This is a genomic window from Micromonospora sp. WMMD956, from assembly GCF_029626125.1.
Taxonomy (GTDB): Bacteria; Actinomycetota; Actinomycetes; order Mycobacteriales; family Micromonosporaceae; genus Micromonospora; species Micromonospora carbonacea.
The window spans coordinates 3,444,439-3,502,109 of the sequence record NZ_JARUBI010000005.1 but is presented as its reverse complement, the minus strand read 5'-3'; the positions used below and the strand labels follow the sequence as shown (position 1 = coordinate 3,502,109).

Below are 57,671 nucleotides of genomic sequence, written 5' to 3'. Positions count from 1 at the left end.
ATCAACGACAGCCTGGCCCTCGGCATCCTCAACGAATCCCTCGGCACGGGCCTACCGATCATCGCCTCTCCCTACGTCAAACCCACCCTGGCCCGCCACCCCGCGTTTGACGCCCACCTGCGACTACTCGCCGACCACGGCGTACGACTCACCCCCACCCAAGTCCTACGCCCACCCCAGGACGATGAGCCCTTCCGCTGGCAAGTCATCCTCGACGTACTTCACGGACTACCTGCCTCCGGCAGAGCCGTCGGGACTGCAGCGAACGCCTGCGATTTCTGACCAAGCGGCACCCGGGCGATCGTCACGTCCCGCTGGTCACGGCCTTGATCGTGAAATTGCGCCCGAAGGGGGACTGTACAAATAGCGGCTGATCGACCGATCAAGGGAGAGACGCCAGATGGCGACCGAGACCACCGTGGGAGAGCCGGCCGCAGGGCCGGTGGGTGCGGTCACGGATGAGCAGTTGATTGCGATGCTGGTCGATCGGGCTCGTGGTGACGGGTTGAAGCTGACCGGTGAGGGCGGGCTGTTGCAGCAGTTGACCAAGCGGGTCCTCGAGTCCGCCGTCGATGGAGAGATCACCGACCATGTCGGCTACGACAGGCACGACCCGGCCGGTCGGGGCAGTGGGAACACCCGTAACGGCAGCCGGTCCAAGACGGTGCTCACCGACGTCGGCCCGGTCGAGGTCCGGGTTCCACGCGATGCGGCCGGGACGTTCGAGCCGCAGATCGTGCGCAAGCGCCAGCGGCGCCTGACCGGGGTCGACGACATGGTGCTGTCGCTGTCGGCCAAGGGCCTCACTCATGGGGAGATCGCCGCGCATCTGGCCGAGGTGTACGGCGCCGAGGTGTCGAAGCAGACCATCTCCACCATCACCGACAAGGTCATGGACGGGATGGCGGAGTGGCAGAACCGGCCCCTCGACAGGGTGTATCCGGTCGTGTTCATCGACGCCATCAACGTGAAGATCCGCGATGGTCAGGTCGCTAACCGGCCGATCTACGTCGTTATGGCGGTCACGGTCGACGGGCATCGCGACATCCTCGGGATCTGGGCTGGTGACGGCGGTGAGGGCGCGAAGCACTGGCTGCATGTGCTCACCGAGCTGAAGAACCGCGGCGTCGCCGACGTGTTGATGCTGGTCTGTGACGGGCTCAAGGGCCTGCCGGACGCTGTCGCGACGGTGTGGCCGCGCACGATCGTGCAGACGTGTGTGGTGCATCTGCTGCGCAACTCGTTCCGTTACGCGGCTCGCCAGGACTGGGACAAGATCGCGAAAGCGCTCAAGCCGGTCTACACCGCGGCGACCGAGGACGCCGCGACCGAACGGTTCCTCGAGTTCGCCGAGACCTGGGGACGCAAGTACCCGGCGATCGTGAAGCTGTGGGAGAACGCCTGGGCCGAGTTCGTGCCCTTCCTCGCCTTCGACGTGGAGATCCGCAAGGTCATCTGCTCCACCAACGCGATCGAGAGCGTGAACGCTCGCATCCGCAAGGCCGTCCGCGCCCGCGGCCACTTTCCGAACGAGCAGGCCGCGCTCAAGTGCGTCTACATGGCGTTGATGAGCCTCGACCCCACCGGCACCGGACGCCGGCGGTGGACCATGCGCTGGAAGGCACCCTTGAACGCCTTCCAGATCGCCTTCGAAGGCCGGCTCACCCCAGCCAACAACTGACCACCTCAACAACCAAGATCAGCCGTTAACTTGACAGACCCGGCGTGACCGTCGTCAGTCGTCGTGTACGGCGGGCGGCAGCATAGACGATCCGCCGTCTTCCAGGTTGGTATTGGTCGTTGCGGGTAGGCGGTCGCGTAGGTCGGCGAGGGATGTTCCGTCTGTGGTGTGCCACAGTGGCCAGGCTTGGGTGGGGTAGCCGGCGATGACTCGGGCGGCTACGTTCGGCGTCTCGCATTCGACGCCGTCGTCGGTCACCAGGTGGCCCTGCTCGTTGACGGTCACGGTGAAGACCTCGCGGCGGCGGGGTCGGTCCCAGGTCAGTTTCTGTCCTGGTTCCAGCAGTCCTGCCTGAATCAGGGGTAGCAGAGGCGGCCACGAGGGAGGTGGCGGGGCTGGCCGTGGGAGCGGGGGTAGCCCGAGTTCGTCGCGGATGACGTCGTTGTACGTGTGGTCGGGGTCGCGTCTTTGCTCTAGCCAGACCAGTAGCTGAACGTCGACTTTGATTTTGGGCATGGGTGGGCTCCAACGGGTGAGGTACGTGGCGTCGTGCCACGCTCGGCGACAGTGAGGGCAGCCTTCGCTCTCTCGTATGGCGTGGGGTTAGACGACCGGCTCCAACCGGTCAGCCAGGCACAACTGGGCAACCGGGTATAGGGCCGCGTGCTGGGCACGGTGGAAGTCGCGGGCTGCCAGTGGGCGACGTTGGTGGCGAGCGGTCACTGCAGGGCGTCGTGGACGCTGCCGGGTGTCGTGCGGCGGTGCGGCATCCTCATCTCCCTTCGGGTCGGGAAGGCTCACGGCCGGGCTGACGATGGCGTGGATGTGCCGCTGCCGGGTTCGCTGGCCGCCGGCCGGGGATGTCAGTGACGCTCGGCGGCACGGATCGGTCAAGTCGCCGCTACGCCCGCGACTTGAGTGGGGCGCACCGTAGGTGCTCTCGCCGGGGCGGTCACGGCGTGCGCCAAAGGGGTTCGCGAGTTCAGTCAGGGCCGCGTGAGGCCGGTGTCCGTGAGCCTTTGGTGGTAGCGGGAGAGGAGGGCGTGGGCGTCCTGGGCTCGGCCGAGTCTGGTGAGGGTATCGGCGGCTTGGTGGTGGAGGTGTTCGTTGTACGGGTCGAGGCGGAGGGCGTCTTGAAGCTGGTGTAGACGAGTGTTCGGGTCGGGTGTGTGGTCGGCGAGGACGGTGTGGGCGTCGATGACGTGTCGTCGGGTCTTCTCGCGGATGGGGTCGAGCCATGGCCAGGTGTGGTGGGCGGCGATGTCGCCGGTGTAGTGGTCGATGATCGTTTGGTAGGCGCGGGTGGGGTCGGTGAGGGCGGTGGCGGCTTGGTCGATGGCGGCGTTCAGCTGCCAGAGGTCGACGTCGATGTGCTGCTGGTTGAGGTGGTATCGGTCGTTGGTGTGTTCGACGGGGCTCGGGTGGCCAATGGCGGTGATGTCTTTGCGGAGGTCGCTGAGGGTGGTGTAGAGGCGGCGGGTGACGGTGTGGGGGGCCAGGCCGGGCCAGATGGTGGTGGCGAGTTCGCGGGTGGTGCGGCCGTCGGGGTGGGCGGCGAGGGCGACGAGGATCTGCAGGGCAGCGCTGCGGCGGATGGGCACTGGCGTGCCGTCTGCTCGCAGGGTGGGGTTGCCGAGGACTTGCAGGTTGAGGGGTTTCGGCGGGGACGACGCGGGTGGCGGGGCGGGTGTGGGTGGTCGTGGTCGGGGCACGGCTGTCGCGGGCGGGGTGGTCGAAGCGGGGGCGAGGACGGTGAGCAGGTCGCGGGCGGCGGTGTCCGTGAGTACGCACAGTCGGGTCGGGTCGCTGCTGGTGTCGGGGCGGGTATGTCCGTCGGCGTTGACGTGCCAGGTAGGCCCGTGGGTCCAGGTGCCGATGACAACGCCGACGGTGTGGGTCAGGGCAGTGGCGAGCCGGGCGGCGATGGTGGGGTCGGTGGGTGTGTGGGTGAGCAGCGTCGGCAATGTGCCGGACGGGTTGTTCGGCTGGGTGAGGGTGGTGATGGCCTCTTCGAGGGTGTCGGCAACCGTCAGGCCTGGTAGGGGGTGCAGGGTCGGGGTGTGGGGGCCGAGGAGCCTGTGGAGGTCATCTCTGCTGGTGACGAGGGTGGTGGGGTGGCCGGTGGGGCGTAGGGCTTGGAGCAGGGTGGTGAGGAGGATGCCGCGTGCGGCATCGGCGGCTCCGGGGCCGGTCAGGCCGATGCCTCCAGCAGGAAACACCAGCGTGGTCGTGGGTGGTGTGGTGGGTGGTGTGGCGGCTTGGACGACGGTGACGGTGGACGGTAGTGGGGTCAGGTCGCTGTCGTCGCGGGGTTGTCCGGGGGGTTGGGGTTGGTAGGCGCGGCGGCGGCGTAGCCAGACCAGCGCGCTGGCGGTGGCGATCTGTTGGGCGGTGTCGGCGGGGAGCCATCCGCCGGGGATGTCCACGCCCGGAACGGCTGCCTGCTCGTGGTTGGTGGTGGTCGGGGTGGGGGTGGGTGCGTCGATGGTCGCGGTGGAGGTGGTGGTGGGTGTCCAGAGGGCGGCGGCGCCGGCCATGCCGGTGGCGGTGGCCTGCATGGGGGTGGGCAGCGGTACCCGCCGCAGCCGCTGGACCGTCTTGATCAGTCGTGTCGCGGTGGCGCGGAGGGTGATGCCGGCGAGGAGGGCCCAGAGCATCCAGGCGAGCAAAACCAGGCCGGCGATCAGGGTGTTCTCGGTCAGTGGGTCGCTGATCCACTGGTGGAGCTGCTCCTGTGTGGGGCGGGTGGGTAGGGGCCATCCGACGGTGTGGGCGAGCACGATCGGTGGGCAGGTCAGGACGGTGGTGAGTGCTGCCGCGGTGGCGACCTGTCGGGGCCACCTCACCCTGCCCGCCCTCTCCTGCCGGGCCGCCTAGGCGAGCGGGGTCGGCTTGTGGCGGTGGGGTGATCACCGGTCATGGGTGGGCTGCCGGGGTGCGGACGAGGCGGGTCCACAGCCGGTACACCCACCACATGGCCACGGCGGTGGCGTAGATGCCGGCGAGGACGCCGAGCATGCGGTACGACGTGATGGCGGCGGTGATGACGGCCAGCGGCGCGCCGATGACCAGCCGCAGCAGCCAGGGGCGGATCAGGGCTATGACCGCGCCGACGCCGATCAGTAGGCCGCCGACGCGGCCGGCGACTTCGATGAAGAGCACCATGTCGGGCCACCGGTCGGCGGTCATGGAGTACTGGACGAGGCCCATCCCGATCGCGGCGGCGAGGACGGAGCCGGTGGGGAACGACAGCAGGGCCGACCATCCGCCGGGTGGGGTGCGCCATTGGAGGGCGGCCATGACCGCGGCGACGAGGGCGAGGCCGACGATCGGGGTGACGGGCAGCAGCGCCCACCGTAGGAACGGGCCGGCCGGCATGCCGAGGTACTGGGCGGCGACCACGGCGTAGAGGCTGGCCAGGCCCATTCCCAGCGAGACCGCCGACAGGATGCCGAGGCTGACCGTTCCTGCGGGTGACCGGTTGGTGTGTTCTGGGCTGTGGGCGGCGGCCAGTGCGCCGAGGAGCGTGCCGGCGGACAGGCAGGCGATGACCGCGAACACCGACGCCATGGCCAGCTGTCCCCAGGAGGGGGTCGCCCACTCGTTCGGGTAGACCCCGCGCCAGTCGATGGTGAGCAGCATCTGGCTGATCATCGCCAGTGACGCGAACCCGGCCACCGCGACGGGCAGCACCCGCCGTGCCGGCGGTACCTGCGGCTCCGGCCCTCCCCCGCTGCCTGCGGTAGGCGCGTTGGTGTTCGCGTCGGCCGCCCCACGGGCCGCGGCGAGCATCGGATCCTCGACGGCCTGCGGGGTGAGGCCGGTGCGCTCGGCGATCACGGCGGCGGTCGCGGGTAGGCGTGCGGTGCCGCCGACCAGGTAGATCCCGGCCAGGTCCGCCGGGGTGAGCTCGGCGGCGGTGATCGCGTCGACGGTGAGCTGCCCGACCCGCTGCAGGATCGGCCGCGCCGCCTGCTCCAGCATCACGCTGGTCGCGACCACCGCCGTTCCGGCGGGTTGGGGAACGGTGATGGCGGCGTGCTGGGCGAGGGCTTCCTTCGCGGTCCGCACGCTCGCCGCCCACGCCCACCCGCCGCCGTCGCCCTGCCCGGCCAGGGCTGCGGCGAGGGCGTGGTCGATGGCGTCGCCGCCGGCCGCGGGGTCGGCCAGGGTGGAGAGGACCTCGAACCCGGCGGGGCCGCGACGCAGGACCGTGACCTCCGCCCCGCCGCCGACATCGACGACCACCAGGTACGCGCCGACCGGCATCTGGATGCCGGTGGCGACCAGGTGTTCGGCTACCGCGACCGGCGCCTCGACCAGGCGGGGCTGTCCCAGGCCGGCGCGGTGCGCCGCCTGCCGCATCCACGTCCGCCGCCTCGGCCCCCAACCGGCCGGCACCACGAGCCGCACGTCCTCGATCGGCCCGCCGACCAGCTGCCCGGCGTGCTCGGCGATCCGCCGCAGGGTGGCCGCCACCAGGTCGGTCGCCTCGACCTGCCGGCCGTCGATGTCGATGCTCTGTTCGGCGAGGCGTTGCGGGGCCGGGACGAACCGGTGTGGCTGGTGCGCGGCGGCCTGCCACGCCTGCTGTCCGGTCCACACGCTGGTGTCCTCGGCGACCCACACGGCGCTGGGCATCGCTGGTACGCCGTCGACGGTCACCGGGGTCCACCGGCCGTCAGGCCCCGCCAGCACCGCCACCGTGTTGGCGGAGCCGTAGTCGATCGCGAGCCGCGCCTGCACCGACATGCGAGTCAGTCAAACATGAAGAAGATCCTCACGTCACCCGTGAAAAGCACTTTCACGTGCCTGACGCGGGCGTAACGACGTCGATGGGCGGGGCGGCCCTCGAGTAAGAGGACCCCGCGCGTCGATCCTGTCGGTTGCCGTTGCGGCACCAGCCTTACGTGGCGATGCCAGGGCGAAGCAGCCGACAGCACGACGGCGGAAGAGGCTCTGTCCGCGTTCGGCCCGCCTTCCCGTGCACGGGCAGTCGGCAGAGGCCCACGGGCGCGCCGGGGTCGTGACCTGCGGCTGTGAGGTCGTGTAAGGCGCTGTGAGCTTGTGTGATCCGCCGGAGGCGTCCCTACCGGCCTGTCCGGACCTAGCGTTGCGTTGCCGCACATCCCACCGGTCGGCAGGAAGGGACGTCATGAGCATCCGGACTATCGCTCGCATCGGCAGGACCCTGACCGCCGGTGTCGTCATCGGCGCTCCCGCACTGGTTCTGTATGGCCTCGGCCGTCCCTATCTGCGGTGGCCGGACGGCGACGAGGTCCAGGTGTGGCTCGGGCAGCCGTTGACCCCGGGATTCCTCACCGTCCTGACGCTCGCCGCCGGGTGGGCACTCTGGGCGCTGCTGGCCACCACCGTGCTCACCCACTTGCACCACCGGGCGGGTCACCGCCTGCGCCGGCTCGGCCAGCTGCGCCTCCCCGGACCGATGCAGGGCCTGACCGCGGCGCTGCTCGGCGCCACCGCCGTGACGGCCGGCGCCAGCGGCACCACCCCCGCCCTCGCCGTCACGGCCACGGATCTCGCGGACAACCCCATACCGTCGGCGGCCAACGCCGACAGCAGCCCCCGCACCATCGGGGCTTCGGCCGACCGAGACGACACCGGGACGACAGCGAAGCAGCACACCGTCACGGTGCGCCGGGGCGACACCCTGTCCGGGATCGCCGCCCGCCGCCTCGATGACGCCGACCGGTGGCGGGACATCTACTCCCTCAACCGCGGCACCCGCTTCGCCACCGGCAGCCTGACCGACCCCGACCTGATCCGGCCCGGCTGGAGGCTGCGCCTGCCCGCCGACGCGGACACGCCCGCCTCACCCGCGCCCTCCACAACCCCACCGGCCGCCCCCGACACCACCCCTGCCAGCACGCCATCACGGCCACCGGACAGGGACACCAGCCCGCCGACCTCACCTGATACCACCCGCGTCACGCCTGCCACCCCCGGGCCCGACAGGTCGGACTGCGACCAGCCCGGCGTGTCCCTCGACGACCGGGGCTGGATCGAGGCGACGCTCGCCGCCGCGCTGCTGGCCGCCGCCGCTCTCGCGTGGAGCCGCCGGAGACACCACTACACCCCGCCTCGTAACGCGTCCCCGAACGCCCAGGAGCACGGTCGGCAGCCACCGCGCCTGCCCGCCGTTCTAACCCTCATCCGCCGCGCGCTGCCCGACCTTTTGCCTGCTTATGGCCCTCCCACCAGCAGCGATTCTGGCAACGCCTCACATGCGGGCGAGACTGCGGCCGCCCTGGCGGTGGACCCAGCTACGACCACCGCAGCCCTCTCCCCCGACGATCCCGATCTAACCCTGACCACACCGTCGCAGAGCGGACCGATCGACCTGCCCGAAACAGGCCCGGCCACCGTCGCGCTGACTGGCCAACCGGCCGCGGCCTGGCCGGCGTCGGGCCTCGGACTGACCGGACCGGCCGCGCCGGCAGCGGCGCGCGGGCTCCTGGTATCCGCACTCGCCGCCACACCGGAGCAGCCGCACCGCAGCCAGGTAATCGTTCCGGCCAGGGTCCTGGCCAGCCTGTTGGATGACAAAGCCGGCCTCGTCGCGGACACGCCCGGCCTGGTCGTCACCGACACCCTCGCCAACGCCCTCACCGCGGTGGAGGAGCAGATCCTGCACCGCACCCGGGTCTGCGTCACGCACGAGGCCGACACCGTCACCGCGCTGCGCGACGCCCACCCGTCGGCCGAAGCTCTGCCGCCCCTGCTGCTCATCGCCGACGCCGCCGCGGCACACGAACACGCTCGCACCGCCGCAGTGCTCTCCCAAGGGCAACGACTCGACATCCACGGCGTCCTGCTCGGCACCTGGCCCTACGGAGACACCATCAGCGTCGCTGACAACGGGTTCACCGCCGACGACAACGGGCAGCGGAGCACCCGCCCGGCAGGTACCGGCCGATTGACCGTCCTGACCGCCACCGACACGCTCGACCTGCTCTCCACGCTCACCGCCACACAACCCCACCCACACCAACGCCCGACCGCGAACGGCGAAAGCACAGACAGCGCCCAAGACACGCAGCCTCGCCCGACCGCAAGCGACCCCGCCGCAGCCGACGCTGACCTCGCGCCCGATGTCGACGCCGCACCGATGTTCACCGCCTACCACCGCGCGACGATGACCACCGAGACCTCCCACCGCCCGAGCACCCCATCAACCGCCCTCGACGGTCAGCCCGGTGATCGCGGTGGGCGGGTGCAGGTGCAGGTTCTCGGTGGGGCACACATCCTGGGCAGAGACACCAGCCTGCCGCTGCGGGCGAAGGCCCTCGAACTGCTGGTCTACCTCACCGTCCACGACGGCGAAGCGACCCAGGACGCCATCCTCGACGACCTGCTACCCGACGCCCCCGCGTCGAAGGCACCCCACCGGCTGCACACCTACGTGTCCGCGCTCCGCAAGGCCCTCGCCCACACTGGCGGCCCCGCCACCTACCTCACCCACACCACCCACCGATACGCCCTCAACCGGCAAACCGTCGACACGGACCTGTGGCAGATGCGCGCCGCGCTGCGCGCCGCCGACCGAGCCACCGACACCGACCGGCTCACCGCGCTACGCCGCGCCGTCGACGCCTACCGCGGCAACCTCGCCGACGGCTTCGACTACGAATGGATCGAAGCCCACCGCGAAGGCATCCGCCGCCAAGCCCTCGACGCCCACCTCACCCTGGCCACCACCACACCAGACCCGAACGAAGCCCTCACCGTCATCCAGGCCGCCATCAGCCACGACCCCTACGCCGAACCGCTGTACCAGCAGGCGATGCGCATCCACGCCGCACTCGGACACGCCGACGACATCCACGCCCTCCGCCAGGACCTCACCCGCCGCCTCGCCGACATCGACGCCCAACCGAGCGAGGCCACCCTCGCCCTCGCCGACCAGCTCGTCGCCGCCCCGCGACCCCACCGACCCGCCGGACACCCGCGCCGCCGCGACCACGGACCCCGATCATGACGGCGCACTCCGTTCCTTCGCCCGTGACGGCACCAACCGGTCAGGCCATCGACACCACCTCGACCGAGACCGCCGCGCCCGTCACCAGCGACAGCGCCGCCTCACGACCCACCTCGTCCCTCGGCCAGCCTCCGTCGCGGGATACGAATCACCGGCCGGAGCGCGTACGAACACCCACCGGCGTCCCGGTGACCCGCGACGACCTCGACGCCGACGTCCTCAAAGCGGTCAGGCGCGCCGCCTGGACCCGGCAGGCCTTCTACGCCCTCGTCCTAGCCGTAGCCCTCATCGGGCAGGTCACCGGCGCCGCCCAAACCCTCGACGTCCCGCTGATCATCGCGATCCCCGCCGTCGCCACCCTGGAACTCGGCGGCGTCGTGGTCATGGCCGACGCCAACGTCAGACGCCGCCTCGGCGAACGGGCCCTCGCCTCCCGCCTACTCTCCGCCGCGATCGCCGCCAGCGCGGTGACCTTCAACTGGGCCGCCCACCCCGACCACCTCCTCGGCGGCTTCTACGCCGCCATGTCCGCCCTCGGATACCTCGTCTGGCTCCTCCACGCCGGCAACCAACGCCGCGACCGACTCCGCGCCACCGGCAACCTCCCACCCACACCACCCGCATACGAAGTGATCGGGCACTGGCTCCGCCACCCCGCCATCACCCTCCGAGCCCGCACGATCGCCAAAGCAGACGGCCTCGACCTCTACGACTCCCTACGCCACGCCCGCGCCACCATCGAACGGGAACACCGCAACGCCGCGATCGCCAAGGTGCTACACCGCAAGATCCGCGCCGCGCTGGACACCACCACGGCCGACATCGCCGTCCGGGTGTACGACCTCGACGAAGTCGCCGACCGCCTCACCGCCACCGCCGACTACAACGAAATCACCAACCTCCTCGCCGCAGACCTCACCCCGAAACGGATCATCACAGCCGACAACGCCAGAGGCCGTCGCTGGTTGAGCCGAGAAGGTCACGTCCCAGCGCCTCGGGCACCTGAGCCCCGCTCGTTTCCGCCGTCACCGTCCAGCTGGCTCACGGCGGCAACGTCAGCTGATGAGCAGCAGGTCTCGGAACCAGAGCCGGACCGAAGCCCAGTCCCCGATCCCAAGGACGAGCAGCCCCTGCAAGCCGAGAGTCGCAGCAGCGTCCCACCGCAGGCCGTGCCCGCAGCGGACGAAGCGATTGGCGCGGACGGCAGAGATGTTGCTGGCGACGATGAGGTCCCGGACGTCCCCAGGGAGACTAGGGAAGCGGTGGCCTACTGGCTGCGCCGAGAACCGGACATCGAGCCTGAACGAATCGCCGAGAGAATCGGAAAGTCTCTACGATCGGTCTACCGCTACCTGCCACCGGACTACCCCAGACGGCCGGGAATCGCCAGGCAACGGACACGGCGACACCTCGGCCCCGCGCGACAGAACAGCCAGCGCGAGTGACCTCAACGGCTGCCCGCGACCGACCCGACAAACGCGAAAGGGACCGGTCTCTTACTCAAGGCCCGCAGGTGAGCTGAGCGCCCACTCGCTCAGCCCACCTTGGTCGCCGCCGAATTGCCTCGAAAGGCCGGGCGTCTCCGCGCGAGCGTGGAGGCGGGGCGCGGATCGCGGCAGATCCGGGCACCAGGCGATTCCGCCGCGCGGTGACGCGTCGACCGAACTCACTGTGGGACCGATCCATAGAGGATCTGGCTGTGGCGCATGGCCGGTGTAGGGTCGCCTGCACGAGTGGCGGCATCGTTGTACGGAGGCAGTGGTGGAACGTCGTGGCGACGATGCCCGCAGGATCGATCTGCGAACGGACCGGGCGCACGGCGCACGAATCTACGACTACATCCTGGGTGGCAAGGACAACTTCGCCGCCGACCGCGAGGCCGGCGAGAGTTCGTTGCGGATCTGGCCCGCGTTGCGGGTCCACATGCAGGCGAACCGGTCCTTCATGCACCGGGTGGCGCGTTTCCTGGCCGCCGAGTGCGGGATCCGGCAGTTCCTCGACATCGGCACCGGGCTGCCGACATCACCGAACCTCCACGAGATCGTGCAGGCGGTCGATCCGGCCGCACGGGTGGTCTATACCGACAACGACCCGCTCGTGCTCGCGCACGCCCGTGCGCTGATGGTCGGGACGGCGCAGGGACGCACGGCATACGTGGCGGCGGACATGCGCGATCCCCAGACGATCATCTCCGCGCCGGAGTTCCTGCGGACCCTCGACCCGAGCCAGCCGGTGGGGCTGCTGCTGATCGCGATCGTGCACTTCATCGAGGACGACGCGGAAGCACTACAGGTCGTACGGCAGGTCTTGGACGTGCTGCCGGCGGGCAGCTACCTGGCGATGTCCATCGCGACCGACGAGTTCGACCCGATCCCGCTGGCCGAGGTCCAACGGCAGTACAACAGGCTCGGTGAGACCCTCGTCTTCCGCGACCGTGCCACGGCGCTGCGGTTCTTCGACGGCTTGGACATCGTCGAGCCGGGGCTGGTCCAGGTCCACAAGTGGCGTCCGGACGGATCCGAGGCCCCAGGGATTGCGGACAAGGACATCGCCATGTACGGGGCGGTCGCGCGCAAGGCATAGGCCTGCCTACCCGGCCTTTAGTCCGCCTGCGGGCGGACTGAAGGCCCGATCATGAGGAGGGGAGAGTCAGGCCGCCACAGTCTCCTGCGTGTGTTCACCGCGAGCTGAGCGCGACGGAGGTCAAGGCCTTCCGAGGGCGACAGTTCCCTGGCTACTGGCCTGCGTGCGATCGTGGAGTTCGGGCGAGCTTGATGGCAATCCATGCGCAGGGCCGGGGTCCTTCTTGACGGCGCTACCGCCGTCCGGACCGCCTGCGATCGAGGACGAGTAGATGCGAGGACTTGACTGGCTGCCCAACTCACTACTGGCTCCGCCGGTATGTTCACTGTCCGTGATACACGAAGGTCGAGCTACTTTATCTTGTAGCCGAGGTTCCAGGAGATCGAGATGCGCAGGCCGTCTCCGGTGAATTCGGGTACCGCGTGCTTGACCCAGCCGGGAAACAGCAGTAGCTCGCCGGGCCTGCACCGTAGCCGGACACGGCTGCCTTCGCCGGCGATGGTGATGCCGGGGTCATAGTAGTCGACGTGTGCGCGTGGGTCGATCAGGTCCAGCTCGCACGCGTCGGGTGCTTGGACGTAGTAGATGGCGGTGAGTGCGGTGTTGGGGTGGAAGTGGGCCTCGTGCTGGTCGCCCGTGCGGTAGATGCTGGCCCAACTGCTGCCCACGACGACTTCGAAGTCGGGCAGGTCGGGTCGTTGCTGGCGGCCGAGCGTCTGAACGAACTGTTTGGCTATCTGCAGCACCCAGGCGCTGAGGGCTTCAACGGTTGGGTTGTCCCACTGCATGAGGTCGGACAGGGTCTCGGTCTTGTAGGTGTACTGGTTGCCGGTGGTGTCGGCCTTGGCCAGTACCAGTTCGGCGAGTTGTCCGTTGATGATCTCTGCGTAGGGGCGGGGGATCCGAGCTACTGGGGTGGCGAAGGTCTGGGCGATCACCGCCGGTGAAGTCGGGATGGCGTCGGCGAGGTCGTCGTGCTGGTGGGTTGCCGTCACGGGTGTCCTCCTGGTTCATGCGGCGGGTTGTGCCGTTGCTGGTTGCGGTGAGGAGGTGTGGGGTGGGGTGGGCTGTCGGGTGATGCGGAGGGTGCCGAGGGTGCCGAGGGCAGCGATGAGGGCGAAGACGGCGGCGACGGCGGTCGGGGTGAGAGTGGTGACGAGCAGGCCGCACAGGGCGGCACCGGCGGCGGATCCGATGTTGTAGCCGGAGCCGAGCCAGGCGTTGGCTTCGGTGAGTTGACCGGGGTGGATGCGTTCGTCGACTAGGAGATAGCCCACGACGAACATGGGTGTCATGGCCGCGCCGGCAAGGAAGATGGCGGGCAGGGTCAGCACCGTCGAGGCAGTGGGAATGAGTAGTGCTACTCCGAGTGTGTAGCAGGCGGTGATGACGCCGTACTTGCGGCGCAGCGGCAGGTTCCATCGCAGCCGCCCGTAGACGAGGCCCGCGATGACGCCGCCGAGGGAGTAGGCGGCGAATCCGTATCCGGAGGTGGCTATGTCGCCGGAGGCCTTGGCGAGTGCGGGAAGGAGCACGCCGAGACCGCCGCCGACGGCGCCGAGGGCGAGGATGGGAATGACGATGCCCTGTCCGTCGGCCAGACGCATCACCGACCGGCGGGACCTGGCGCGGCCGTCGCTGGCTTCGGCGGCTGCGGTCGGGGTTGTGCTAGTGCCGGCGAACAGGGCAATGCCGAGTGTGGCGGGAATCAGCAGAAGAGCACCGAGTGGCAGCACCCACCGTGGTGAGATCGCGCCGAGCGCGAGCGCGGTAACCAGGGGCGCCACGACGAAGGTCATCTCCTCGACGATGGAGTCGAGCGCGTGGATCTGCTGAAGTTGGTCCTTGTCCTTGACCAGTCGGGACCAGCAGGTGCGTACCGTGGCGCCGATCGGTGGGGCGGTGGCACCGGCGAGGGTGATCGTTGCGATCGCAGCGGGCCACGCAGCGGTGTCGATCATCAGCACTGTCGTGACCACTAGGAGCACGTGCACGGCAGCCATGAGGGGCAGGACGCGCGGACCGTGGCGGTCGGTGAGTCTGCCGCGCAGGGGGGCTAGGAACGCGATGGCGGACATCAGCCCGGCTGAGGCGATGCCTGCGGCGAGGAATCCGTGGGCGGTGGAGAACGCTACGACGGTGGAGAACGGCACGATGCCGTAGGCGAGCCGGCCGAGGGTGCCTGCGGCCAGGACGGGAGGAATGCCGGGCAGCCGTAGCGTGGCGAGGTATCCGGGGCGGGTCATCGGCTGCTGCCTGCGGTCGCTGGTTCGCTGAGGCGGGCGCTGGCCCATGCGGCGGCGGTGTGGGCGGCGTGCCGCAGCCGGTCGGGATCGTGGCCGTCTATGAGCTGCTGCCCTTCCAAGTGGGCGGTGCCTTTGCTGGCGCGTAGGGCGATCCGGCCGATGATGTCGGTGCCGGCAAGTACGGGCATGCCGAAGTAGCCGCACTCTCGCTGTGCTGCGGGCTTGTATGCCTCGAGGACGTAGTCCACGCCGAAGAGGCGACGGGCTCGGGGTCGGTGCCAGATCAGGGAGTCGAACGGCGACAGCGGCGTGCACGCGTCGTCGTCCAGCGGTATCTGCTGCCGGGCTGCGGAGGTGATCCACGCCGGTTCGGTCCAACCCTGCACAGCTACCGGCTCGGCGTCGGGTATGTCGCGCAGGGCGGCGGTGACGGCGGATTTGGGCAGCCGGAAGTAATCGGCGATGTCGTCGGCGGTGCCGATGCCGAGGGCCCGTAGCGCGAGACCGGTGAGGTAGTGGAGGCAGGTGGCGTCGTCGGGGTCGTGCTGTAGTGACGCGGGCAGCACATCGGCGACGGGTTGGTAGAGGCGGCTGAATCGGCGTCGGGCGACGCACACGAATTCGCCGGTGGCCAGCAGCCATTCGGCGGCCCACTTGGCCGGGGCGCTGCGGTACCAGCCGCTTCCCTTCGCGCCGCCGAGATCGGTGACGGTCATGCCGCCGCTGGCGGTGACGGCGGCGCGGACGGCGTCGCAGGCGGCCGGGTCAACGGCAGGTCCGCTCCATCCGCCGGCCTGGAATCGGCGACGGCGTAGGGCGAAGTACGGCCACAGTTCCAACGGCAGCACACTGGCGGCGTGCCCCCAGTACTCGAACTGCGTTGGTGTGGCCCGCTCGTCGAGGAAGCTTTGTGCAGCTTGGTCGGCGACGCCGCGGGCGAGCAGCACCAGTTCATGGGAGCGCCGGACCACCTGGATGGTGTCCAGTTGGATCGTCGCACGGGCCCTCAACACCGCCGTAGCGTCAGTGTGCGGATGCGCGAGGTGCAGCCCTTGCGCCGCGACGGCGACGACGCGGGCCTCGGCCTGGCTGATCTCAAGCATCCGATGCCTCCGGTGCGGCGACGGCCGCTTGTAGTGAGTCGGGGTGCAGCAGCACCAGCCGGGCGATCGGATCGCCGCGGCGGATGCTGACCGGGTGCCGCGGGGCAACGGCGATGGAGAACCCGCCCTGGCTGGTCATGGCGTTGACAGTCTTCGCCGGTATCACCCCGACCGGCACCTCCAGTTCCGCTATCGGCCCGCCGATGACCAGTACGAAGTAGCGGTCCGGCACGCGCACGCTCCAGCCCAGCCGCCATTCGACTGTGCCGTACCCGTTGGGTAGAAACATGCTCTCCCAGCCGGCGGACGTTTGGAAATCATGGAAGCGCAGCCAATCCGTGTCGCGGGTGGCGATCCAGTCGGTGCCGCGTCGCCACAACTCGCTGCGGCCGATCTTGGAGGCGACGGGGCGAAGGTCCTCTTCCTCGGGCATGCTGAAGTCGATGTCTTCTACCGGCGTCATCCGCATGGTGACCGGCGAGCGGATCATCCAGCCGAGTTCCTGGCCGAGAACCCACGGGGGGCACTCCACTGGCAGCCGGGTGATTCGTTTGTAGCGGAAGTGGTCCTGGTAGAGGTCACGCTCGTCGCGGGCGGCTTTGCGGTCCACCCGGTGCGGCTGCGGAACCAGCGCCCATGGTTGGACCTGTGTGAACGCGACTTCGACCATGTTCTCTTCCTCTTGTGCGGGCAGCGTCGCGCCCGCCCCGATGCAGGTGGCATCGAAGCGGGCGCGGGGTGGATCAGGCTTCGACGTAGTCCAGCCGTCGCTGCCGTTCCTGCTCGGAGATCGTGTCGAGGTCGAACATCGTGACGCTGCACGGCCCGTACCCGACGTGGATCTCCTCGTAGGCGAACTCGCCCTCCTGCCGGTCCAGCGGGGCGGTCTTGAGGTCCACCATCGTCAGCGTGTTCGGCCCGTAGTCCGGCCCCTCGGGGTCGCGGTGGTACGCCCTCGCGAAGTTGCTGCAGTAGACGGTGAAGTCCTGGTGGTCCACGACCACGCCACGAGGGCCGGGGCCGACGGGGATGTGGCGGGTCACCTGCAGCGTCTCCACGTCGATGACGTAGATGCGGCTCACCGTCTCCACGGTGACCAGCGCGTACTTGCCGTCGGTGCTGAACGCCACCGCCCGGCCGCCGATGTGCCCGAGGTCGACGCGGTGCACTTCGTCGGTGGTTACGTCGATCACGGTGCAGTAGGTCGCCTGCGTGTTCGCCACGAACACCCGCGAGCCGCTTGGGTCGATGTTGAGGCTGTAGGGGTGCGCCTCCACGTCCACGGGAATCTGCTCGACCTCGCGCACCGACTCGACGGCTCCCTGGGACAGACCGCTGATGTCGATCTTGCTGACGTAGCCGTCGCCCCAGACGCACACGTACGCGTAGGCGCCATCCTTGGTGATCATCATGTGGCGCGGGTCGCGACCCATCGGAATCTGGGTTAGCTCGACGTTGAGCTCCAGGTCCACGATCGACAGGCTGTTCGATCCGGAGTTGCTCACCAGCGCGTACTTTTCACCAGGCACGATGCCCAGGCCCCGCGGCGCGAAGCCGACCTCGATGCGACGCACCTCGCGCAGCGCGACCGCGTCAATCTCGGAAATGGTGTTCTGGCTGGTGTTGCAGACGAAGCCACGCCCGCTAGCCGTGAACTTCACGCCCCCACGCGGCGCGTTGCCGACCCGGATCTGCTTGACCGTCCGGTGCTCGCCCGGTCCGGTCTTCGCGACGACCGAGACGACACCGTCGTCGGTGTCGGTCGAGAAGAACTGCACATTTCGCACCACTAAACCTCCAAGTGTCTAGCGTCGACATGTTGAACCGACCCTAGGAGAGGCCACGAGAGTAATCAAGGGGTCACGAAGAGTTCTCAGGTCGCGTATCCTGGGTGTCTGCTCATGCCACGGTGAGACCCCGGCCGACACGAACGGGGGTCTGTCGTTGTCGGTCAAGACCGACCGCTTCTGCTCTGTCTCAAGCTTTCGATAAACCCGTCTCCTACTCGAAGCGCCGTGCATGGCCTGAGCGTCTCTCCGCTCAGCCCATGCACGGACGCCGCCGGTATACCTTGCCGATCGGATCAGCGCTCGGTGACGCAGTCCGGTGTTCTCAGCCGTTCGTCGGGTCCTCGCCGGGCGGGTCGACCTCGATGAATCCGAAGAGCCGTTCGATTACCTGGAGGGCCTGGGTGGAATAGCGGTCGGCGAATCCCCGGCAGATAGCGGGCTTGACATCTGCATCCCGGTGGTAGGGCAGGGTGTCGTGGCAGACGACGAACGACTCGTTCTGCCGCGCCTCGGCCACCAGATCGCGCAGGCGCCCTTCGGTCAGGTGCATCGGGTTGCCGGGGCGGAAGATGCACGTAGCGCACTGGCGGGACAGCAGTCGGGACTTGCGCAGCACCGGGTCGCCGACGCTGAGGTTCCAGCCCTCGTCTGGTGAGGCATCGTCTTCATCAGGTGCTGTCGGGCAGGGCAGGGCGCCGCCTGGAACCTGGGGCAGTCCACCGTCGGTGGTCGTCTGGTCGAGCCAGCGGGTGATCTGGTCGATGTGCTCGCGTTGCAGGCCGGTGATGCTGTTGACGGGGACCAGCAGCGTGTTGGTGCCTCGGGCGGTGCGGTCGTCGGCCTCGGCGTGGTCCCGGCCGCCGAATTCGTCGTCGAGCACGGCCACGGGGCGTTCGCCGATGGCGTGGTACAGGGCGGCGAGTTTGAGTTGGCGGCCGAAGCGTATGCCGCCCGGTCCGGTGTCGATGACGGGCAGGTCGGTGGGGAGGCCGAGGCGGGGTGCGATCCAGGTGGCGGCGATCGTGCCCCAACTGGTGCACCAGACGAGGTCTGTGCGGCGGGCGAGTTCGGTGAGCCAGGTGCCGTGGTCGGGGTGCAGCCACACCTCGCCGCAGACGTGCCGGCCGGTGGGGTCGGGGCCGTCGTAGTGGTGCCGGTGGTAGCCGAGGTGGCGTGCGGTGGGCGGGTGGTCGGGGTTGAGGACGCCGTCGACGTCGATGGCGACCACCGGCCGCGCCTGGTCGGCTGCGGTGCGCGTCGGGTTCATCGGGCCTCGATTCCGCCAGCTCGGTCCATCGGCAGGACCGCCCGCCGGGTGTGGTGTCCCGACGGGGATAGGCGCCACATCGCAGCGGCCTGTCGGTCGGTGAAGAAGCCGACGAGGTTGTCGCGGTTGCGAGGATCCACATCGGGAAGGGTCGTCGTGCTGTCGGGCATGCTGCTCTCCGTTTCGAAGCGTGCGGGGGGATCCAGCGGCGGACCTTGTGGGCCGGCGGGGATCGGCTCCCGGCGCGTGGGCGGGAGCCGATTCCCGCCGGATTCAGGCCCCGTTCAGGGCGTCGATGGCGGCGTGGCCAATGAGGTTGACGCAGGTGGTGGGGTCGTCGACGGTGATGGTGGTGGTGTGGTCGTACACCCGGGGTGGCCAGCTTTCGTTGGCTGGTGCGAGCCACAGGACGGCGCAGCCGGTGTGGTGGAGTCGGGTGATGGTGGCCTGGGCTTCGTCGGGGTTGACGTAGTGGCCGGCGGAGACGACGACGAGTAGCCGTGCGGTGCCGGGGGCGGACAGGTGTAGGAGCCGGTCGGCTTCGGCGCAGGCTTCGACGAACCGTTCGGTGCCGGCGTCGGCTCGCATGTCGCGGACCTTCACGGGACGGCGGCCGGGTGGGATGAGCACGGTGATCCGGTCGCCGTAGGCGAGGGTGGCGGTGGTGGCTCCGGCGCGGGTGGCGGCTTGGGCGACGATCCACGCCGCCGAGGACATGGGTTTCGCGAAGTCGGTCATCGACCCGGACGCGTCGATGAGGATGCCGACGGTCAGTTCGGGGTCGGGGACCGGGCGGCGGACGGTGCGTTGCCAGGGCTGGGCGGTGGGGATGGCGCCGGCTGCGCGTTGGGCGGCGAGGGTGACCGCGGCGCGGGTGCGCAGTCGTCCGGGCGGTGCGGTGCTGGGTTCGCGGGTGCGGGCGGGTTCGCGGTGGCGGGCGCGGCGTAGCAGGGTGGTGAGTCGGTTGGCGGCGTGGCGTTCGGCGTCTGCGGGGTCGCGTTCGGTCCAGGTGATCGGCACGTCGGTGTCGACGTGGATGCCGGGCACGTCGGTCCGGGGCCCGCCGCGCCGGGGGTCGGGCGTGTCGGCGGGGTTGTGCAGGATGGCGTCGAGGGCGGCGGCGATGGCCGCCGCGATCGTGCTGGTGGCCGCGTCGTCGGCGGGTAGGCCAGGGCTGGTGGTGGGGTCGATGCCGAGTAGGCGGCACCATCGTTCGCCGAGGTCGATCATCCGTGTGGTGTCGGTGTCGACGACGGTCTGGGCTTCCCGCCAGATGTCGCGTAACCCCTTGAGGAGCTTGCGGCCGAGAACCTTGGTGATCAGGCGTCGCGGTGTGCGGACGTCGGCGGGGTAGAGGATCTTCGCGTCGACGCGGGCGAGGAGCAGTCCGGCGGCGTAGGCGGCGCTCCACGTGGTGTCGGTGGGGGTGTCGGTGGGGTCGATGATGCTGGTGATGGCGCGGCGTAGCCACCGTCGGTCGCGGGGTCGGGTGTCGCGATAGCGCCGTTCGACGCGGGATTCCTCCAGTAGGAGCGCGGCCTCCCGAACGACGGGGGGCACGCCGGGCGGCGGATTCCACGTGGAGTGGATGACGTGGGCGCACTCGTGCAGCAGAACCCCGTAGGCGACAGGGGCCTTCGACCGGTGGGCGGGTCGGCGGGGGTCGGCGATCGTCGGGTCAGCGACAAGGTCGGCGTCAATGTGGATCTGCGCGGTGGCGGGGTAGCTGAAGCCGGGTGGGCCGCCGGCGGCCGGGGTGACGGTGACGTGGGCGTCGGCCCGTCCGGTGATCCGGGCGGCCTGCTTCGTCCAAGCTGCCGACCACGGATCCCAGGGTGACGCCGCCGGGGGTGGAGTCGTAGTGGCTGGACTGGGCCCGGAGGTGCTCAGGTGCGCGGAGACGCTGGTCATGACGGTTTCCTCACTTCTGCTTGCCGAGGGTGAGGGGCGTGATGGTGGTGCCGCGATAGGCCCGTTGGAGGGCTTCGACGACGGCTGGGCGATCGGGTTCGGGTGCGACCGCCGCGAGGTTGGCCACGGCGGCGGGCAGCCCGAGGCTCGCGGCGACGCGCTTGAACGCGAGCAGTTCACGCAGCTGCGGTGCCCAGTCGATCTCGTGCTTGCGCATCCGCTGGTTGAGGGCGATCGCCGCGTCGATGGCGCCGTTCGGGACGCCGAGGGACCGGGCGAGGTCGAAGTCGGTGGTGACCTCGATGTGCACGGCGAAGCGGGAAGCGAGGGCCTCGGTGAGGATCGCGCCGTGGACGCCGGGGTTGTGGCCGGCGCAGACGAAGAACCCGGCGGCGGCGGTCACGATCTCGTTGTGGTGCGCGGCGATGGTGACCGTCCCCCGGCCGTCCATGGCCGGGTAGAGGGCGGCCAGGACGCGGGGTGGGATGAGGGTGGCGTCGTCGATGAACAGGGCGCGTCCTTGACGCATGGCGGTGATGAGGGGGCCGTAGGTGAACTCGAAGCCGCCGTCGGGTAGTGGCACGTAGTTGCCGACGAGGTCTTCGACGGTGGTGTCGCCGTGGCCGGCGACGGTGATCGCGTCGGTGTAGGCGGCCTCGATGAGGCTGGTCTTCCCGGTGCCGGGCGGTCCGTAGAGCAGGACCGGGATGTTGTCGCGTCGCAGCCGGCGCAGCACCCGTACGTCGGTGTCTTCGCCGAGTTGCCGGGGCAGGTACCAGACCCCGTTGGGCCGTAGGACGGCGCCGGGACGCGGCGGGACCGGGCCGGTCGGGGCAGGCACCGGGGTGGCAGGTGCCGGAGGCGTGCCGGTGGTGGCGGTGGTCGAGGGGGCGCGGCTGGCACCGGCTCCGGCGGCGAACGCGTCGATGCCCTCGGCGGTAATGGTGTAGCGGCGTGGCGACCCGCCGGACATCGTCGCCCAGCCACGGTCGACGAGGCGGTTCAGCACGGAGCCGATCGCCCCCGAGGACCGGCCGGGCAGGTGCCTGCCGAGGTCGCTGATGGAGAAGGCGCGGTGTGGTTCGGCCGCGAGCAGGGCCAAGACCGGCCCGAACATGGGGCGGGGCTTGGCCTTGGGCTTGGCGGGTCGAGCGGGCGAGGTCACCGGGCACCTCCGACGATGGCTACGGTCGGGGTGCAACCGATACCCGCGGTCCGGCAGGTGATCAAGTCGTCTGCGGGTAGTTGCGGTGCCGGCTGGTGGCCGGTCAGCGACCGGCGGGCGGGCGTGCTCGGGTGTGGCATGAGGTGCTCCTTGGCGATTGACGCCGCCGCGCGCCCCTTCCCGGGGTGCGCGGCGGCGTTGGTGGGCCACTGCGGGCGGGAAGAGCGCGCGTAGCCGTGCTCGGCTACGCGGAGCGGTGTTCAGGTCAAGCACCTACCGGGCGGGAAGGCGCGTCCGGAATCGGAACTCGCAAGCCGGCGTCCGACCCGAGCGAGGTGGCTCGGTTCCTTGCCGGTGGCCTGTCTGCGGTGGTCGTGCCGGTGTCGGTGCGGCGTGGTCGGGTCCGCGTCCTACGCCTGGTCGGGGCAGGGCAGGTCGCCGACGACCTGGTCGCATGCGTACGGGTCGACGGCCTCCCAGCACCAGATGTAGCCCATCATCACGTACCGGCCGTCGTCGTCCGGGGTGATGCGGTCGATGGCTTGCGGGTCGTTGGACAGGACACGCTGGTCGGCGACGATGACGTCGCCGTCGAAGGCCAGGTCGGCCAGGGCCTCGTCGACCCGCCGGTCCAGGTCGTTCTCCGGTACGCCTTGCTCGCGCAGGCTGTGGCGGTGCTGGTCGCGGTGCCGCCGCTGGTCGGCGACGATCGCCTCGGCCACCGGGCGGGTGCAGGAGAACACGGCCCACCCGTTCCAGTGGTCGATCAGGGTGCCCACGAACCCCACCGCGATACGGTCGTCGCCGTCCGGGCCGACGGTGCGCGCCCACTCGCCGGAGAACACGCCGACGCCGCCGATACGGACCCGGTCGGGGTGCAGGTGCGAGAGGTCGCGGCCGGTGGGGCTGGCCGCGAGACGGCACAGTTCGGCGACGCGGTCGGTAGCGGCGGTGTCGAACCCGTCGCGGTAGACGCCCATCGCCTCGTCACGCTCCTGGACGCGCAGCCCGAACCAGCCGGAGACGTCGCCGGTGGCGTCGGCGAACAGCTCCCATCCGCTGGTGTCGACCGACTCCCCCGCCCAGGTGACGTGGGGTAGGGCGTCGAGGACGGCGGGATCGCCGTCGCCGATGCCGGCCAGGATCCGACGGGCGGCCAGGCGGGTGTCGCCGCCGGCCCGGGGGCCGATGGTGTGCTGGGCCCACCGGTCGGCGGCGGTGCGGCCGGCCTCGGCACCGGCGGCGCGCATCCGCCGCAGCGCGGTGGCCCATCCGGTGGCCTCGCCGACCAGCCCGCCGGTCGGCTCCGGGGTGGTGGTGTGCTCGATGCGGTCGCCGGTGTCGAGGCACATCGACAGGGTCGAGCCGCTGTCCCAGATGACCTCGACGGTGTTGTGCCGCTGGTCGTGGCGGCGGACGGTGCCGGTGTCGCCGGGCCGCAACAGGGTGTGCGGGTCGCTGGTGTGCACCAGGGTGACGCGCTGGCCGGGCTGGTAGATCATGGTGTTCTCCGATCGGTGCAGGGACGGGCCGTAGCCGGGTCGGTGTGGGCCGCGTCGGGCGAGTGGGTTTATCGGGTGCGGTCCGTCGCGTCGCCCGTCGTGGGGGTGTGGGGTGGCCAGGGCTTGCGGACGAGGTGGTCGCCGAACATCGGGTCGGTGGCGAGCGAGGAGCCGCAGCGGGTGCAGCTGGTGGAGGTGTCGTGGCCGTAGCCGGCCATGGACGGCACTTCGACGTGGTCGATCTCGTCGACCGCGCCGCACACGGTGCACACCGTCATCTCCGGTCCGCCGTCGTCGAGGGCGGGTGTAGTGACGAACAGGTCCTCGACCGGGTCGAGGTGGTGGGCGCTGTGCCGCAGCCAGCGGCCGTGGACCGTCGCCTCGTACACCACCAGCCGCCGTTGGTCGAGGTGCAGCAGGTACAGCCACTCGCAGTCCCCGTCGAGGTCCTCCCGCAGCGAGCCCCGGCGAGTCCTGCCGTCCTCGGTGACGGCCGGGTAGCCCAGTCCCGGTACGGGCGGATGCCGGTCCCATCGCCGCGGCTTGGGGTTGACGGCGAGGCTCCACCAGTCGTGGGCCAGCAGCGCGGCGGCCATGGCGTCGGTGCTGCGGCCGAACGTGTCGGTCCAGATCCGTCGCAGCAGCGGCACCAGGACCTGCGGCTCCTCGCCGAACTGGATGCGGCGGGCGGTGTACCTGCCGCGGAACGCGGCAACGCCGATCAGTACGGGTGTACTCACGTGCCTTTCCTCCTCAGGGGTGTGTGGATAGGGGGTTGTGGCGGTCGCCCCTGCCGGGGATGGCCGCCGAGCTGGGTGGCCATGGGCCGGTGGGCGTCGCGTCAGGGCCTGGTGCGGAGCGGGGCGTTCTGCGCGGCCATGAAGGGCACCGGGTCGATCGCGCCGTTCGGGCCGGCATCGGCGTGGTGGTGCACCTCGTAGTGCAGGTGCGGGCCGGAGCTGTGGCCGGTGGAGCCGACCAGGCCGATGGGCTGGCCGGCGGCGACCGGCTGCCCGAGCGTCACCATCGGGGGTTGGTCCATGTGGCAGTAGCGGGTGAGCAGGCCGCCTGGGTGGTCGATGTCGACGTACCAGCCGCAGCCGCGCGTGAGGACGGGGTCGCCGTCGCGGTCGCAGCCCCATTCGGCGCCGGTGTCGGCGTGGACGGCGTCGCAGCGCACGGTGCGGACGGTCCCGGCGGACGCGGCGCGGATGAGGGTGCCGCGCGGGGCGCTGAGGTCGACGCCGTCATGGCCGGGCCGGTCTGCGCTGCGGAACCCCGACCCGACAGGGGCGAGGACCGGCTGCGTCCACGGGCCTGCGGCCCCGCACCCGGCCAGGCCGTCGGTGGGTAGGCCGGTGGTGTCGGCGATCGCGGTGACCAGCCGGGTGGCCGGTCCCTCCCATTTCGCGTAGGCGTCGGGGTAGGCGCTGACCTGCACGGCCTGGGCGGCCTCGGTGAGCGGCATCGCCTGCCAGCCGCCGACCGCGACCAGCTTGCGGTAAAACTTGTCCGACGCGTAGACGGGGTCCTGCAGCTGTGCGGGGGTGCCCCAGCCTTGGCTGGGGCGCTGCTGGAACAGGCCCACCGAGTCGCGGTCGCCGCCGGACAGGTTCCGCAGGGTGCTCTCCTGCATCGCGGTCGCCACCGCGACCACCCACCCGCGAGCCGGTAGGGCGAGGCGGGCGCCGGTGGTGACGATCGTGGCGGCGTTGCCGACCTGGTCGCTGTCCCAGTCGCCGCTCGCCGGCCACGCCGTCGGCGGCGCCGACGCAGGCGGCAAGGTAGACGGCGCGGCGGCGGGTGAGACAGACACGGGGATGCAGCCGGCGGCGCTGCCGCCGCCGAGGACTCCGCCGAGACCACCGGCGCAGAGGATGACCACCGCGACCACCGCCACGGCGAGCGACACCAGGGCTCGAAGCGTCATCCCGTCCTCCGGCAGCCCATGCCGAGCCGATGCCTGGGGCGGACCCGCGTGGCGGTGTGGCCGCCAGACGCGGCGTGCCACGAGAAGAGGCAAGCCGCGTGCGGGCGTCGGGCGGGTCTCTCCTCCCGCTCTGCCGGGTCCTGGAGGCGGTGGATGCCGACCGGGTCGCCGTCCCCGCTGTGCACGGTGACGGTGCCGTCGGCGGGGTTGATCAGGTAGATCCACGAGGCGCCGAGGTCGACGGCGCGATGGAGGGGGAAGACGGTGGCCGGCTCCGGATCGGTGTCGTCGAGCGTCATCCCGACGCCCGCGACGGAGTGCTGGCCAGGCAACGATTGCGTGTCCGGGGTGATGTCGGAGCGGAGGTAGGCCCAGTCGTGGGCGAGGACCGCCTCGATGAGGGCGTTGGTGTCGCGGCGTGTGGCGGTGGCCCAGATGCCGCGCAGCTGCGGGATGAGCGACGAGGGACAGCCGTCGTGGACGTAGCGGGCGCGGACGATGGCCGGGCCGGCGGGGGCGCTGACTCCGACGTAGCAGGGTGTTCCCACGGTCTTCTCCTCGTGTCGGTAAGGGTGCGGATACGGCGACGACCGCGCTGGCCGTCGAGGGCCGCGCGGTCGTCGGGTCGGTGAGATGCGGGTGTTGGGCTACCGGGCGAGGACGGCGACCTTCTCGCCGTGCAGCAGCGGCGCGTCGTCGGGGCCCTTGAGGTGGGCGTGTATCCAGATCCGGTAGGCCCGCCCGTGCTTGTCGATCAGGCGGCGCCAGTGGCCGCGCACGACGAACCGGACCCGGTAGTGCCATCGGGTGTGGCCGTCGGCGGGTTCGGTCAGGGTGGAGGTGCGGCGCAGCATCACGACGCGGGTGTCGTGCACGACGTGTGCACGGGCGGCGCGGCGGCGCGCGGGCCGGTCGAGCGGCGCTGGGGCGGCGACGCTGATGGGTTGGGCCTGGATGCGCCAGAACGCGTAGGCGATCGCCGCGCAGACACTGGTGCGGGCGGTGGCGTCGGCGATGACGTATCGCCCGTCGGGGGCGGACTCCCAGTCGCGGTCGGGCTCGTCGATGTCCGGTTGCGCGATGGCGGGCACGGGTCTCGCGATCGGCAGCAGGTCGAGGTTCGTCAGCACGTACGGGCCGAGTCGTGACAGCAGGGTGGGGTCCTGGCGGGCGTAGTCCTGGATGCGGGCGGCGTGGGGGTCGTCGGGGTCGTCGCGGTGGGCCCAGCCGCAGATCAGCCAGGACCGTCCACGGGGGGAGGTGATGGTGGCCCAGGTGATCGCGGCGATGCCGCTGACCTGGCCGGTCAGGGCGCGGTGGTAGATCGGTTCGGGCAGGTAGAGCACACCGGCGTCGGTGGGGGCCGCGTCGGCGGTGAGCAGGTCGCCGGTGAGGTCGAGGGCTTCGGCCGCCGCGGCGACGATGGCGGTCATGGCGGGGGCGAGCACGTAGGCCTCGCCCTGCGCCCATACCGTGTGCTGCTGGCGCGGTTGATCACGTCGGTGAGCCTGTGGTGGGCGGCCTCGTCGTCGCCGTGGGTTGGCGCGAGGCCCGCCCAGTTGGTCTCGACGAAGGCTCGGGTGTACTCGCTGCCGTCGATGCTGGCGCAGTACTCGTGCATACGGGTCTTCATGTCGACGGCGGCCCCCGCGTAGCCGGCGAGGGTGGTCTCGGCGCGGAAGGTCACGGAGTCCTCCTGATGGGGTTGGGTGGTGTTCGGCGGCTGCCGGGGCTAGGCCGTGTTTCGTAGGGCGCGAAGCCATTGGTTGAGAGGGTGGTTCGGTAGCTTTCGTCCAATATGGGTTTGGGCTGGCATGTGAATGTGAGCCGTGGTCGTAACCGGTAGGTCCGGCCGGCGTTGGGCTGATCATGGGTGAGCGTGCGGCGTATCCGAGTGACCTGACCGATGAGCAGTGGGCGGTGGTGGGTCCGTTCCTGCAGGCGTGGAAGGACCGGCATCCGTCGGTGTCGGGGCATCAGGGTCGCTACGAGCTGCGGGAGATCGTGAATTCGATCTTCTACCAGAACCGGACGGGTTGTCAGTGGGCGTACCTGCCGCACGATCTGCCGCCGAAGTCCGCGACGTATTACTACTTCGCCCAGTGGCGTGACGACGGCACTGACCAGGTGATTCATGATCTGCTGCGGTGTCAGGCGCGGGAGAAGGCCGGCCGTCGGGAGGATCCGACCGCGGTGGTGCTGGACACTCAGTCGATTCGGGCGGCCAACCACGTCCCGGCGGCGACGACCGGCAAGGACGCGGCGAAGAAGGTGCCGGGCCGTAAGCGGGGCCTGGCGGTGGACGCGCTGGGGTTGATCATCGCGGTGGTGGTCACCGCGGCGTCGGTCACCGACAATGCGATCGGTGTGAGGCTGCTGGACAACGTCCTCGCGCACACGCCGACGGTGACCAAGGCGTGGGTCGATGCCGGGTTCAAAGACGACGTGCAGATCCACGGCGCGGTCCGAGGTATCGATGTCGAGCAGGTCCTGCGGTCCGACACGACGGCCGGGTTCGTGCCGGTGAAGCGCCGGTGGGTGGTGGAGCAGACCAACGGCACGTTGATGCTGCACCGCCGTCTGGTCCGCGAGTACGAGAGCCGACCCGCCTCCGCGGTGTCACGCACCTGGTGGGCCTCGACGGCGAACCTCATCCGCCGGTTGACCGGCACCGCCACCACGTCCTGGCGCGACCAACGGTGACGCAGCCGACGCTGCTGGCCCTGCTCACCGAACGCGAGAACGCCGCCGGCCTGGCCGTCGAGCGGCTCCGCGCCCAGATCGCTTCCCTCGACGAGCAGCTCACCGCGGCCGAGACCGAGGTCGCCGAACTCGCCATCACCCGCAAGACGCTCCTGAGCCTGGGCGGCCCACTCGATCCGGCGGCACCTGCTGACCCGACCGTCGCCAGCCCCGCCTACCAACAGATCCTCGCCGTGTTCCACGGCGCCAACGCACCGATGCGCGCCAAGGACATCTGCCAGGCCCTCGCCGCCGGCACCACCGCGAAGGACACCGAGAATCTCCGCGCGAAGCTCAAACGCCTCGTCGCCCGCCAGATCCTCACCGAACCCGAGGCCGGACTGTTCACCCTGGCCCCGCCGACGGCGTCCGCGTAACCCCCACCACCAGGGCCGCTAACGAACCGTCAAACCCGCATCGGACAAAGCCTCCCGAACCACCCTCTCACGTCCTTCGTGGTCAGCAGCGTGCTGACGGCCTTCCTGCCGTCCTGCCCCGCGGTCGGAGTCCTAGCGGGAGTCCGGGCTGCGCTGGTCGACGCGGTCAGATCCGTGGCGGCGGACCGCCGCCTCCGACTGGCGTCCCTGGTCGAGATCAGCTATTTCCTCTGCTGCGGTGGCCTCACCACGCTGGCCGTCGTCATCGCGGAAGGCAGCATCGGGGCCGACCTCAGCGGGCTTTACGTCGGCGGGCTGGGGTTCGGCTGGCTCGTCTGTTCGCTGTTCGTGGTACGGCGGTTCGGCGGGCATCCCCGCGCACTCCTCTTGGCCGGGGCGATCGGCTGCTGCGGCGTCGGCGTGGTGCTCTGGCAGGTGGTCGCCCTGCATCCCGTGGCCTGCGTGCTCGGCGGGATGCTCGCCGGCGCGGTCAACGTCCTAATCGTCACGGCGACAACCGTGGTCTACTCCGACCGGGTCCGCGTCGACGCGATGGGTCGGGTCTTCGCCGCACGGCGCGCATGGATGAACCTCGCCCTGGCTCTGTCGCACGGCACCCTGGCCGCGCTCTCCACGGCACTGGGGCCCGGCGCCACGGCGGTGGTCGCGGGTACGGCCGCTACCCTGGCTGGTGTCGTCCTGCTGTCGCCGGCCTTGGCCCGCGGCGCGTGGCGCCCCGGTCCCGGGAACCAACCGGAGGCAGCGTGCTGAGCACGCCGGACGTGATCGTGGTGCCTCGCGCGCGGGTCGTCGGCTGGGATTTACCGTTCCCCGACGCACCGGCCCTGCCCTCGGGCCTGGCGGCCGTGGCCGCCCGGTACCTCGCGGACCCCAGGTCGGATTCGGTCGGACAGTACGCCGCGACTCGCTACTGGAAGCTCAGGCACGCCCTTCTCGGCCCGTGGTCCTGTTTCTCCTTCTGGGCCCCGGGGCTCACGGCCGACGCCGCCGCCCGGCTCGCCGATGTGGCGCGACCCGCCCCGCAACCGGAGCTGCTCCGAGCGGTGACGGCGGCGCACCTGGCCGGCGTCGCCCGCCAGCAGGCCGATCCGACGACGGCCATCCGGCGGGCCCTGCACGCGGCAGCCTGGGGCGAGCCGGAGCCGTGCGGCGGGGAAGCCGGAGCGGACGGTGTCGCGGCGATCGACTGTTCCACCCTGGCCGACTACCTCACGGAGGTCGTACCGCGCGCTGAGCTGACGGTCCTCGACGCTGCGGCAGGCCCGGTGCCGCTGAGGCCGCGCACAGCCCAGGCTGAGCGCGCGGACGACCGCCGGGTGCGGGGCGGACCGTGCGCGCTCGTCGACCGGCCCTGGTCCCAGTTCGTCGTCGGGGTACTCGTCGGCTTCGACCCGGTCGAGGTCGACGAGGTTGCTCTGGCCGTGATAAGGGAGTTGCTGGGCAGCGGCACCGACGGGCTGCTCGGGGCGGAGCTTCGCGCCGCCCGCGGCCTCGTCTACGCCGCCGGGGCTGCGGGCGGGCTGGAGCACGGTAACGCCGTGTTGTGGGCCTGCGCGAACACCGACCGCGACCACGCCCTGGACTGCGCCCGGCTGTTGGGCGAGGTGGTGGACCGCCTGCCAGCGTCGAGCGCCGACCAGTGGCAGGCCGCCGCCCGACGGGCGAAGCAGCGCGTCGTGACCGCGCTGGACCAGCCCTTCGCCCGCCTGGACGAGCACCGGCGTGCCTCGCTGGGCCAGCTCACGCTGGCGGAGGTGCACTCCTCGGCCGACGCCCGGGCCGAGGAACTCGCGTCCCGGCCGCCGGTGCCGACGGGTGGGCGGGCCCGCGCCATCGTCGGCGGCCTCGACGACGCCATCCGCGCGGGGGCCGAGGCGTGGAACTGACCGGTACGCAGGTCCGGGTCGAGGAGGAGCGGCTCGGACTGACGGAACTCGCATCGTCCGGCCTGCGCGTCCTCCTGGTGCGCGTGCCCTGGCAGCGCAGCGTGGCGGTGCACTTGCGGGTTCTGCGCGGCTCGGGCGACGACCCCTACGATCGGGCGGGCCTGGCCCACCTGGTGGAGCACGAGCGGGTCGCCCATGCTGCCACGCGTGCGCCGTCGCTTCCACCGCTCGCCGGCCGGACGGAGGTCGCCTGGACCGACTACCGGCTATGTGTACCGGCCGAACACTGGCGCGACGCCCTCGGACAGGCGTTGGCGGTTCTGCACCACGGTCGGCTGACCGACACGCGGCTCGCCCATGAGCGGCAGGCCGTCGTGGTCGAGCTGGCGCGCGCCGTGGGGCGGCCTGCGCTGCGCCTAGGTCCGCTCCTCGCCTCCGTCGCCGCCGCAGGCTCGGACCTAGCTGCGGTCGGCGCTGCCACGCCGGACTCGATACGCTCACTGACCTCAAAGGACGTCGACAATTTCCTGCGGGACGCGTACCAGCCGCAGCACTGCCTGCTGGCTGTCACCTCTCCGATCCCCGGAGCCGAGGTCGGGCGCTTCCTCAAGGCTCATCCGCCGGAACCGCCGTACCACCTGACGCTGGCGAAGCGGTCGGTGGTCGACCGCCCTCCGGCGGGTCCCGAGGCCGCCCTCTCCGGGACACTGGCCATGACCATGCTGGCCGCGCGCCCGACGGACCCTCACGATCATCTCGCCGAACGGTTGGCCCACCTGTACCTGACCGAGCCGCACGGGCACCTCGACCGGCTCTCGTCGCCGTCGGGCGGGCGGATCGTCGGGTCCGCCATGCTCGTCGGCCGGCAGGCTCGGCTAACCATGCTGAGTTGGGGCCAGGTGACCTCGGCAGCGCGGCTCGGTGCCGCCCTGCACGGCGGCCTGCGGGCTGGCGGCCCGATGGCACCGGCGGAGCTCAGCCGGCTCCGCGAGCGGTTGTACCTTGACCGGAGCTTCGAGTCGCAGACTCCCCTCGGCCTGGCGGGGCAGGTCCTCCGTGCAGCGGCCGGCGAGGACGCCCCGCCGGCACCAAGGGCCGAGCTGGAACGGGTGTCCGCCCGGCAGGTCGACCAAGCCATCGGGAGACTGAGCGAAGCGGCCGTCTTGTGGCGGATCGCCGATGGTTTACCCCAACCTTTGGAGTCGTAGATGGAAGTCCTCGCGTGGGGCCGGGGCTACTCCGGGCTCGCCCTGCTCTCCGCTCTGTGCCAACTTCCGGGAGGCCCGAGGGTGGTGGGCGCCGTCGTTGACGCTGAGGCCGCCCGCGCGGCGCGGGCCGTGTCGGCGCTACGCGGGTTGGACGTCCGCGGACACCGGGACGACGTCGAGGAGCCGGCCTTCCCAGACGCGCCGGGTCATCGCCTGCTGTCGCTCGGCCCGCCGGCCGGCTCCGGGGACCGTCCGGCGGTGCCGTCCGTCGTCGTCAGTGTGATAGGCAGCAGCATTGACCGTGGCGCGGATCCGCTGCCCTGGGCCCTGGCCGCAGGCATGGACGTGGTCACGCTCGTCGTCGATCGCGTGCCCGGGACCCGCTGCGTACACCAGCTCCGCCTGCTGCCCGAGGGGGGCCTGCGCGACGCCGGGGAGGCAGCCATCCGGTTGCTCGCTCCGTGCCTCGGCGGACCATGCGGATCGCCAGTGGAGGCTGTCCGCCTTTCAGACGGCGCGAGGCGGGAACAGCCTGCCCTTCCTTGCCTCGCGCTGCCGACCCGGCTGGACTGGTCAATGCCCACCGACCGGATTATCCGCCTTGTCCGCGCCTGGGGTCCGCCCGCGCCCGGTGCGTGGACGACGTGGCGTGAAGTCCAGCTGTTCGTGTCGTCAGCGTTCCGCGATCCGGCCCCGGGCTGGCCGGTGGCGCCCGGGACTGTCGTCGAGGCCGCCGCGACGGGCATCGTCGTGGCGGCCGTCGACGGCGCCGTCCGCATGACCGGGCTGCGGGACGTCATTGGGTCGGTCGACGGCGGCAGTATCGCTGTCGGCGACCTCCTCGGCGGAGATCCGGTTGCGGAACTGGCGCGGCTGGAGCAGCGTGTACGTGACCTGGAGTGCATCGTCCGGCGGCTTGCGGACGGCGTGGCGTTCCTCTAGCCGGCCCGACGCTGATTCACCAGCCTCGGGTGCGCCACTCCTCCAGCGCCGGCCGTTCCGCGCCCAGCGTGGTGTCGCGGCCGTGGCCCGGGTAGACCCACGTGTCGTCCGGCAGCCGGTCGAAGACCTTCGTCTTGACGTCGGTGAACAGCGACGCGAAGTCGTCGGCGTTGCCGAAGGTGTTGCCGACTCCTCCGGGGAAGAGCGAGTCGCCGGTGAACAGGTGCGGGTGGCCTCCCGGGTCGTCGTACAGCAGGGCGACGCCGCCGGGCGTGTGGCCCGTCAGCCGGATGACCTTGAGGGCGATCTCGCCGCAGCGGATGACGTCGCCGTCGGCCAGGGGCACGTCGGTCGGGACGGTGATGCCGTCCACGTCGGGTGCGCCGGCGTAGGTGCGCGCCCCGGTGGCCGAGACGACGTCGGGCAGGCCGTGCTCCCAGTGGTCCCAGTGGTGGTGGGTGGTGACCACCGCGTCGAGCCGCCCGCCGCACAGCTCCAGCAGCCGCTCCGGCTCGTTCGCCGCGTCCACCATCAACTGGGCACCCGTCGCGCGGCAGCGCAGCAGGTAGCAGTTGTTGTCGCCCGGCCCGACCGAGATCTTGTTGAGGGTCAGCGCCGTCAGCTCGCGTACCCCGGGGGCTGATCCGTCGTATTCCGCCATGGTTGGAATATAGCCCGATCACACTAAGCGACGGCGCCCTGGACCGACCTGCCCCCACCCATGCGAATCGCCGAATTGCGCTCCACCCGTGAGTACCCCCGCTCTCAAAGCCTAAGGGCTTGGAGGTGCCACCGTCACGGTGATCATCGGCGCGCTGATGGCCGTCACCCTCCTGCTGTGCCCCGCGATGCACTGCTCCCACGCCAAGATTTCCAGGTCGAGCTGCAAGAGACGTCCGAGGCCCCAGCCGTTCTCATTGGTCGCATTCTTGAGGTTGTCCTCGACCTAGGCGTGCAGGTCCAACAAGTGCTGGTCGATCACAGGCCGGCTGGTCAAAGACGATCCCCCCAGGCGTTCGATGAGTGCCTTTAGTAGATGGACTCGATCTTTATCAGCCGTGACTGCCTCGTAGACCCGGTCGGCGGGCTGGGCGTTTTCCCGGGCCTTGTCCTGGATCTTCTTGCGGAGTGCGCCGGGTGGCGATGAGGACCCAAGCTGGCGGTGGCGGTGGAGCCGTGCCGGTGCAGCTGGGGCGGAAACCTGATGTAGGGGTGTCTGCGGTGATCATGATGCTTGAATGGTCGAGCAGGATCTCAGGTCGGGCCGGACTCGTGTGCGAGCGACGCGGCCACGTTCCGCAGTCATGCACCCGCACCAGTGGCAGCCTGGCGCCTTGGCCGAGCTTGCGGAAGCGGGTGGTGGCGTAGTTCGGGTTGATCGACGGGCCGTCGGCGCGGGTGAACACGTACCCGAAGTCGTGCTGACTTGTGCCGGCTGCGGCGTGCTGGTCCCGCCGCACCTCACGACGAGCACGCCCGGCTCCGCGCCATACGCCACAACGCAGCCCGCACCGGCCTCGCACGTTCCAGCTGATCTTCGGCAAGCGATCGCAGCAAGCCCGCGAAGCGACCGGCACGCACCGGCAGAAAACAGAAAGCCGCGGGTCATCGGCCTGCGGATACCGGCGGAGCGTCCGGTTAGGAAACCGATGCTCTATCCCCTGAGCTACGGGGGCGCGAGGGCCTAGTCTAGCGACCTGGGGGTTCACCTGGGGTGGCAGGGAGTGGCCCACGTTCACCCGCGTCACCCGAACCCCCGTTTACCCAGCCCAGGACCACAGCTCGAGTCTCCATGTGGCTCCGGTTGATCTTGGTGGGCAGGGTGGATCGGCCGGCGGGAGTGGGGTCTCGTCGGCGGGGAGCGGTCTGGTTCAGGCCGCGGCGCGGATCACCGGTGCCGGTCGGATAAAGGTCTTGCGGTCACGGACAAGGGCTGTCGCCGCCGGTGATCAGGTCGGTCAGGATGGCGTCCTTGTCCCGAGCGGGCAGCCCGACGACCCAGGTGCGTAGTTGCGCAGCGGTCGGTTCACCGGAGGCGGCCGGCGCCGACCCGGCCGCCGCAGCAGCGATCAGGTCAGGGTCGATGCGCAGGAACTCAGCCAGGGCGGTGAGGACCGCGTCGAGGGTGTCCAGCCCGGCGGGGACGGGCGGTTCGGGCTCGTCGTCGGCGATGTCCTCGGACTGTACGCAGCGCAGCCAGGCCAGGTAGAGCAGGCGCAGGTCTCCGGCGGTGAGGCTGGCCCGGACCGGGATGATGGAGGTGAGTAGACCGTGGCCGTCGAGGTCCCACTCGTCGGCGCCGTCCTCGTCCTCGTCATGCAGGTCGATGATGATGTGCTTGCCGGCGGTCCACGCGGACGCGCTGTCACCCTGGCAGTACTGGGCGGCGGTGGCGGGGTCGAGCACGTGTTTCGGTAGCCGGAGCATCAGCTGGCGGGTGCCCCAGTTCGCCAGGTACAGGTGCGCGTCGAAGTACCGTTCCATCAGCGTGCGCGGGTCGCCCTTGAAGTTGCCCCACTCGTAGGTGTTCACAAAGCTGGTGGCGGTGATGTCGGCGCGGGTCGACAGCGACCGCAGCTCGGCCCGCTCCCGGCCGGTGAGGGGCCGATCGACGGCGGCGAACTCGTAGTACTGGTACTCGCTCATCGCGGCCTACCTTCCGGCCCAGTGCCGGTAGGCGTCGATCCACGCGGCACCGTCCGGCATAGGGGTGGGTAGCGGCAGGTCGAGAAGGCCGACTCGTGCCGGTGGCGGCCCCGGGCGCAGACCGCGACGATGCTGTCCGCTGCCAGCTCGACCTTGCCTACGGTGACCTCGACGCCGAGGACGGTGGTGGTGAACGGCACCGCCAGATGCTCCTCGATCATGGTGAACAGGCCGGCACGCTCGTCCTCGTGACCGTCCGTGTCGACGGTGGCTTCCTCGATCATCGCCTCGAGCGCGGTACTCCGCTTCGATGCCATCGGCGCAGGATAGCGGACCGGTGCCGGGGTGTTCGGAGCCAGATGCGCGAGGATGGTCGGCATGGGTTCGGTGGCCGAGTTCGTCGATCTTCGGCGGGAGGTGGAGCGGTTACGGGCGGAGAACGCCCGGCTGGGGCGTCTGCTGGAGTTGCGTGGTCAGGACACGTCTGCGGCGCCGGCGCAGTTGTCCGCGCCGGTGGAGCCGCCGGGGCTGGTCACCATGGCTTCGCCCACGCAGGACAAGCTGGCGCTGTTCGCCGACCGGTTCCGGGCCCGGGCCGATGTGTACGCCGTGCGGTGGGACAACGCCCGTACCGGCGCTGCCGGGTGGATGCCCGCGGTCGCCGGCGGTTGGCGTAAGGGTATGGACCGGCGGGGCGCCGCCCACCTGCCCCGGACGACGGAGGTCGTCGCGGCGCATCTGGTCGGCGACGTGTTCATGGGCCTGTACCCGCTGATGCCCGGCAACACCTGCCACTTCGTCGTGGCCGACTTCGACGGGCCGACGGCGATGCTCGACGCCCTCGCCTACGTGAAAGCGGCACGAGCCAGCGCGGTGCCCGCCGCGATGGAGATCTCCCAGTCAGGCCGCGGCGCCCACGTGTGGATCTTCTTCACCGGCGCTGTTCCCGCGGCCACCGCGCGCCGTCGGCACGGTCCTGTTGCGCGAGGCGATGGTGCTGCGCGGGTCGATGAACCTGCGGTCGTATGACCGGCTGTTCCCCAACCAGGACGTCCTGCCCGAGGGTGGCTTCGGCAACCTCATCGCCGCACCGCTTCAGGGACGCCGCCGCAAGGATGGACTGACCACCTTCCTCGACCTCGGCACCCTCGAGCCGTACACCGACCAGTGGGCGTTCCTGTCGACGCTGGACCGGCTCAGCCCCGGCGACGCCGAACACGTCGCCCGGCAGGCCAAGCAAGCCGTCACCGGTGCCGACGTCGCCGCGATGAGCCAGTCCGCCGCGACGCAGGTCCATCCTCCGCTGCCTCCGGTGGTCCACGCGGAGACTGGTGCCGGGCTGACCATCGACGCCGGACAGCTCACCCCCGCCGCACTGGCGACGTTCAAGCACGCCGCTGCCATGGTCAACCCGAAGTTCTACGAGTTGCAGAGACTCCGCAAGTCCACGTGGGACACCCCGCGCTTCATCCAGGGCTACGACCTCACCCTCGATGATCACCGGTCCTCCCGCGGGGCCTGCGGCACACCATCGCCACGATCGTCGAGCGCGCCGGGTCCCGGCTGGCCGTCTCGGACGCACGAAACCCCGGGACCGAGATCGACGCCGCGTTCACCGCCGAACTCACCGGCAAGCAGGCCACCGCGGTCGGCGCGCTTCTCGCCCACGACGAGGGGGTCCTGGTCGCTCCACCAGGCTCCGGTAAGACCGTCATAGCCTGCGCCGTGATCGCCGAACGCAACACCTCCACCCTGGTCCTCGTCGACCGCAAAGCCCTCGCCGACCAGTGGCGCACCCGCGTCGAGCAGTTCCTCGGCATCAAGCCGGGTCAACTCGGCGGCGGCCGACGCAAGCTCACCGGCACGGTGGACATCGCGTTGCTGCCCTCCCTCGCCCGGCGCGACGACGTCGCCACCCTGACCCAGGGGTACGGGCACGTCATCATCGACGAATGCCACCACCTCGGCGCCGCCGCGTACGAGCACTCGGTCAAACGGATCGCCGCACAGTTCTGGCTCGGTCTCACCGCCACCCCCACCCGACGCGACGGCCTCGGCCAACTCGTCACCTGGCAACTCGGACCCGTCCGGCACACCCTGACCGACGAGGAACAAGGCACCCTCGCGGCAGCGATGCACATCGACGCCGGACCCCGACGAGCGCTGTTCATCCACGAGACCACCTTCCAGCCCGGCGACATCGACCTTGACGCCCCCGGCGCGCTCGCCGAGGTGCACCGGCGACTGGCCCTCGACGAGCCCCGCAACACCCAGATCACCGACGATGTCGCCGTTGCCCTGACCCGCGGTCGCAACTGTCTCGTCCTGACCCGGCGGGTCGCCCAGGTCGAGGCTCTCACCGCCCTGCTCGCCGCACACGGACATCAGGCGCTCGTGCTCCAAGGCGCGATGAGCACCGGCGAACGGCGGATCATCGTTGACCGGCTCGACGGCGCCAAGACCGGCGACGGCCTACTCGTCATCGGCACCACACCGTTCATCGGTGAAGGCTTCGACGCCCCTGCCCTCGACACGCTCTTCCTCGCCGGTCCGATCTCCTACGACGGCCTACTCGTCCAATGCGCCGGCCGTGTCATCCGCGCCGCGCCCGGCAAGGACGTCGCCGAGGTCCACGACTACCACGACCCGGCCACCCCCATCCTCGCCGCCTCACTCCAACGCCGTATGCCCGGATACCGGGCCCTCGGCTTCACCCGAACATGAGTGCATCCGATCCCGATCACCATGCCTGGTCCCGCCCAGTTGCCCGGGCATGACGAAGAGCCAAGCGTGCTTGGCCTAGCGTAGTAGGCTGGCAGGCATGGGCCGGTTCTCCGAAGATGAGCTACATGCGGTTGTCTCCCGGTACGAGGCGACGCGGGCGCAGGCATTGACCGAGCGGGACGAGCAGCTACGGGCGTTCCACGCGGCCGGCTGGCGGCCGGTGGATCTGCAGCGGGTCACCGGCTACAGCCGGGAGACGATCCGTCAGGCGCTACGACCGGAAGTCCGACGGGCCACCAACATCAGCCGACGCCGGACACCACCCCAGCCGCCGGCCGACTACCGACCCTACGGTGACCGCAGGCCATACGTGGTGGCCGAAACCCTCGCCGCGCTGCACGGCCCGACCGAAGGCACGGTGACGCTTCCGCGTCATCTCGACTGGTCCGGGCACGCCGAATACGACCTGAACCGGCCCACACGCCTGGCCAGCATGTACAAGGTGGTACTCGCCGAAGCCAGCACGGTCGAGGATCTGAACACCTGGCTCCATGCGGACCTCCTCCGGCGGCTCTGGCCCGCCCTCTGGCTGCCACCCCAGCTCCGCCGGCGCTGGGAGGAAGCCTTCCCCGAACTCGCCGCCACCCGTAGCGACGCAGCGTAGCGGTGGACCCCTTTCACGAACGCCTCGCCCGTACCGGGCTCGCGGCGGCCGATCGATACGGCTTCGCGCTGGCCGGCGGTTACGCGGTCCAGGCCGCCGGGCTGCTTGAGCGGCCCAGCGAGGACGTCGACCTGTTCACCGCCTGGGACCGCCGCGACGAGTTCACCGCCGCGGTCGCCGCCGTCGTGCACGCCTACCGAGACGACGGCCTGATCGTCGAGACCGAGCGCCAGTACGAAACCTTCGCCCGGCTGGCCGTCACCGACGGCGTGCGGGTTTCCAAGGTCGAACTCGGCGTGGACTGGCGCGCCAACGAACCGATCCTCATGGCGATCGGGCCGGTCCTCCACCCCGACGACGCGGTCGCGAACAAGATGAGCGCCCTCTACGGGCGCGCGTTCGCCCGGGACTTCATCGACATCGACGCCACCCTCCGATCCGGCCGCTACACCCGCGAAACTCTCCTCACCCTCGCCCAGCGCGCCGACCGTGGCTTCGACCCGCGCATCTTCGCCGATGCCCTCGGACAGGCCACCCATCTCGACCCCGACGACTTCGCCCAGTACGGCGTCACCGGCCCAGCGCTGGACGATCTCCGAGGCCGATTCGCGGAGTGGCGCCGCGAACTGCTCGACGACGAGGAAAGATGACTCGGTCCCCACTCGCGGCAACGTTAAGCCGCACCCGCAGGACCCACAACGTTCCAGCTGATCTTCGGCAAGCGATCGCAGCAATCCCGCGAAGCGACCGGCACGCACCGGCGGAAAACAAAAAGCCGCAGGTCGTCGGCCTGTGGATACCGGCGGAGCGTCCGGTTAGGAAACCGATGCTCTATCCCCTGAGCTACGGGGGCGCGAGGGCCTAGTCTAGCGACCTGGGGGTTCACCTGGGGTGGCAGGGAGTGGCCTGCGTTCACCCACATCGCCCGGCCCCCCTGTTCGCCCAGCCCAGGACCACAGCCCGAGCACACGAACCCCCGCTTTGCGACCACGAGCGGCTGCGGTGACCCGCGTCGGCACCGGGTGACCCGGGCTGGCATCCGCTGGAGAGCACACGCCGCTCACATCATCGAAGAGCATCTAGGGCTCCCGCTACAGCGGGCTGGCCGGAGGTGGTCGGATCTCGCTCGACGTACTGCCCGTCGGTCGGGAGACTGGCGGTCGTGACAGCCGGAATGGTGTTCCCGGACGGCGCGTGGCATGAGGTCAGGTTCGGGTTGTTCGTGCCGACCCTCGATTACGGCGGGAGCGCGTGGGGCCCTGCACCAGATCGCGGATGTCGCATTCAGCGCTGGTCGTGGCATCAAGCTACGCAGAACTCGTTGCCCTCGGGGTCCTGCATGACGACATGCCCGAGGACATCGCCGTACCACTCCTCGCGGACCACCGTCGCGCCGGCGGCAACCAGGTCGGGCACTTTCTGCCGGATTAGTCGGGCGCGCTCGACCATGTCCCAGGGGCCTGGACCGGCCACCCGGATATCGATATGCATACGGTTCTTGCCGGACTTTCCCTCGGGCACCTTCAGGAAACCGATGGCAGGGCCCCGGCCATCGGGATCGACGATGGAGGCGTTGTCCGGCTCGTCGAAACCGGGTTCCTTGACATAGCCGAGGGCTCGTGCCCAGAAGGCAGCGATCCGGTGAGGATCGTCGGCATCGCATCCCAGGGTCCACAAAGTCGCCACGGCGTCAACGTACGCGGGCTACGACGCGCTGTCATCGACCAATCCGCACGTCGAGGAGCAGACGGCTCAGCAACACCCGTCACGCAACGTCCCGATCTTGATCGCCGCGAAGTCGAGCGGGCAGTCGCCGTGCGTAGGTCGAGATCGGCGCGTGTGCGCTGGCAGCCGTACCCAACTCTGACCAGCTCACAGAACCACAACCAAACTGATCAGACGACAATGTACGGACGCGCGGGCGTCTTCGCCCTCCTGCGACACCGCATCCTGCTCGACTTACCACCACCCTCCATCACACCGAATGTGAGACAGGGCCGAATGTGAGACAGGGCCGTTCGTCTGGCAGACCCTCTCCCTACGCAAACAACAAGCCGGCCGATGTGACCACGCCCCGGACGGGCTACGGTCACATCGGCCGGGCAGGACCCGTCGGGTCGCGGCGGTTGGCCGTGAAAGCGATCACCCCTCGCATGCGCGGGGAGCTAGCTCCTCCCCGACTCGACGAGTCGGGCTTCACCGGCCGTGCCGGCTACCTCGATCCTCAGCGACGCTGGGGGACGATTTTCTCGGCGTCGACCACCGTGAAAGAGGCGTACGGGTCGACGCGACCGCTGATGACCTTGTCGGCCTGCCGGTCGCCCAGCAGCGCGGAACGGAAGAACGCGGTGACGTACCCGGTGCTGACCTGGCGCTGTTCGGTCTCGGTCAGTTTGCGGGTCACGTGCGTCCACTCGATCGGCGGCTCCGGGGTGCCGCTGTCCGGGTCCCAGTCCGGGATGATCGGGGTGCCGCACCAGCCCGGCGCCGGGGCGAAGCCCTGGTCGTCGACCGCGCCGACCTGCCCGCTCTCGGGAGACCACTGGGTGTTGAGGAAGTTGTGGTTGGCGCCGCGGACGTGCCAGGTGTAGATCGGCTTGTGGGTGTGCCCGGTTGCCAGCTTCGCGTAGTCGAGGCCCTGCTCGCTGTCGCAGCCGCCGACCCAGACCGCGAGGGGCGCCGAGGTCACCCGGTAGAACTTGGCATCCGGGGAACCCGGGTTGGTGGCCGCGCCCGGACCGGCGGCGGCGAGGGCGAGGACTCCGGCCACCCGCACGCCTGCCGGAAGGTCGGCGCGGTGGACGTCGGCGGCGTGCCAGGCCACCGCGCGGCCGCCACGTGAGTGGCCGAGCGTCCCGGTGCGGGAGAAGTCGATCTTGCCGGTGAGCTTCGGGGTCGGGCCGCTGAAGTGGCCGACCAGGGCGCCCCGGCCCGTACGGGCCAGTTCGGTCCAGAGCGCGAGGTGCTTGTTGATGAGCTTCGCGCGCGCGTTGTCGGACTCGGTGCCGATCTGGCCGGCGTTGATTCCGTTCGCGCTGATCGAAATGACGACCATGCCCTGAGCGGCGAGCTCCCGGGCGAGGTAGTCGTAGCCCCGATAGCTGGGCAGCGCCGCGACGCCGGGCGCGCAGGGCCACTGCGAGAGCCGGCCGGTGGCAGCCAACCAGCGCGGATCCTCGTAGTAGTCGTCCGGCGACTCCGCCTCGACGCGCTTCGCCTCGTCCTCGGCGGCCTGGTCCGCGCACGTGGACCAGTAGCCATGGGAGAGCACCACCAGCGGAAACGGTCCCCTGCCGGTGGCCGGGTAGTGCACGTTGCCGGTCAACTCGATCGGTGCCAGGGGCGAGTCCGGGCCGTCGGTGTGGAAACCGGCGACCGTGAAGGCGGTGTCGCCGAGGGTGTAGTCGAGCGACTTAACCGGATAGTTGCGGTCCTTCGCCTGGGCGGGTGACGCGGGCACGAGGCCGGCCGCGGCCAGAGCCACCGCGACCAGGCCCTTCAACAGTGCCAACTTCTTCTCCTTGGCAGGGACCGGGATTCCGCCGCCCCGGGCCGGCGGCGGGCCGTCGGGGGCGGGGTTCGGAAGCGAGACGAGTGTTCGTGCCATGACCGCAGAGCCTGACGGTCACTTGTCAGAGACCTGTTGTGATCCGGTGGTGGTCCCGTTCTCGACCTGTTTTCCCTGCTCGGGCGCCTCGTAGACTCTCCACCGTGAGTGCGAACGTGCTGGTCGCCGAGGACGACCCCAAGCAGGCCGAACTGCTCCGGCGATACCTGGAGCACGAGGGCCACCGGGTGTCGGTGGTCCACGACGGCCGGGCCGCCCTGGACGAGATCCGCCACTGCCCGCCGGACCTGCTGGTGCTGGACGTCATGATGCCGCGCGTCGACGGGCTCGACGTGTGCCGCATCCTGCGTCGCGACTCGGAGGTGCCGGTGCTGATGGTCACCGCCCGGGGCGCCGAGGACGACCTGCTGCTGGGCCTGGACCTGGGCGCCGACGACTACCTGACGAAGCCGTACAGCCCGCGGGAACTGGCGGCAAGGGTGCGCACCCTGCTCCGCCGGACCCGGTCCGTGGCCGCGCGGCCCGTCGCGCCGGTGCTGCGGGTGGGCGACCTCCTCCTCGACCCGGTACGCCACGAGGTCACCGTCGCGGGCGCCCCGGTGTCGTGCACGCCGGGCGAATTCGCCCTGTTGAGCGCGTTCACGGCGGAGCCGGGCAGGGTGTTCAGCCGCGACCAGTTGCTCCGCCGGCTGCACGGGCTCGACTCGTACATCACGGCCCGCACGGTCGACGTACACGTGATGAACCTGCGCCGGAAGATCGAGGCGAATCCCCGTCGCCCGGAACGGCTGCTCACCGTCTACGGCATTGGATACAAGCTCGCCGATGGCTGAGCGGCACGGGCGCGGCAGCCTCCTGGTCCGGCTGCTCGCCCTCAGCGTGGTGATCTCCGTACTCTCGATCTCGGCGACCGCCTGGCTCGCCGTACGTGACACGACGCGGGCGCTCCAACAGGAACGCGGCCGGGCACTCGCCGACGACGCGCGGATCTACGACGCCCTGCTCGGGCACGGCGCGACCCACCGGGACTGGACGGACGTGCTGCCCCTGGTGCGGTCCCTCGCGGCGGACACCGAGCGGCGGGTCGTCCTGACCGGCCGCGACCGCACCCCGATCGCCTCCTCCGGCGAGGGGACCCTGCCGCAGCGGGCCTCCGCCACCGTCGACCCCCTCGACGTCGACGCCGACCTGGCCGCGACGGCGGGACGCGACGGCATCGACATCCGGGCGACCGGCCCGTACCTGCTGCCGGACGCCGAACGAGCCGCGCTGCGCAGGCTGGCCGAACGGGCCCGGGACTGTCTGCGCGGCCCGGTCGGGCTCACCACCCCGGTCCCGATGATCGTGGCGGAGACGTCTCCGCCGACGTACGGCGACGCGGAGCTCGTCGTCGACCCCGGCGGTCGGCCCCGCATCGAGTCCCGAGGCGTCGCCGTCACCGGCGACACCGGGTGCGCGGAGGAGCTCGACGCGCTGGCCGCGCCCACCGCCACCGAGCGGAGAGCGCTGGATCAGCTCGACGACCTGGTCGACACCTGCCTGGGCCGCCAGCGGGCGCCGGCGGTGCGGATCGGCCTCGGTGGGCGGTGGACCCCGGTCGGGGCCGGCACGGTCACCTCCGAACAGCGCGCCGACGTCGACGGCTGCGTCCTCGACGCCCGGCGCGCCCAGCTCGCCGCGCACGTCGCGCCGCCCGTGCTGCTGTTCGTCACCGACCCGGGCGCGCCGACGCCGGTCGGAGCCTTCGACCTCACCCCGGCCAACCGGCTGCGGATCTTCGGGGTGGCCGGGCTGGTGCTGCTCGTCGCGGTCGGCGTCACCGTGCTGGTGGGACTACGCCTGGTCCGACCGCTGCACGCGTTGACCGCCGCGGCCGGCCGGATGCGCAACGGCGACACCACGGCGCGGGTCCGGGTCTGCGGACGCGACGAGATCGCCCGGCTCGGCACCGCGTTCAACGAGATGGCCGAGCAGCGGAGCCGGGTCGAGCAGTTGCGCCGTGACATGGTCGGCGACATCGCCCACGAGATGCGCACGCCGGTGACGAACATCCGCGGCTGGTTGGAGGCGGCCGAGGACGGGGTGGTCGAGCTGGACGTGGACCTGGTCAGCTCGCTGCTGGATGAGGCGCTGCTGCTCCAGCACGTCATCGACGACCTTCAGGACCTCGCCGCGGCCGACGCGGGCGAGCTGAAGCTGCGCCGGAGACCGGTCGAGGTGGCCGAACTGCTCCGGGAGGTCGCGGACGCCTTCGCCCCCGCCGCCGAGGCCGCCGGGGTCGTGCTGGCCGTCGAGGCCGCGCCCGGCACGCTCGACGCCGACCCGATCCGGCTCCGGCAGGCCGTCGGCAACCTGGTCACCAACGCGATCCGGCACACGCCCGCCGGCGGCCGGGTCACCCTCGGCGCGCGGCACCGGGCCCCCTACGCCGAGATCGTCGTGGCCGACACCGGGCCGGGCATCCCGGTGGAACACCGTGACCTGGTCTTCGAACGGTTCTGGCGGGCCGAGAAGTCCCGCAGCCGGCGGACGGGCGGCAGCGGCCTCGGGCTCGCCATCGTCCGCAAGATCGCCGAAGCGCACGGCGGCACCGCGGAGGTCTCCGGCACCACCGGGACGGGAGCCGTGTTCACCCTTCGCCTTCCCGCCCCGTCCGGTCAGGCCGATCCGCCTCGCGGACCTGTCCCATCCGCCCGCCGACCCTGACCGCGCGCCCGCGCGGAGGAGTTGATTGCTGCTCCGCCTGCTCCGCCTGCTCGGCGTGGTGCCGGCGCCGAAGCGCACGGGCCACGGCTGGTCACCCTCGCCCGTGTCGCCGGGGCGAGGTGGGCGATCGAGGAGTGCTTCCAGCGGGCCAAGAACGAAGCCGGCCTCGACGAGTACCAGGTACGTGACTGGCGGGCCTGGTACGCCCACGTCACCTCGCGATGGCCACCCACGCCTGGCTGTCCGTGGCCAGGTCCCTTGCGACAAGAGGGGATCCGGCGCTGGGGACGGCATGATGATCGGATACCCGGTACCGCGCTGCCGTCGCCGCAGTGGATGGGCAGACCGGAAGGCACCTCGTCGGGCGATCGTCGACGGCATCCTGTACGTGGCGCGTACCGGCTGCGCGTGGCGGTACCTACCGAGCGACTTCCCGCCCTGGCAGACCCGCGCTGGACCGGTGGTGACCGGCGGCACCGCCGGCACGGTGCTGATGCAGGGCGACCCTGGCATCGGCAAGACCCGTGTCCTGTCCGAGTGGCTGGGAGGGGCCGGCAACGCATCTTCCGCACGGCTGAGGTGATCGCCCGCCTCGGGCTGCTCGACGACGCTACGCAACCACCTGGGTGCCTCGCTGCCCGCCCTCATCACGCCGGTTGTCCGCTTCTCCAGCGGCGATGGCGTGCGGATCCGGCGGCGCTGCGTTCGCTGGCTGGCCTGCGACGCTCGCATCCGCTGACAGGCACCCACCCCGCACCTGTCGAAGATCATCTACTGCTTTCCGCTCCAGCGGGCCGGCCTGAGGTGGTCGGATCCGGACCCGGAAAAGTGTCGGTGGTCAGACCTAGAGTTCAGGCATGACCACCAGGCCCCCGGGCAGTGCCGCCCCGGTCGCCGCGCGGCCCGCCAGTGGCCGGATCGATCTGCCTGACCACCTGGTGCCGTTGCTGACCGGATCGCCGCACCTCAACGTGTTCGGGCCGACCAGGCCATGGGTGCCGCCCGCGGGGTGGCTCGAGGACACCCGTGCCCGGCTGATGGCCGTCGCCGCCCGGGAAGGGCTCACCGACCTGCCCGCCCGGGCGGCACGACTCAGGCCCGGCACGTCGATGGCGGTCGAGGAGGTGAAGTGGCTGGCGCAGGGCGCGCTCGGCGCGTCCACCAGCGTGTCGGGCCCGCTGTGGCGGCTCGGTGACCTCCTGGTGGCCGACCGCCTGACGGCGCCCCTGACTCCGACGACGGACCCGGAGGCGACCTGGCAGACCCAGGTCATGCCGGTCCCACCGGGGCGTCTCTTCGCGGATTCCGACAGCCCGACGCGCCGGGACCGCATCATCCGCTACTACCGCGACTGCCTCGGGATACTCGTCGAGGCGCCACCGTTCGCCGAGCGTGGACACACGCTAGCCAGGTTGTACGCCCGGATAGCCGAGGACCCGGCGCTACTGGAACAGCACCGGACGGGGTCGCGGCGGCAACTCGCCGCCCAGTGGGGATCGGCCCTGCTCGGTGACGTGGAGCGGGCCGCCCTACCCGACTACGCCGGACCGGCCGACTACCTGTCCTGGACCATGACCGGCCTCCGGGCCGCCCACCAGCGCCTGGTGGACACGGTGGGTGCCGAGGTCGGCAGTTTCGACGAGTTGGTCGCCGCCATGCTGCTGAAGCTCGGCAAACCGGTGCCCGCCGTCATCGCCACGACCGGGCTGGGCCAGGACGGTTTCCACGCCGTCGTCCGCGCGTACGACATGCTCAAGCCCAGCTTCGACTACGACATCTGGTACAGGACGGTGTTCGCGTGGCTGGACCACGCGATCATCGCGGGCGAGGCGGAGACCGCACGCATCTGGGTGGGCCTGGAGTGGAGCTGCGCCACCGCGCTCAACGGCTGGCCGGGCCCGCACCGGGACGTGCAGAGCGGGCTCTTCTTCTGCCTGAGATACCTGCGTAGCCTGCGCATGCTCGGCCAGCCACGGCCCGCCGTCATCAACCCGCTGGTGTCCGCCCTCGCCGACGCTCCGGGACCGGCGCAGCCCACGACCGCCGCGCCCCGACCGGCCCGGCCCGGGGGCGCCCCGAGCGGGCACTCCGCGCAGGACGCCATGGGTGTCCTCGACGACATGATCGGGATGTCCCCGGTCAAGCAACGCGTCGTCCGGCTCCGCGCGGAGGCCAGGGTCGAGGCGCTGCGCCGCGAGTCCGGTCTCCCACCGGCCCGCAACCGACGGCACATGGTGTTCGCCGGCAACCCGGGCACCGGGAAGACCACCATCGCCACGATCATCGGCCGGGTCTATGCCGCGTACGGCGTGCTGGCCTCCGGCCACCTGGTCGAGGTGGCCAGGGCGGAGCTGCTCAACGGCGCCAAGGTCACCGCAGCTGTCCGCAACGCGCTCGGCGGCGTCCTGATGGTCAACGTCGGCCGGGCGGTCCCGGAGAACCCTGCCGCGCGCGAGGCCACCGCGACGCTGACCAGGTTGATCGAGGAGCACCGCGAGGACCTCGTGGTCGTCATCGCCGGGCAGCCCAAGGACGTCGCGGAGTTCCTGTCGAGTGAGGTCGGCCTGGCGGCGCGGTTTCCGAACACCTTCAACTTCGTCGACTTCACCGACGACGAGTTGGTGCGGCTCTTCGAGCGGGAGGCCAGGGCGTCCGGGTTCGTGCCCGCCGACGGCGTGCTCGACCGGGTCCGGAGTCTCGTCACGCGGATGCCGCGCGCCGCCGGCTTCGACAACGCCCGGGTGGTCCGCAACCTCGTCGACGAGTCCGCGTCGCACCAGGCGATGCGGGTCAGCCGGTCGGCCGCACCCACGGTCGGGCAGCTGGCCGAGCTGTTGGTGGAGGACATCACGGCACCGGCGTCCGTCGTGCTCGCGCCCGCCCACAAGGGCGACCCGATGGCGGAGCTGGACACGCTCATCGGGCTACCCGACGTCAAGGCGCGGGTGCGGCTGCTGGTCGCGGAGGCCCGGGCGGAGAGCCTGCGGACCCGGGCCGGGCTCGCGGTGAGCCGAGGATCCCGGCACATGGTGTTCGTCGGAAATCCGGGCACCGCGAAGACCACGGTGGCCCGGTTGATCGCCCGGATCTACGCCGACCTCGGGCTGCTCGGTTCCGGTCATCTGGTCGAGGTGACCAGGGCGGACCTGATCGGCCAGTACATCGGGCAGACCGGCCCGCGCGTCCACGCAGCGTTCGAACGGGCACTCGGTGGCGTGCTCTTCATCGACGAGGCGTACTCGCTGTCGATGTCCGACTCGCCGCGGGACTACGGTCACGAGGCCATCGCCACGCTGCTCAAGCTGATGGAGGACCATCGGGACGACCTGGTGGTGATCGCAGCCGGCTACGAGGTCGAGATGCGGCGGTTCCTCGAGGCGAACAGTGGTCTGGCATCCCGGTTCCCCACGGTCCTCGAGTTCCCCGACTACGACCTCGACGAGCTGGTGCAGATCTTCACCGTCCTCGCCCACGACGCCGGCTACCAACTCGCCGACGGCGTACCGGACCGGGTTCGTACGACGCTCGCCCGTCTTTCCCCGGGGTCGTCGTTCGGCAACGGCCGCACGGTGCGCAACCTGCTGGAGGCGACCGTCGCCAAGCAGGCGGCACGGATCATCGAGCTGGCCGACGCGCCGGCGGAGGTCGTCCGGAAGCTGGTGGTGGAGGACCTGCCGACCAACGTCGGCGGCCACGACCAACCGCCGGCGATCGGCCAGTATCTGTGATCAGCAGGAGTTCGGTGCCATGCCGCGGGGGCCGGCCGGCCATCGGTCTCCGGGCCCGTCGCGCCCCTTCCGACCTGCAAGGTCAGCTTGGAGAAGGCTCGGGAACGTGTCAGGAGCTGCCCGCCGCTTCCGTGGCGTTCTCGTGGGTGTGAGCGGCGACCATGGTGACGAGGGTGTCGATCAGCTCTTCGGCGGTGGTCTGCCATTTGTCGCCGCCGAGCTGGCCGGTGAGTTCCATGCCGGCGATGCCGTCGGCGCTGGCGAGGAGCAGGGCGGCGTATCGGCGGGCGTGGTGTTCGCCGGTCACGGCGGCGACTACCTGAAGGGATTCGTCCTGCGTGGGCTGGGCGGCCCGGGCGAGCGCGGTGGGATCGCTGGCGGGGCTGCTGAACATCAGGCGGTAGAGATGGGGTTGGCGGCGGGCGAGGTCGATGAAGGCGGCGAGGAGGGCCCGCAGCTTTGCGGCCGGGGTGCGGCCGGGGTCTCGGTGGATGGCGCCGATTCGTTGACCGAGTTCGTCCCAGGCATGGCTGCCGACCGCGATCATGAGGTGTTCCTTGTCCGGGAAGTGCCGGTAGGGGGCCCCACGGGTGACCCCTGCCCGCGCTCCGACGGCACGGAGGGTCACGGCTTCGAGGCCGCCCTGGTCGAGCAGCTCGGCCGCCGCCTCGAGCAGGGCCTGGCGTGTCGCGGCGGCGGTTTCAGCCCGGATCATCCGCTCATCCTATGGCCGGGTGGGGACGCCTTTGCCGACCGTGGGCGAAGGGCCGTGGCTACCCGCCCCTCGGGTCGCTACAGCTGTTCGGCCAGCGACTCGATGTGGTGGCCCAGGTTTCGTTCACACTGTGAACTGCTTCATGAAGGTTCCTTCCGCTGACCGGGTGGTGAGGGCGCGAGGTTCAGCGGCCTGCGTTGGAGGATTGCGTCATCTGCCGGAGTCCTTCCTCCACGGTGATCGCCGGCTGGTAGCCCAGTCGAAGTCGTGCGCGGCTGATGTCGTAGACGCGGTCGCGGCCCATGAACGAGATGATCCAGGGGGTGAGCGGTGGCACGGTGGCGCTGCGACGCGCTTTGGCGGCGGTCTGCATGAGCGTGGCCAGGGGTGAGGCGACTGCCCGGGGAACGCTGTTGGCCGCGCTGACGTCGATCCCGCGGGTGGCCAGCAGCGGGGTGAAGAAGTCGCGGGCGGGGCGAGGACTGCCGTCGGTGACGTAGCAGATCAAGCCGTGATCTCCACGGTCGAGTGCCAGCGTGATGATGTGGGCGAGGTTGTCGACGTGGCAGAAGTCGACCAGGTGCCGCCCTCCGTCGATCCAGGAGAATCGGCCGGCTTCGACGGAGTCGATGAATCCCTGCAAGGTGTGGGTCATGCCCTGGCCCCACAGGAACGGCGGCCGGATGACGACCAGGGACGTGTTCCCGTGCGGCAGCGCAAGCAGTTCCTGCTCGGTGCGGAGCTTCACGCGGCTGTAGGCGATGTTCGCCTTGCCCGTGTCGGAGTCCTCGTCGACGGTGTGGTCGCGATTGGTGCCGGTGGAGACACTGGCTGCGGACACCAGGACGAATCGCTTGACCCGTGCGGCCACGGCGGCCTGGTAGAGGGCGCGGGTCGGCAGCAGGTTGCGGTCGACGAAGACCTGGTCGGGTCCCCAGAAGACCATGAAGGCTGCCGAGTGCACCACGGCGTCGACCTCGCCGAGAATCTGTAGCCAGGCAGGCCCGCTGCCGGACCTGGCCAGGTCCGACAGGTCACCGCTGACCGGGAGCCCGCCGGCCGAGGTGATCGCGTCCGCGGCGGCCGCGGACCGCGCGAGCGCGTGCACCGTGTGCCCGTCGTTGACCAGCCGCCGGAGGATTGCTCCTCCGGCGAAGCCCGATCCACCCGTGAGAAAGATGTTCATCGATACTCCTCGACGATTGCGTGACACCCATGGCGTACGTGCGGCTGTCGACCGTCGCAGGCCGAGGTCCTCGGCACCGCAAGATGACAGCGTCAACACAGTCAGCGTAAGCAGTTGAGATGACGTCGTCAACGGTTCGGGATGACTTTGTCATCAGCAGGATGACTCGTCGCCGGCCCGAGCGCCCCTCGGACGCCGACACCCTTGCCTCCTCACGTGAACAGCCACGTCGCACGCCGGCGCCTGTCCGTTGCGGCCGGGCGCCCGGCATGGCCGGGCGGCTAGCATCGACGGATTACGGTGAATGCGCATGTGGGGTCCGTGACCGCTCCACACCGTCGGGCCGGGGGACGCATGAACACTGCAGGAACGCCGGAACGGGCATCCTCGGACGTCACCGTGCGGGACGTGGTCCGCGCGGTCATCGCCGACGTCGCGCCCGAGGAGTTGCCGGTCGTCGACGCGCTCCGGCAGTTCGACGACGAGACCGCAGTCAGCCGTCTTGGCCGGGGTGGCGCGCGCCGCGCGCCGCTCGGCTTCGGGTTGGAGGACGCGGTCTACCTCGTCACGCCGGTGCTGTGGATCGCGTTGGATCAGAGCGTCCGCAAGACCGCCGACCGCGCGGTCGACGGGTTCCCGCACAGCGTGCGGAAGCTGTTCCGCCGGGCGTCGCGCAGGCGGCCGGAGCCGCTGGCCGTGCCCGAGCTGACAGTGCATCAGGTGGCCGACATCAGACAGCGGGTGCTGGAGCTGGCCGCGACGTCTGGATTGTCGCCGGAACGAGCTGAGGCGCTCGCCGACCAGCTGGCGGTGCGTCTGCTGATCCCTGTCACCCCGGTCGAGGACGAGCGGCCCGCCGCTGCGGAATGACGACGCCCACGATCCCCGCCGCCGGTCGGGGGTTCGGCGCGGGCACGACCCCGCGGTTCCTGCTGCTGTCCGCCCTGGTGCTCGTCACGGCGGTGCGGCTCTTCGAGCGGGTCAATGCGGTGCTGTTCTACGCGCCCTCCCACGACCTGCTCGGCGGGATCGGGTGCTATCTCGCTGCGGGGGAGGACCCGGCCGGCGATCCCGTGGCCAACCAGCAGGCGCTGCAGCGCCCAGGCGTCAGGGAGGCCCTGGAGACCTGCCTCGACCTTCCCGGGCAGCGTGATCCCGGATGGCCGTTGGTCGTCGAGATGGGTCTGCTGGTCGTCGCGGCGGCCCTTCTGCACTTCGTGCTTCCGCTGTGGCGATCACGACCGGGCCGGGTCGTGGAGCTGGACGAACGGATCGACCCGTCCGGTGAGCTGCGGGAGCTCGTACACGGGCTGGTGGGTGTGGCCGGCCTGACCCGTCCGCCGCGGTTCGTCGTCGATCCGGCGGCCCGCACCCCGGGCGCGGTGGTGTTCGGTCGATGGGGCCGGTACACGGTGTGTCTCCACGGCGGTCTCCTCGTGCGCCGGGTCGAGGATCCGCTCGGGTTCCGTGCCGTCGTGCTGCACGAACTCGCCCATCTGCGCAACCGCGACGTCGACATCACCTACGCCACCGTGGCCCTGTGGCGCGTCTTTCTCGTCGTCCTGCCGGCCGGGGTGCTGCTGTCGATCGCCTACCTGCGGCCGGCCGCGCCGTCGCTCTTCGCCGCGCAGAACCACCGGAGCAGCCTTCAGGATCTGTTCGCGACCGCCTTCCTCGTCGTGCTCGTGTACCTGGCCCGCGCCGAGGTGTTGCGCGTCCGGGAGCTGCACGCTGATCTCGGTGCCGTGCAGTCGGGCGCCGACCCGCAGGCGTGGCACCGTGACGCGCGCCCGCCCCGGCGGCCCGCCGCCCGCCTGCTGCGGTGGATCAGCGGGCCGTGGCGTACGCATCCCGACGGGACACAGCGGCAGCTGGCCCTGAGCGATCCCACGCGGGTGTTCGCCGTGCCGCGCCTGCCGGTGTTCTTTACCGGAGTGACCGTGCTGGTCGTCGTCGGCACCGCGCGATCGTCGCAGGCCGTCACCCAGCGGGTGGGCATCGAGCCGGTCACCACCGCTGCCAGCGCGCTCGGCGCCGCACTGGCCACCGCGGTCGTCGGGGCCGTGCTGTGGCAGTCTGCAGTCCACACGCCGGCCACCTCTCGTCCCCGCGCGCCGGCGGTCCGTACCGGATTCTGGTTCGGCGCCGGGTTGGTGACAGGTGAGCTGGCGCTGGATCGTGTCACCGACGGGTGGCTGCCCGAGCGCCCGCAGTTCCTGCTGGTGCTGCTGCTCATCGGTGTCGTGATCACGTGGTGGACGGCCGAACACGTCGACCTGTGGGCACACACGCGACGCGGTCGCCGCAGCCGCCCGGCCGTGCTGCTCACCCTGACTGCGACCGGACTCGTGTTCGGGACGTGGTTCGCGTGGTGGCAGTCAGAAGGGCAGTGGTGGGTCCAGGGACGGCCGATCGTCGACCCCCAGGGTGTGCTCCGGCTGTACGACACACAGTTGCCCGGGCTGCTCGACGCGAACTCCGGCCCGCTGGCCCTCACCGCTGCGACCAACTGGGTGCTCGGCCGGCTCGGCACCGACCAGAGCGTGCTGCCGGGTGCCCACGGCCTGCTGCTGGCGGGCGCGCTGCTCTGGCTGCTGCCCCTGACGACCGCTCTGTCCCGTAACGGTACGGGGTTGCCTCTGCGCCGGATCGTCACCTGCGCGGCCTGCGGAGGGCTGCTGGCCGTGGCGGCGCTGGCCGTGGTCCGGCTGCTCCTGCACGACGCGGTCGCGCCGGGCCCTGGCCGGCCTGCGGCCCTTCTTCTGCACGACTCCACGTGGACGGTGGCCGTCCTCACCGCCGCCGCAGCCGTAGCGGGCGGAACGGCGGGTGCCCGCAGCAGCCGGTATCGACTGCCGACTGGTCTGGCGACCGCCGGCATCACCATGCTGTCAGGTCAGCTGGCGTCGTTCGTCCTGGAATCCGCGGACGGCTGCTGGGGGCCCTTCGACGTGCTGACCGACTCGTGCGGCTGGCGACCGGGGGGCGGGTGGTCGTACGTCGCCGGCAACACCCCGGAGCTCCTCGGGCCGGGAATCTTCCTGGTCGCCGCAGCCTTGCTCGTCCTTGCGGGCCGTCGCGAACGACCGGAGCCGCCCGCCCAGTCCACCATGCCTCGCCCGCGCCTCGTGGTGTCTGTCGTCGCGGTCACGGTCGTCGTCCTCGGCGCGGCCTCCTGGAAACCGGCGGTGCGGGTGTCCTCGCCGACCGCCGGGGGCATCGCACTCACCGCGGCGGACCTCCCGGTCGCCTCCTCGCCGACGATTCACCGACTGCGGGTGCTGGCGTGGCTGAAGTACGGAGGTCAGCGGCTCCTCGACGACATCTCCGGCAAGCAGAACACCTTCACCGTCCTGGTGACCACGCCACCGCTGACCTACCGGGACGTCGTCGACCGGGTGCGCCCGCTGTGCCTGGACATCGAACGCGACGTGGCGGCAGCACGCGCCTACTTCCCCGTCCCCGACGACGAGGCATGGCGGGACTGGACCGCCTACCTCGACGACTCGGCGAGAGCGGCCGTGACGTGCCGGCAGGCGGTCGACGCCAACGACGTGGCCCTGTTCCGCTCAGCGGGCCAGCAGATGCAGCAGACGTTCTTCTCCCACCGGAAGATCTACGACCGGCTCCAGCCGTTCCTGCGCTGATCCGCCCCTAGCGGCGAAGGTAGCCGAACGTGCGGCAGTCCTCGACCAGCCCGTCGAGGTACCCGCGTATCTTTGCGCGGATCTGGTCGGCCGGGTCTCCCGACCTGAGGGCCAGGTCCGCCGCGGTGGTGAAGTCACCGACCACCCGCGCCTCCCGGGCGAACTCGGTGTTCGTCGAGCGGGCACCGAGGTACGCCGCGTCGATGATGTCGCCGGCATCGAAGCGGCCCGGATCGGCTTTGATCTTCAACGCGGCTTCGCACGCCGGATAGCCGGCATCCGCGACCGCCGTTGCCGCCGTAGTCGGGGGCGCTGTCGACGTGGCGAGGGACGCTGTCGGGTCGCCCGCCGGAGTGGTGGACGGCCTGCCGTCAGTGCACCCGGCGACCACCGCAACCGTCACCAGACCCGCCAGCCGCGCTGCGTGCTGCATTCGCCCCATAGGGTGATGGTCGCACCGGGAGTCGTCACATGCACATCCGTCAGTTCTCGCGGTCCAGAAACTCCGCACTATTCCTCGGCCGGCCCGCGAGTGACACTCCCCCGGGCTGGCGACGGTTGGGGCAGCCGGAACCACGGGGGCGTTGTCCAGGCGGAGCCGACAGAGCCGGGTGCGCGCTCTCCTGGGAAAAAGCGGTGTGGACCGGCGCGGGCGTCAGAGGCCGAGGATGAGGTTTGCGGCCACCTCGGCGCCGTCCGGGCGGATGGTGGCGGCCGTCGCGGCGGCGCGGGACCGGGTCTCGGGCGACAGGGCCTGCCCGAGCGCGGCTGCCAGGGACTCGACCGTCGGAGACGGGCCGGAGTGGGCGGCGCCGATGCCGAGGGCAGCGACGCGGGCGGCGAAGTACGGCTGATCGGCCATCTGCGGAACCAGCACCTGGGGTACGCCCGCCAACGCGGCCGTCGTCGTGGTGCCGGCGCCGCCGTGGTGCACGACGGCGGCGCAGCGCCGGAACAGCGCCCGGTGGTTGACTTCGGCGACCACGCGGACATCGTCCGCGCCGGCGGACGGGGTCAGGCCAGCCCAGCCCCGGGAGATGACGGCGCGACGGCCATGGGCCCGGATCGCGGCCACGGCGACCTCCGCGGCGTGCCGCGGTGCGGGCATGCTGCCGAAGCCGACGTACACGGGCGGGTCGCCGGCGTCGAGGAATGCCCTCAGACCGGGGTCGAGCGGACGCGCGTCGGGGACCATCCAGGCACCGGTCTGCACCACGTCGACGGGGTTCGCGGCGTCGGCTGGCCACGGTGCCAGGGTCGGGTCCGCGGCCAGCCACGGGCCCGCGGTGAAGACGTGGTCGCGGACGTTGTCGACCGGAGGCAGGCCGATCGCCGCCCGTTCACGGTTGAGGGCGGTGCCGAAGACCGCGTGGTAGCCCTCGATCGCCAGCGCGTCGAGCTCCTTCCAGTCCGTGACATCCGGCGGCAGCGGCCGGGTCGGCGCCGACTGCGGGCGGTGGGCCGGCGACGGCAGGAAGATCGGACAGTACGCGGCGTAGACATAGCGGATGCCCAGCCGCTCCGCCACCGACTGCACGCTCGCCGTGACCGGGAACAGGCCCGTCGCCACCATGACGTCGCAGCCCTCAGCGGCCGCTGGGAGCTCGGCGAACTGCTCGGCCATCAGCTCGGCGGCCTTACGCGGCACGTCCGGCACCGTGGTCGGGGCCGGCCCGTGCACCATCTCGCGCACCGACTGGCCGATCGGCACCAACTCCACCCCGAACTGGTCCAGCCGCTCGGCGCAGTCCGGCGGGGCGCACACCCGCACGCCCGCGCCCGCCCCCCGCAGCGCGATCGCCAGCCCGACCAGCGGCTCGACGTCGCCACGGCCACCGAACGTCGACAGCAATACCCGCATGTCGCAAACCCCCATCTCCACGCGGATTCCCGTTACGGACAGCGATTCTGCGCGCACCCCCGGGCCTTGCGGCAAGCCCCCCGGTGCGGTATATGTTAGTTATGGCAGGGGGGATGCGGCTCCTTGCCCTTTTTGTTGCGCCGTGGCTGGAGCACTAATCTCGCACGTGCAGGCTGAAGCCCCTGCGGCCACGAGCTTCCAGGCCCTCCTTCAGCCGCAGTGACGGGATCTCGTAGTCACCGGAGTTCTGCCGCCGGAACGCGATGGGCGCGGTTGTCTCCAGCGTCAGCAGCCGTTCCTTCCACCTTTTCGCGGCGTCCGCGAATGCGCCTTCGGACATCCCTTCGGCGCCGTACAACACGAATGGCGGCAGCACCTCCAGGCCCGGGTAGTAGAGGATCCCGTGGTGGATCGGGAACAGCAGATCCTCGATGGGGCCGTTGATCCCGCGATCGGTGTAGTGCGACTGCGGGCCGCCAACGGTCACCGAGAGGACCGCCCGCCGCCCGCGCAGCGTTCCCTCGCCGAAACGCTCGCCGTAGCGGGTCTCGTCGTGCACCCCCACGCCGTACGCGAAGTGGAAGGAGAACACCCGGTCCACCCAGCCCTTGAGGATGGCGGGCATCGTGTACCACCACATGGGGAACTGGAAGATCACCGTGTCGGCCCAGAGCAGCTTCTCCTGCTCGCCCGTCACGTCGGGGGTGAGTGCCCCGGCGTCGTACGCCCCGCCCGAACTCGGTATCACCCGCAGCGGGCTCGTGGCGTAACCGCCGAAGTCGGCTGCGTCCACGACGGCTTTCCAGTTCATCGCGTACAGGTCACTCACCCGCACCTCGTGACCGGCGTCCCTGAGCGTGGACACCGCGAGATCCTTCAGCGAGCCGTTCAGCGAACGCGGCTCCGGATGGGCGTACACGATGAGCGTCTTCATGGCTGGTCCCTTCGACGACGTGTGTCGCCACCGATGCTCGACGGCCGGGACTCCGCCGTTCAGGGGCCCGAGTTCCGTCGGTCGGGACTTCCTGGTAATGGCAGGACCACCCGCACCCGTGTCGCCGGAGCGATACTGGAGGCCATGGACGATCTCGCGGGCTTCCTGCGCACCCGGCGCTCCCGGGTCGACCCGTCCGCCGCCGGCATCCCGACCGACAGCCGACGCCGCGTCGAGGGGCTGCGGCGCGAAGAGGTCGCCCATCTGTCCGGGGTCAGCGTCGACTACTACGTACGCCTGGAACAGGGCCGCGCCACCCAACCATCGGAACAGGTCCTCGACGCGCTCGCCCGCGTCCTCGGACTCGACGAGACCGCACGCGGTCACCTGCACCGGCTCGCCCGGCAACCCCGCCGTCGCACCAGGTCGCCCAGCAGCCGCCCACGGGCGGAGCTGCTGCGCGTACTCGATCTGATCATCGACGCCCCTGCCCTGATCTTGGACCATCGGATGGACGTGGTCGCCGGCAACCGCCTCGCCGGACTCCTCTACGGGCGAAGCACCACGGGCTTGAACACCGCCCGGCACATCTTCCTGGAGGAAGCCGAGCGTGGCCTCTACGCGGACTGGGAGACATGCACCCTCGACGTGGTCGGGCACCTTCGCCTGGCCGCTGGAAAACACCCCGATGATCCCCACCTGGCCTCGCTCATCGGCGAACTGTCCATGGGCAGCGAGCGCTTCCGCCGGCTCTGGGCCCGGGCGGACGTGCGCGCCCGCACACACGGACGCAAGGCCTACCGGCATCCGCTGGTCGGACTGCTGGAACTGCACCAGGAGAACTTCGCCCTGCCGGACGGGTCGGGCCTGGAACTGATAGTCCTGTCGGCGCCGTCGGCGAGCCCCGCCGAGGACGGCCTGCGCCTGCTGGCCTCGCTC

General features: G+C 70.7%; 49 protein-coding genes and 3 pseudogenes (2 of these 52 only partly in view). 24 read left to right on the top strand and 28 right to left on the bottom strand.

Annotation, left to right across the window (positions count from 1 at the left end):
• Both O7628_RS16100 and O7628_RS16095 read left to right on the top strand, forming a co-directional pair.
• A protein-coding gene (locus tag O7628_RS16100) for a flavoprotein (RefSeq protein WP_278131578.1) crosses the window boundary here: on the top strand, positions 1 to 282 show its 3' end. 291 nt of this gene lie to the left of the window's left edge; the window shows 282 of its 573 coding nt (coding positions 292–573); its start codon lies beyond the left edge, outside the window; the stop codon is at positions 280 to 282.
• Between the two features lie 193 nt (positions 283 to 475).
• On the top strand, positions 476 to 1,681 hold the full coding sequence (locus O7628_RS16095; protein ID WP_278136322.1) for an IS256 family transposase: 1,206 nt from the start codon (positions 476 to 478) through the stop codon (positions 1,679 to 1,681).
• Positions 1,682 to 1,735: 54 nt separating this feature from the next.
• On the opposite strand, the gene O7628_RS16090 is transcribed toward O7628_RS16095, so the two are convergent.
• The 3 genes from O7628_RS16090 to O7628_RS16080 all read right to left on the bottom strand — a co-directional run bounded on the left by O7628_RS16090 (position 1,736) and on the right by O7628_RS16080 (position 6,433).
• Complete coding sequence (locus O7628_RS16090) at positions 1,736 to 2,197, bottom strand: hypothetical protein (protein ID WP_278131576.1); 462 nt, start codon at positions 2,195 to 2,197, stop codon at positions 1,736 to 1,738.
• A 470-nt stretch (positions 2,198 to 2,667) separates the two neighbouring features.
• On the bottom strand, positions 2,668 to 4,527 hold the full coding sequence (locus O7628_RS16085; RefSeq protein WP_278131574.1) for a BTAD domain-containing putative transcriptional regulator: 1,860 nt from the start codon (positions 4,525 to 4,527) through the stop codon (positions 2,668 to 2,670).
• A gap of 70 nt (positions 4,528 to 4,597) precedes the next feature.
• Complete coding sequence (locus O7628_RS16080) at positions 4,598 to 6,433, bottom strand: Hsp70 family protein (protein ID WP_278131573.1); 1,836 nt, start codon at positions 6,431 to 6,433, stop codon at positions 4,598 to 4,600.
• 403 nt (positions 6,434 to 6,836) lie between these two features.
• On the opposite strand from O7628_RS16080, the gene O7628_RS16075 reads away from it, so the two are divergent.
• From O7628_RS16075 to O7628_RS16065, 3 genes are all read left to right on the top strand, one after another.
• Positions 6,837 to 9,680 (top strand): BTAD domain-containing putative transcriptional regulator, encoded by a 2,844-nt coding sequence (locus tag O7628_RS16075; protein WP_278131570.1) that lies wholly within the window; start codon positions 6,837 to 6,839, stop codon positions 9,678 to 9,680.
• A gap of 188 nt (positions 9,681 to 9,868) precedes the next feature.
• Positions 9,869 to 11,125, top strand: coding sequence for a hypothetical protein (locus tag O7628_RS16070; protein WP_278131568.1), 1,257 nt, complete (start codon positions 9,869 to 9,871; stop codon positions 11,123 to 11,125).
• Between the two features lie 316 nt (positions 11,126 to 11,441).
• A complete protein-coding gene (locus tag O7628_RS16065) occupies positions 11,442 to 12,263 on the top strand; it encodes an SAM-dependent methyltransferase (protein WP_278131566.1) in 822 nt (273 codons plus the stop codon).
• A 350-nt stretch (positions 12,264 to 12,613) separates the two neighbouring features.
• Here O7628_RS16065 and O7628_RS16060 read toward each other — a convergent pair whose 3' ends face one another.
• The 15 genes from O7628_RS16060 to O7628_RS15990 all read right to left on the bottom strand — a co-directional run bounded on the left by O7628_RS16060 (position 12,614) and on the right by O7628_RS15990 (position 26,864).
• Positions 12,614 to 13,258: a TIGR02466 family protein gene (locus O7628_RS16060; RefSeq protein WP_278131563.1), complete on the bottom strand. Its 645-nt coding sequence runs from the start codon at positions 13,256 to 13,258 to the stop codon at positions 12,614 to 12,616.
• 15 nt (positions 13,259 to 13,273) lie between these two features.
• A complete protein-coding gene (locus O7628_RS16055) occupies positions 13,274 to 14,509 on the bottom strand; it encodes an MFS transporter (RefSeq protein WP_278131561.1) in 1,236 nt (411 codons plus the stop codon).
• On the bottom strand, positions 14,506 to 15,612 hold the full coding sequence (locus tag O7628_RS16050) for a crosslink repair DNA glycosylase YcaQ family protein (RefSeq protein ID WP_278131558.1): 1,107 nt from the start codon (positions 15,610 to 15,612) through the stop codon (positions 14,506 to 14,508). The genes O7628_RS16055 and O7628_RS16050 overlap by 4 nt, the downstream gene beginning before the upstream one ends.
• Positions 15,605 to 16,282, bottom strand: a complete 678-nt coding sequence (locus O7628_RS16045; RefSeq protein WP_278131556.1) for a hypothetical protein — start codon at positions 16,280 to 16,282, stop codon at positions 15,605 to 15,607. The genes O7628_RS16050 and O7628_RS16045 overlap by 8 nt, the downstream gene beginning before the upstream one ends.
• 73 nt (positions 16,283 to 16,355) lie before the next feature.
• On the bottom strand, positions 16,356 to 17,399 hold the full coding sequence (locus O7628_RS16040) for a YncE family protein (RefSeq protein WP_278131554.1): 1,044 nt from the start codon (positions 17,397 to 17,399) through the stop codon (positions 16,356 to 16,358).
• 325 nt (positions 17,400 to 17,724) lie between these two features.
• Complete coding sequence (locus tag O7628_RS16035; protein WP_278131552.1) at positions 17,725 to 18,669, bottom strand: HAD domain-containing protein; 945 nt, start codon at positions 18,667 to 18,669, stop codon at positions 17,725 to 17,727.
• Complete coding sequence (locus O7628_RS16030) at positions 18,666 to 18,839, bottom strand: hypothetical protein (protein ID WP_278131551.1); 174 nt, start codon at positions 18,837 to 18,839, stop codon at positions 18,666 to 18,668. Before O7628_RS16030 ends, O7628_RS16035 begins: the two co-directional genes overlap by 4 nt.
• 103 nt (positions 18,840 to 18,942) lie before the next feature.
• A complete protein-coding gene (locus O7628_RS16025; RefSeq protein ID WP_278131550.1) occupies positions 18,943 to 20,580 on the bottom strand; it encodes a VWA domain-containing protein in 1,638 nt (545 codons plus the stop codon).
• Positions 20,581 to 20,590: 10 nt separating this feature from the next.
• Positions 20,591 to 21,697 carry an AAA family ATPase gene (locus tag O7628_RS16020; RefSeq protein WP_278136321.1) on the bottom strand — a complete coding sequence of 369 codons (1,107 nt, stop codon included), beginning with the start codon at positions 21,695 to 21,697 and terminating at the stop codon, positions 20,591 to 20,593.
• Between the two features lie 458 nt (positions 21,698 to 22,155).
• Positions 22,156 to 23,247, bottom strand: a complete 1,092-nt coding sequence (locus O7628_RS16015) for a DUF4314 domain-containing protein (RefSeq protein ID WP_278131548.1) — start codon at positions 23,245 to 23,247, stop codon at positions 22,156 to 22,158.
• 68 nt (positions 23,248 to 23,315) lie between these two features.
• Positions 23,316 to 23,987, bottom strand: coding sequence for a hypothetical protein (locus O7628_RS16010; RefSeq protein WP_278131546.1), 672 nt, complete (start codon positions 23,985 to 23,987; stop codon positions 23,316 to 23,318).
• Between the two features lie 101 nt (positions 23,988 to 24,088).
• Positions 24,089 to 25,177, bottom strand: a complete 1,089-nt coding sequence (locus O7628_RS16005; protein WP_278131544.1) for a M23 family metallopeptidase — start codon at positions 25,175 to 25,177, stop codon at positions 24,089 to 24,091.
• Complete coding sequence (locus tag O7628_RS16000; protein ID WP_278131543.1) at positions 25,174 to 25,725, bottom strand: hypothetical protein; 552 nt, start codon at positions 25,723 to 25,725, stop codon at positions 25,174 to 25,176. Before O7628_RS16000 ends, O7628_RS16005 begins: the two co-directional genes overlap by 4 nt.
• A 99-nt stretch (positions 25,726 to 25,824) precedes the next feature.
• A complete protein-coding gene (locus tag O7628_RS15995) occupies positions 25,825 to 26,625 on the bottom strand; it encodes a hypothetical protein (RefSeq protein WP_278131541.1) in 801 nt (266 codons plus the stop codon).
• Complete coding sequence (locus O7628_RS15990; RefSeq protein WP_278131539.1) at positions 26,607 to 26,864, bottom strand: hypothetical protein; 258 nt, start codon at positions 26,862 to 26,864, stop codon at positions 26,607 to 26,609. The genes O7628_RS15995 and O7628_RS15990 overlap by 19 nt, the downstream gene beginning before the upstream one ends.
• Positions 26,865 to 27,046: 182 nt before the next feature.
• Here O7628_RS15990 and O7628_RS15985 point away from each other — a divergent pair, with 182 nt between their 5' ends.
• From O7628_RS15985 to O7628_RS15960, 6 genes are all read left to right on the top strand, one after another.
• Positions 27,047 to 27,880, top strand: coding sequence for an IS5 family transposase (locus tag O7628_RS15985; RefSeq protein WP_278127551.1), 834 nt, complete (start codon positions 27,047 to 27,049; stop codon positions 27,878 to 27,880).
• Entirely contained in the window at positions 27,877 to 28,296 is a 420-nt protein-coding gene (locus O7628_RS15980) for a hypothetical protein (protein ID WP_278127552.1), read from the top strand. Before O7628_RS15985 ends, O7628_RS15980 begins: the two co-directional genes overlap by 4 nt.
• 78 nt (positions 28,297 to 28,374) lie before the next feature.
• Positions 28,375 to 29,067, top strand: coding sequence for a hypothetical protein (locus O7628_RS15975; protein WP_278131537.1), 693 nt, complete (start codon positions 28,375 to 28,377; stop codon positions 29,065 to 29,067).
• Positions 29,061 to 30,203: a hypothetical protein gene (locus O7628_RS15970; protein WP_278131536.1), complete on the top strand. Its 1,143-nt coding sequence runs from the start codon at positions 29,061 to 29,063 to the stop codon at positions 30,201 to 30,203. Before O7628_RS15975 ends, O7628_RS15970 begins: the two co-directional genes overlap by 7 nt.
• Positions 30,194 to 31,411 (top strand): hypothetical protein, encoded by a 1,218-nt coding sequence (locus O7628_RS15965; protein WP_278131533.1) that lies wholly within the window; start codon positions 30,194 to 30,196, stop codon positions 31,409 to 31,411. The genes O7628_RS15970 and O7628_RS15965 overlap by 10 nt, the downstream gene beginning before the upstream one ends.
• On the top strand, positions 31,412 to 32,353 hold the full coding sequence (locus tag O7628_RS15960; RefSeq protein ID WP_278131531.1) for a hypothetical protein: 942 nt from the start codon (positions 31,412 to 31,414) through the stop codon (positions 32,351 to 32,353).
• A gap of 16 nt (positions 32,354 to 32,369) precedes the next feature.
• Here the strand turns inward: O7628_RS15960 and O7628_RS15955 are convergent, their stop codons facing one another.
• The 3 genes and pseudogenes from O7628_RS15955 to O7628_RS15945 all read right to left on the bottom strand — a co-directional run bounded on the left by O7628_RS15955 (position 32,370) and on the right by O7628_RS15945 (position 35,316).
• On the bottom strand, positions 32,370 to 33,014 hold the full coding sequence (locus tag O7628_RS15955) for an MBL fold metallo-hydrolase (protein ID WP_278131530.1): 645 nt from the start codon (positions 33,012 to 33,014) through the stop codon (positions 32,370 to 32,372).
• Positions 33,015 to 34,273: 1,259 nt separating this feature from the next.
• Positions 34,274 to 34,999 (bottom strand): hypothetical protein, encoded by a 726-nt coding sequence (locus tag O7628_RS15950; protein WP_278131529.1) that lies wholly within the window; start codon positions 34,997 to 34,999, stop codon positions 34,274 to 34,276.
• A 6-nt stretch (positions 35,000 to 35,005) separates the two neighbouring features.
• Positions 35,006 to 35,316, bottom strand: a pseudogene (locus O7628_RS15945) (hypothetical protein).
• Between the two features lie 61 nt (positions 35,317 to 35,377).
• Between O7628_RS15945 and O7628_RS15940 the strand changes: the two are divergent.
• The 5 genes from O7628_RS15940 (at position 35,378) to O7628_RS15920 (ending at position 39,037) form a co-directional block, all read left to right on the top strand.
• Positions 35,378 to 36,028 carry a hypothetical protein gene (locus O7628_RS15940; RefSeq protein ID WP_278131525.1) on the top strand — a complete coding sequence of 217 codons (651 nt, stop codon included), beginning with the start codon at positions 35,378 to 35,380 and terminating at the stop codon, positions 36,026 to 36,028.
• On the top strand, positions 35,979 to 36,716 hold the full coding sequence (locus O7628_RS15935; RefSeq protein ID WP_278131523.1) for a hypothetical protein: 738 nt from the start codon (positions 35,979 to 35,981) through the stop codon (positions 36,714 to 36,716). The genes O7628_RS15940 and O7628_RS15935 overlap by 50 nt, the downstream gene beginning before the upstream one ends.
• Positions 36,599 to 37,723: a DEAD/DEAH box helicase gene (locus tag O7628_RS15930; protein ID WP_347405237.1), complete on the top strand. Its 1,125-nt coding sequence runs from the start codon at positions 36,599 to 36,601 to the stop codon at positions 37,721 to 37,723. Before O7628_RS15935 ends, O7628_RS15930 begins: the two co-directional genes overlap by 118 nt.
• A gap of 97 nt (positions 37,724 to 37,820) precedes the next feature.
• Positions 37,821 to 38,387, top strand: coding sequence for a hypothetical protein (locus O7628_RS15925; protein ID WP_278131521.1), 567 nt, complete (start codon positions 37,821 to 37,823; stop codon positions 38,385 to 38,387).
• Positions 38,388 to 38,389: 2 nt separating this feature from the next.
• On the top strand, positions 38,390 to 39,037 hold the full coding sequence (locus O7628_RS15920) for a nucleotidyl transferase AbiEii/AbiGii toxin family protein (RefSeq protein WP_278131518.1): 648 nt from the start codon (positions 38,390 to 38,392) through the stop codon (positions 39,035 to 39,037).
• 652 nt (positions 39,038 to 39,689) lie between these two features.
• Here O7628_RS15920 and O7628_RS15915 read toward each other — a convergent pair.
• On the bottom strand, positions 39,690 to 40,073 hold the full coding sequence (locus O7628_RS15915; protein ID WP_278131516.1) for a VOC family protein: 384 nt from the start codon (positions 40,071 to 40,073) through the stop codon (positions 39,690 to 39,692).
• 538 nt (positions 40,074 to 40,611) lie between these two features.
• A complete protein-coding gene (locus O7628_RS15910; RefSeq protein ID WP_278131514.1) occupies positions 40,612 to 41,898 on the bottom strand; it encodes a hypothetical protein in 1,287 nt (428 codons plus the stop codon).
• Between the two features lie 200 nt (positions 41,899 to 42,098).
• On the opposite strand from O7628_RS15910, the gene O7628_RS15905 reads away from it, so the two are divergent.
• The 5 genes and pseudogenes from O7628_RS15905 (at position 42,099) to O7628_RS15885 (ending at position 48,389) form a co-directional block, all read left to right on the top strand.
• Complete coding sequence (locus tag O7628_RS15905; protein ID WP_278131512.1) at positions 42,099 to 42,788, top strand: response regulator transcription factor; 690 nt, start codon at positions 42,099 to 42,101, stop codon at positions 42,786 to 42,788.
• Positions 42,781 to 44,661 (top strand): ATP-binding protein, encoded by a 1,881-nt coding sequence (locus O7628_RS15900; RefSeq protein WP_278131511.1) that lies wholly within the window; start codon positions 42,781 to 42,783, stop codon positions 44,659 to 44,661. The genes O7628_RS15905 and O7628_RS15900 overlap by 8 nt, the downstream gene beginning before the upstream one ends.
• A 96-nt stretch (positions 44,662 to 44,757) precedes the next feature.
• A pseudogene (locus O7628_RS15895) lies at positions 44,758 to 44,957 on the top strand (IS701 family transposase); the annotation flags it as partial.
• Between the two features lie 59 nt (positions 44,958 to 45,016).
• A pseudogene (locus O7628_RS15890) lies at positions 45,017 to 45,109 on the top strand (transposase); the annotation flags it as partial.
• 409 nt (positions 45,110 to 45,518) lie between these two features.
• Positions 45,519 to 48,389: an AAA family ATPase gene (locus O7628_RS15885; RefSeq protein ID WP_278131509.1), complete on the top strand. Its 2,871-nt coding sequence runs from the start codon at positions 45,519 to 45,521 to the stop codon at positions 48,387 to 48,389.
• A 109-nt stretch (positions 48,390 to 48,498) separates the two neighbouring features.
• Here the strand turns inward: O7628_RS15885 and O7628_RS15880 are convergent, their stop codons facing one another.
• Both O7628_RS15880 and O7628_RS15875 read right to left on the bottom strand, forming a co-directional pair.
• Positions 48,499 to 49,104, bottom strand: a complete 606-nt coding sequence (locus tag O7628_RS15880) for a TetR/AcrR family transcriptional regulator (RefSeq protein WP_278131508.1) — start codon at positions 49,102 to 49,104, stop codon at positions 48,499 to 48,501.
• Positions 49,105 to 49,288: 184 nt separating this feature from the next.
• On the bottom strand, positions 49,289 to 50,290 hold the full coding sequence (locus O7628_RS15875) for an NAD(P)-dependent oxidoreductase (protein WP_278131507.1): 1,002 nt from the start codon (positions 50,288 to 50,290) through the stop codon (positions 49,289 to 49,291).
• A gap of 408 nt (positions 50,291 to 50,698) precedes the next feature.
• On the opposite strand from O7628_RS15875, the gene O7628_RS15870 reads away from it, so the two are divergent.
• Together O7628_RS15870 and O7628_RS15865 are read left to right on the top strand one after the other, a co-directional pair.
• Positions 50,699 to 51,160 carry a hypothetical protein gene (locus O7628_RS15870; RefSeq protein WP_278131505.1) on the top strand — a complete coding sequence of 154 codons (462 nt, stop codon included), beginning with the start codon at positions 50,699 to 50,701 and terminating at the stop codon, positions 51,158 to 51,160.
• Positions 51,157 to 53,937, top strand: coding sequence for a M48 family metalloprotease (locus tag O7628_RS15865; protein WP_278131503.1), 2,781 nt, complete (start codon positions 51,157 to 51,159; stop codon positions 53,935 to 53,937). The genes O7628_RS15870 and O7628_RS15865 overlap by 4 nt, the downstream gene beginning before the upstream one ends.
• A gap of 7 nt (positions 53,938 to 53,944) precedes the next feature.
• On the opposite strand, the gene O7628_RS15860 is transcribed toward O7628_RS15865, so the two are convergent.
• The 3 genes from O7628_RS15860 to O7628_RS15850 all read right to left on the bottom strand — a co-directional run bounded on the left by O7628_RS15860 (position 53,945) and on the right by O7628_RS15850 (position 56,732).
• On the bottom strand, positions 53,945 to 54,370 hold the full coding sequence (locus O7628_RS15860; protein WP_278131501.1) for a hypothetical protein: 426 nt from the start codon (positions 54,368 to 54,370) through the stop codon (positions 53,945 to 53,947).
• A gap of 222 nt (positions 54,371 to 54,592) precedes the next feature.
• The gene (locus O7628_RS15855) at positions 54,593 to 55,798 is read right to left on the bottom strand and encodes a glycosyltransferase (RefSeq protein ID WP_278131499.1); all 1,206 of its coding nucleotides are present in this window, start codon (positions 55,796 to 55,798) and stop codon (positions 54,593 to 54,595) included.
• 154 nt (positions 55,799 to 55,952) lie between these two features.
• Entirely contained in the window at positions 55,953 to 56,732 is a 780-nt protein-coding gene (locus O7628_RS15850; RefSeq protein ID WP_278131497.1) for an NAD(P)H-dependent oxidoreductase, read from the bottom strand.
• Positions 56,733 to 56,876: 144 nt separating this feature from the next.
• On the opposite strand from O7628_RS15850, the gene O7628_RS15845 reads away from it, so the two are divergent.
• Positions 56,877 to 57,671, top strand: the 5' portion of a protein-coding gene (locus tag O7628_RS15845; RefSeq protein WP_278131495.1) for a helix-turn-helix transcriptional regulator. It continues 54 nt past the right edge of the window; only the first 795 of its 849 coding nucleotides appear in the window; the start codon lies at positions 56,877 to 56,879; the stop codon falls past the right edge of the window.

Bases quoted from the DNA above. Each gene is read 5' to 3' on its own strand.
- O7628_RS15860 (WP_278131501.1), bottom strand. From the start codon at position 54,370: ATGCAGCACGCAGCGCGGCTGGCGGGTCTGGTGACGGTTGCGGTGGTC.
- O7628_RS16005 (WP_278131544.1), bottom strand. From the start codon at position 25,177: ATGACGCTTCGAGCCCTGGTGTCGCTCGCCGTGGCGGTGGTCGCGGTG.
- O7628_RS16030 (WP_278131551.1), bottom strand. From the start codon at position 18,839: ATGCCCGACAGCACGACGACCCTTCCCGATGTGGATCCTCGCAACCGC.
- O7628_RS16035 (WP_278131552.1), bottom strand. From the start codon at position 18,669: ATGAACCCGACGCGCACCGCAGCCGACCAGGCGCGGCCGGTGGTCGCC.
- O7628_RS15865 (WP_278131503.1), top strand. From the start codon at position 51,157: ATGACGACGCCCACGATCCCCGCCGCCGGTCGGGGGTTCGGCGCGGGC.
- O7628_RS16045 (WP_278131556.1), bottom strand. From the start codon at position 16,282: ATGGTCGAAGTCGCGTTCACACAGGTCCAACCATGGGCGCTGGTTCCG.
- O7628_RS15950 (WP_278131529.1), bottom strand. From the start codon at position 34,999: ATGAGCGAGTACCAGTACTACGAGTTCGCCGCCGTCGATCGGCCCCTC.
- O7628_RS16025 (WP_278131550.1), bottom strand. From the start codon at position 20,580: ATGACCAGCGTCTCCGCGCACCTGAGCACCTCCGGGCCCAGTCCAGCC.
- O7628_RS16015 (WP_278131548.1), bottom strand. From the start codon at position 23,247: ATGATCTACCAGCCCGGCCAGCGCGTCACCCTGGTGCACACCAGCGAC.
- O7628_RS15955 (WP_278131530.1), bottom strand. From the start codon at position 33,014: ATGGCGGAATACGACGGATCAGCCCCCGGGGTACGCGAGCTGACGGCG.
- O7628_RS16075 (WP_278131570.1), top strand. From the start codon at position 6,837: ATGAGCATCCGGACTATCGCTCGCATCGGCAGGACCCTGACCGCCGGT.
- O7628_RS15940 (WP_278131525.1), top strand. From the start codon at position 35,378: ATGGGTTCGGTGGCCGAGTTCGTCGATCTTCGGCGGGAGGTGGAGCGG.
- O7628_RS15960 (WP_278131531.1), top strand. From the start codon at position 31,412: ATGGAAGTCCTCGCGTGGGGCCGGGGCTACTCCGGGCTCGCCCTGCTC.
- O7628_RS15925 (WP_278131521.1), top strand. From the start codon at position 37,821: ATGGGCCGGTTCTCCGAAGATGAGCTACATGCGGTTGTCTCCCGGTAC.
- O7628_RS15885 (WP_278131509.1), top strand. From the start codon at position 45,519: ATGACCACCAGGCCCCCGGGCAGTGCCGCCCCGGTCGCCGCGCGGCCC.
- O7628_RS15855 (WP_278131499.1), bottom strand. From the start codon at position 55,798: ATGCGGGTATTGCTGTCGACGTTCGGTGGCCGTGGCGACGTCGAGCCG.
- O7628_RS16095 (WP_278136322.1), top strand. From the start codon at position 476: ATGCTGGTCGATCGGGCTCGTGGTGACGGGTTGAAGCTGACCGGTGAG.
- O7628_RS15875 (WP_278131507.1), bottom strand. From the start codon at position 50,290: ATGAACATCTTTCTCACGGGTGGATCGGGCTTCGCCGGAGGAGCAATC.
- O7628_RS16020 (WP_278136321.1), bottom strand. From the start codon at position 21,697: ATGTTCGGGCCGGTCTTGGCCCTGCTCGCGGCCGAACCACACCGCGCC.
- O7628_RS15900 (WP_278131511.1), top strand. From the start codon at position 42,781: ATGGCTGAGCGGCACGGGCGCGGCAGCCTCCTGGTCCGGCTGCTCGCC.
- O7628_RS15880 (WP_278131508.1), bottom strand. From the start codon at position 49,104: ATGATCCGGGCTGAAACCGCCGCCGCGACACGCCAGGCCCTGCTCGAG.
- O7628_RS16080 (WP_278131573.1), bottom strand. From the start codon at position 6,433: ATGTCGGTGCAGGCGCGGCTCGCGATCGACTACGGCTCCGCCAACACG.
- O7628_RS16055 (WP_278131561.1), bottom strand. From the start codon at position 14,509: ATGACCCGCCCCGGATACCTCGCCACGCTACGGCTGCCCGGCATTCCT.
- O7628_RS16050 (WP_278131558.1), bottom strand. From the start codon at position 15,612: ATGCTTGAGATCAGCCAGGCCGAGGCCCGCGTCGTCGCCGTCGCGGCG.
- O7628_RS16090 (WP_278131576.1), bottom strand. From the start codon at position 2,197: ATGCCCAAAATCAAAGTCGACGTTCAGCTACTGGTCTGGCTAGAGCAA.
- O7628_RS15985 (WP_278127551.1), top strand. From the start codon at position 27,047: ATGGGTGAGCGTGCGGCGTATCCGAGTGACCTGACCGATGAGCAGTGG.
- O7628_RS15850 (WP_278131497.1), bottom strand. From the start codon at position 56,732: ATGAAGACGCTCATCGTGTACGCCCATCCGGAGCCGCGTTCGCTGAAC.